Here is a 56,266-nt window from a genome sequence, read left to right on the forward strand (position 1 = left end):
GAAACGAGACTCGAACTCGCGACCCCGACCTTGGCAAGGTCGTGCTCTACCAACTGAGCTATTCCCGCTTGGGTGCGCTTGTACTTAACAAGTACTTTCAAATTTTGGAGCGGGAAACGAGACTCGAACTCGCGACCCCGACCTTGGCAAGGTCGTGCTCTACCAACTGAGCTATTCCCGCAAATTTGTTGCTGTCGTAATTCGCATTTCTGCGTCGTTACGGGAGGCGCATTATACGAGAAATCCATTTAGCTGCAAGCCCCTGAACGCATTTTTTCGCGATTTTTGTTTGAATGCTGATTAAATCACCAAACAAGACAAAAAACGAGCAAAGCGTGCGCTATGCAACAAAAAACTTTTCACGCCACGCCTAAAGGCACAGAATCAGAATAGCACCCTGCGCCAAAAAAAGAATAGCACGGTGACCACAACATCCAATTGATATCAGGGATCAAGATGAAAAAAAAACTTATTGTCATGCTGTTAGCCAGCCTCTCCGTTCACGCCGCTTCCGTTTCCGCCAGAACATTACATTTTGGCACCTCCGCCACCTATGCGCCCTATGAGTTTGTCGATGCCGATAATAAAATTGTTGGTTTCGATATTGATGTCGCCAACGCGGTCTGCAAAGAGATGCAAGCGGAGTGCTCATTCACTAACCAGAGCTTTGATAGTCTGATCCCCAGCCTACGCTTCAAAAAGTTTGATGCGGTGATCGCCGGTATGGATATGACGCCCAAACGTGAACAGCAGGTCTCCTTTAGCCAACCCTATTACGAAGGTCTATCGGCGGTAGTCGTCACGCGTAAAGGGGCTTATCACACTTTTGCCGATCTGAAAGGCAAAAAAGTCGGTCTGGAAAACGGTACAACGCATCAGCGCTATTTGCAGGATAAACAACAAGCCATCACGCCTGTCGCCTATGACAGCTATCTAAACGCTTTTACCGATCTGAAAAATAACCGTCTTGAGGGCGTGTTTGGCGATGTCGCCGCAATTGGTAAATGGCTAAAAAACAATCCGGATTACGCTATCATGGATGAACGCGCCAGCGATCCTGACTACTACGGAAAAGGGTTAGGCATTGCGGTACGCAAAGGCAACGACGCGCTATTGCAAGAAATTAATGCCGCGCTCGACAAGGTGAAAGCATCGCCGGAATATGCGCAAATGCAAGAGAAATGGTTTACGCAGTAATTCAGTGGTGGGAGATCTGCCGGATGAGACGCTCTGGCGTTGCCATCCGGCATGTTACGCCTCACAGCTTAATGAAATGCTCGCGGTAGTAAGCCAGCTCCGCCACCGACTCGCGAATATCATCCATCGCCTGGTGCGTGCCCTGCTTGGTAAAGCCGGCCAGAATCTCCGGCTTCCAGCGGCGCGCCAGTTCCTTGAGCGTACTGACATCCAGATAGCGATAGTGGAAGTAGGCCTCCAGTTCCGGCATATATTTAAACAGAAAACGACGATCCTGACCGATGCTGTTACCGCAAATCGGCGACTTACCCGCAGGCACCCACGTTTTCAGAAATTCAATCGTCGCCAGTTCAGCGTCTCGTTCGCCCATCGTACTTGCCTTAACGCGATCTACCAGGCCGCTACCGGTATGGGTGCGCACGTTCCAGTCATCCATTAACGCCAGTTGCGCATCGGATTGATGTACCGCAATCGTCGGCCCTTCCGCCAGAATGTTCAGGCTGGCATCCGTCACCAGCGTGGCTATCTCAATAATGCGATCGCGCTCGGGGTCCAGACCTGTCATCTCCAGATCGATCCAAATCAGGTTGTTTTCATCGGCACTCATGCTATTTTCCACCCTTCAGAGGTCACATTCACTGTGACTATATTCATCTACAATTGCGTGTATCATAGATGTTTTGCCCACTATGGGCGACCAGGAGCCAGTACGATTGAGCAAAAATAAACTCTCCAAAGGCCAGCAGCGCCGTGTGAACGCCAATCACCAGCGTCGTTTAAAAACGTCCGCGGAGAAAGCCGACTACGATGACAACCTGTTTGGCGAGCCTGCAGAAGGTATCGTCATTAGCCGTTTTGGTATGCATGCCGATGTGGAGTCTGCTGACGGCGAGGTTCACCGTTGCAATATCCGCCGCACTATCCGTTCGCTGGTGACGGGCGATCGCGTCGTCTGGCGTCCGGGCAAAGCCGCCGCAGAGGGCGTCAACGTAAAAGGCATCGTTGAAGCGGTGCATGAGCGCACCTCGGTATTGACGCGCCCGGACTTCTACGACGGCGTGAAGCCTATTGCCGCCAACATTGACCAAATCGTTATCGTCTCCGCGATTTTGCCGGAGCTGTCGCTGAATATCATCGATCGCTACCTGGTCGGCTGTGAAACCCTACAGGTTGAGCCGCTTATCGTACTCAATAAAATTGATCTGCTGGACGACGAAGGTATGGACTTCGTTAATGAGCAGATGGATATCTACCGCAATATCGGCTATCGCGTGCTGATGGTCTCCAGCCATACGCAGGATGGTCTGAAACCGCTGGAAGAGGCGTTAACCGGTCGTATCAGTATTTTTGCCGGGCAGTCCGGCGTCGGAAAATCCAGTCTGCTAAACGCTCTGCTCGGCTTACAGAACGAGATTCTGACGAACGATGTGTCGAATGTCTCCGGTCTGGGTCAACATACCACTACCGCTGCTCGTCTGTATCATTTCCCGCATGGCGGCGATGTCATTGATTCCCCCGGCGTGCGCGAGTTCGGCTTATGGCATCTGGAGCCGGAACAAATCACCCAGGGCTTTGTCGAATTTCATGACTATTTGGGACATTGCAAATACCGGGACTGCAAGCATGACGCCGATCCAGGCTGCGCCATTCGCGAAGCGGTAGAGAACGGCGCTATTGCGGAAACCCGTTTCGAAAATTATCACCGAATTCTTGAAAGTATGGCGCAGGTAAAAACGCGTAAAAACTTTTCTGATACGGACGACTGACAGATACGCTAGGCGTCGTTAGAATCGTCCCCTTTTTTCAGGATACCGGTATAACTGCCGGTTCAGGAACAACAATGGCCTGGAGGCTACCTTGTTAAACTCATTTAAACTTTCGCTACAATACATTCTGCCGAAACTATGGCTCACTCGCCTGGCGGGCTGGGGCGCAAGCAAACGAGCAGGATGGCTGACAAAACTGGTTATCGATCTCTTCGTAAAGTATTACAAAGTCGATATGACCGAGGCGCAAAAACCGGATACCGCCAGCTATCGTACGTTCAATGATTTCTTTGTTCGTCCGCTGCGTGATGACGTGCGTCCGCTCAATACCGATCCTAACATCCTGGTGATGCCTGCCGACGGCGTGATAAGCCAGTTGGGTCGTATCGAAGAAGATAAAATTTTGCAGGCCAAAGGCCATAATTACAGCCTTGAGGCGTTGCTGGCGGGTAACTACCTGATGGCGGATAAGTTCCGCAACGGCACGTTTGTGACCACTTACCTCTCCCCTCGCGACTACCATCGCGTGCACATGCCATGCAACGGCATCCTGCGTGAAATGATCTACGTACCGGGCGATCTGTTCTCCGTTAACCATCTGACCGCGCAAAACGTCCCCAACCTGTTTGCCCGCAACGAGCGCGTTATCTGTCTGTTTGATACCGAGTTCGGCCCTATGGCGCAGATTCTGGTCGGCGCAACAATTGTCGGCAGTATCGAAACCGTCTGGGCGGGGACCATTACCCCGCCGCGCGAAGGCATCATCAAGCGCTGGACCTGGCCAGAAGGCGAACATGAAGGGTCTGTCGCCTTGTTGAAAGGCCAGGAGATGGGGCGCTTTAAACTGGGTTCCACGGTCATCAACTTATTTGCGCCGGGGAAAGTGAATCTGATCGAGTCGCTGGCAAGCCTGTCCGTTACCAAAATTGGCCAACCGCTGGCGACGTCGACCGAAACATTCGTCGCGCCGGAGGTAGAACCTGCTCCGCTGCCGGCAGAAGAAATTAAAGCCGAACACGACGCCAGCCCGCTGGTTGACAATAAAAAAGACGACACCTAATCAAGAGAGAATGCTGACGTGCGCCTGATTATCGCTTTTCTGATGGCCTGGTGCCTCAGCACGGGGGCGTTCGCCGCAACGGCCCCCGACGCCAAACAAATCACGCAGGAACTGGAGCAGGCAAAAGCGGCGAAGCCCGCTCAGCCGGAAGCCGTTGAGGCGCTCCAGACTGCGTTAAACGCGCTTGAAGAGCGAAAAGGCTCGCTTGAGCGCGCGAAACAATATCAACACGTTATTGATAACTTCCCTAAGCTATCCGCCACCTTGCGCGCCCAGTTGAATAATCTGCGCGATGAACCTCGCAGCGTACCGCCAGAGATGTCCACCGAAGCGTTAAATCAGGAGATCTTGCAGGTTAGCAGCCAGCTACTGGATAAAACCCGCGAGGCGCAACAGGAGCAGGAGCGCGTCAGGGAGATCGCCGACTCGCTCAGCCAGCTTCCCCAACAGCAAAACGACGCCCGCCGCCAGCTTAATGAGATTGAGCGACGGCTCGGCGCCGCAGGCGGAAGTGCCGCGCTTAGCCAGGCGCAAAGTCTCAGTATGCAGGCGGAGTCCGCCAAACTAAAAGCGTTAGTCGACGAACTGGAGTTGGCGCAACTGTCCGCCAACAACCGGCAGGAACTGGCTCGTCTGCGTTCCGAGCTGGCGGAAAAACAGAGTCAGCAATTGGATGCGTATCTTCAGGCGCTGCGCAATCAGCTCAACAGCCTGCGCCAACGTGAAGCGGAACGCGCGCTGGAAAGCACTGAGCTGCTGGCGGAAAACAGCGCCGGTTTGCCGGAAGGCATCGTCGAACAATTTAAAGTCAACCGCGAGCTGTCACAGGCGCTTAATCAACAAGCGCAGCGGATGGATCTGGTCGCCTCGCAGCAGCGACAGGCCACCAGCCAAACGTTACAGGTGCGCCAGGCGCTCAATACGCTGCGGGAGCAGTCGCAATGGCTTGGCGTGTCCAACATGCTTGGCGAAGCGCTGCGTGCGCAGGTCGCCCGTCTGCCAGAGATGCCTAAGCCGCAGCAGCTTGATACGGAAATGGCGCAGCTACGCGTCCACCGTATGCGCTATGAAGAGTTACTCAATAAACAGCCGCAGCTACGGCAAATACGTCAGGCCAATGGACAGCCGCTGACCGCCGAGCAAAACCAGATTCTTGACGCCCAGCTTCGCACTCAGCGCGAGCTGCTCAACTCGTTGTTACAGGGCGGCGATACGCTGATCCTGGAGCTGACCAAACTGAAAGTCTCCAACAGCCAACTGGAGGACGCGCTTAAAGAGGTTAATGAAGCGACCCACCGTTATCTGTTCTGGACCGCTGACGTTAGCCCGCTATCGCTCTCCTGGCCTGTTGATTTGGTTCAGGATTTACGCCAGCTTATCTCATTAGATACGTTTAATCAGTTAGGTAAAGCCAGCATCATGATGCTGACCAGCAAAGAGACGCTACTGCCGTTATTCGGCGCGCTGGCGCTGGTCGGGTTTAGCCTCTATTCACGTCAACACTTCAACCGGTTCCTTGAGCGCTCGGCCTCGCGCGTCGGGAAAGTCACTCAGGATCACTTCTCGCTGACGCTGCGAACGGTGTTCTGGTCGATTCTGGTCGCCTCGCCGCTGCCCGTCTTGTGGGCGACGCTCGGCTATGGTCTGCAGGAAGCCTGGCCGTATCCGCTGGCCGTCGCCATCGGTGATGGCGTGACGGCGACAGTACCGCTGTTGTGGGTAGTCATGATTTGCGCCGCTTTTGCCCGTCCTAATGGTCTGTTTGTGGCGCATTTCGGCTGGCCGCGAAACCGGGTAGCGAAAGCGATGCGCTACTACCTGATGAGCATTGGGCTGATCGTGCCGCTCATTATGGCAGTGATCATGTTTGATAATCTTAACGATCGGGAGTTTTCCGGCTCGTTGGGCCGCCTTTGCTTCATCCTGATATGCGGCGCGCTGGCGCTGGTCACGCTGAGTCTGAAAAAAGCGGGCATTCCGCTCTATCTTGATAAAGAAGGCAACGGCGACAACATGGTCAACAGCCTGCTGTGGAATATGTTAATGGGCGCGCCGCTTATCGCGATTCTGGCGGCGGCGGTGGGTTATCTGGCCACGGCGCAGGCGCTACTGGCGAGACTGGAAACCTCGGTCGCCATCTGGTTCCTGTTGCTGGTCATTTATCACGTCATTCGCCGCTGGATGCTGATCCAACGACGCCGACTGGCTTTTGACCGCGCCAAACATCGTCGGGCGGAAATGCTGGCGCAGCGCGCGCGCGGCGAAGAAGAACCGGCGCACTCCTCCAGCCTGGAAGGCGCGGTCGACATTGATGAAAGTGAAATCGATCTTGACGCTATTAGCGCTCAGTCGCTGCGTCTGGTCCGCTCAATTCTGATGCTTATCGCCCTGCTATCGGTAATTGTACTGTGGTCGGAAATCCACTCGGCATTCGGCTTCCTGGAGAATATTTCACTGTGGGATGTCACCTCTACGGTGCAAGGCGTGGAAAGCCTGGAGCCAATTACTCTGGGGGCGGTGCTCATTGCGATTCTGGTCTTTATCATCACCACGCAGTTGGTGCGTAATCTGCCTGCGCTGCTGGAACTGGCGTTATTACAGCATCTCGATTTAACGCCTGGTACCGGTTACGCCATCACGACCATCACCAAATATCTGTTAATGCTGATTGGCGGGCTGGTCGGTTTCTCGATGATCGGCATTGAGTGGTCGAAGCTACAATGGCTGGTGGCCGCGCTCGGCGTTGGGCTTGGTTTTGGCCTGCAAGAAATTTTCGCTAACTTTATCTCCGGCCTGATTATTTTGTTTGAAAAGCCGATTCGTATCGGCGATACGGTGACCATTCGCGATCTCACCGGCAGCGTGACCAAAATCAATACCCGCGCCACCACTATCAGTGACTGGGATCGTAAAGAGATTATCGTGCCGAATAAAGCCTTTATCACCGAACAGTTTATCAACTGGTCGCTGTCTGACTCCGTTACGCGCGTGGTGTTAACCATCCCGGCGCCAGCGGATGCCAATAGCGAAGAGGTGACGCAAATTCTGCTGACGGCGGCGCAGCGCTGTTCTTTGGTGCTGGACAACCCGCCGCCTGAAATCTTTCTGGTGGATCTCCAGCAGGGTATTCAGATTTTCGAACTGCGTATCTATGCCGCGGAAATGGGACACCGTATGCCATTACGCCATGAGATCCACCAATTGATTCTGGCGGGCTTCCGCGAGCACGGTATTGATATGCCGTTCCCGCCGTTCCAGATGCGTCTGGAGAGTCTCGGAGGTAAACAAACGGGGAGAACGTTAACGTCAGCGGGTAAAACCAGCCGCCCGGCGGGCAGTTTGTAAACGCAATGGTGCCGGATGACGCTAAAAGACTCGATGACATAGGCTTATCAGGTCTTTTAGCATAGATCACACACAAAACTGATAGCGCAGGAAGAATTGCCAGAACCAGTAAGCAAATATCACCAACGCGACACAGTACAAAAACCAACTACGTATTTTCTTATACACAGTAACGTAAAAAAATGGGAAAAACAGGGGCAGCGTCATCATCGCGCCAAAACCTCTGGAATCATCATTTTCGACAGTTCTCATCACATCACAAATGTTGTTTATCCCACTCTCGCCAATCATCCACTCTTTATCCAGGACTGAAAATACAGCGATGAGTGGGATAGCCAGTAAAATCCAGATAGCGCACAATGCAAACATTTTCGGACTCATTATAAATATCCTTTTCATAAAGCCGATGAGCTAACGCTATCCGGACAAAGATTACTCCGCCGCCCACTCCGGATCAGCGCTCATGCGGCTACTGTAATTCTGATAAATCGCCATCGCCAGCAACGAGAAGAAGATCGGGCCGCCGATCATCCACAAGGCGCTGTCCCAGTCCCCAGCTTCAATCACTGGCTGGATGATGGTAAAGACGTTGGCAAACGTCACCACCAGCACCACAACACCCGTCGCGACCAGGGTAGAGGCTTTGGTTTTAAAGAGAACAAATGGCCGCTCCAGATCCTGACGCGCTTTAAAGAAGGGAAATGCCAGCGCAAGGAACAGGTATGGCAAGGTCATTGAGACGTTCGCCATCAGAGTGAGTTTGTTATAAAACGCCGATGCGGTGTCACCGCCAAAAGAGACCAGCAAAATAAACAGACTCACCAGCACGCACTGTAGCCACATAGCGGTCGCCGGCATACCGTTAGCGTTCAGTGTCGTCATCGGCGCGGGCCACAACGCTTTTGGCGTCCCCTGAATAATGGCTTTCAGCGGTGAATAGCTCAACGTAAAAAACGCGCCGGTATAAGCCAGAAACATAGAAAGGCCGGTGATACGCGCAAACCAGACGCCCACCGTCATCGCAGCTTCCGGAGAAAGGTTTAACGCGTTACCTAATGTCGTGCCTAAACTCGACATCAGAATGTAGGTGATATTCCCTAAGTTAACGGCGCTATTACTTAATATCTGTTGCCAGTTAGTACTGACGCCCCATAAAAAGATCGCCAAAGAATAACCAATTGAAATCACAATGGCCGCGAAAACAATACCTTTCGCAAAATTCTTTTCCGGTTTCTCGGTTTTATCCACCAGTCCGCCGACAGCCTCAATACCGCCGTACGCAAAAATAGCAAATACCACAAATGACAACATTGCCAGGCCGGAGTGATAACCCGGATTCGGTGACGAGGTAAAATTAATTTCTTGTGCAAAATGCCCACCATTTAATAACAAAATAGCGACACTCACTAACAATAAAACTAAATTAAGACACATTACGGCAATACCTCCGACCGCCGTAATTCGCGCAATTTTATTGATCCCTCTGGCGGCGACACACGTCACCAGAATCATCCAGCCAACGGCGAGCAGCCCGACAACCTGCGTAGGCTCAAGCCCCGCAATACGCCAGTGCTGCGTCATATCGGCGCCAAAAACAAAAGTAGAAAACGGTACCCAAATTTTTGCCGCCGTACTTACCATCCATATGACATACGATGAAAACCACATAAACGTGCCGATAAACGCGTAACGTGGCCCCACGCTATTATTCATCCACGAATAGATCCCGCCCTCTTCTTTGCGATAAGCGGAACCCATTTCAGCCATCATTAAAGCGAATGGAATAAAAAACAGCAAGGCAGAAAATATATACCACGGGATTGCGCTATACCCCATTAAATAAAACGCCGACGGGCTATTCGCAAAACCAAAAACAGAAGTAAAAATCATCAGGATAAGCCCAATAAGGCTCATCTTTTTTATCGTGTGGGTCATTCAACCATCCCTTACGCTCGAGCGCGTTTGCCAGACGCAGCTCACCGATTGACGCCGCCTTCTTTTTTACAAAGGTCAGCGATAAAAAAATCAACACAGGATTGATACCTAAATGGCATCAAAGTTCCAGCCTTATGTTGTGGCAAACAGAGGATAATTGAAAAAATATGCTACAAAATGGCGCTTATTGCGCCATTTTATCTCGCGAAAGAGTGAATTTCAGATTTACGCCCGATCGACCGTAAAAGCAATCACGTCCGCCAGGCTTTCTGCTCCCAGCGCCAGCATCACCAGACGATCAATACCCAGCGCCACGCCGGAACAATCCGGTAGACCGGCGGCCAGCGCATCCAGTAGATTTTGGTCAATCGGCTGCTGCGGCAGACCGCGAGCGGCGCGCTTACGATTGTCCTGTTCAAAGCGCTGTTGTTGCTCACGTGCGTCCGTCAGTTCGTGGAAACCATTCGCCAGCTCAATACCTTTGTAGTACACCTCAAAGCGCTCGGCGACGCGATGATCCTCGGTACTGATTTGTGCCAGCGATGCCTGACTTGCCGGAAAGTGATAAATAAAGGTCGGCTTTTCTTTACCTATATGCGGCTCAACCCCCATCGTGAACAACAGTTGCAGCAACGTATCACGGTCTTCTTCCGTATCGGCGATATTGCTTAAATCAAGCTTTGCCGCCGCCTCACGCAGCAGCGTTTTATCTGCTGATAACGGGTCAATCTCCAGATGGCGCTGAAACGCCTGTTGATAGGAGAGACTTTCCGCGGGTTGACAATCCAGCACTTGCTGAAGCAAATCATCCACTTCATTCATCAGGCGGTACATATCGTAATGCGGGCGATACCACTCCAGCATAGTGAATTCCGGATTATGATGTCGTCCCATCTCTTCATTACGGAAACTGCGGCATAGCTGGAAAACCGGACCGCACCCTGCCGCCAGCAGGCGTTTCATATGGTATTCCGGACTGGTCATTAAATAGAGGTTCATCCCCTGGGAATGGCCAGGTCCGACGAAACGCGTTTCGAACGGGAACAGATGAATGTCTGTGACCGTCGCCTGACTCATGCAGGGCGTCTCAACCTCAAGCACTCCACGATCGGCAAAGAAACGACGGATTTCCGCCATAATCGCCGCACGTTTTAATAAATTGGGGATGGACGCGCTCGGCTGCCAGGTTGCCGTTTCGCTCATGATTCTTTCTCCAGTTTAAGACAAGGTCACGAAGTCTACTCGCAACGCGCGGGCGAAACAAATTTTGCGCAGGCGTATCGGGAGCCTTCTGGAGGGTAAAAAAAGTGATTTCAGATGGTTTAGTAATTAAATTAATCAAAATCAATGATAATTCATCCCTCTGATACGCTAAAAAAATCGAACACGTCAAATTTCCCTCACATCCCTGAGACTATACTGTTGTACCCATAAAGGAGCAGTGGAAACGCATTCATACTTCGCAGAACCCAGAGGCTTTATCTGGCTGCGCGAGGGTGAAATTACAATAATCTGGAGGAATGTCGTGCAAACCTTTCAAGCCGATCTTGCCATTATAGGCGCCGGTGGCGCGGGATTACGTGCTGCAATTGCTGCCGCACAGGCGAATCCCAATGCTAAAATCGCACTGATCTCAAAAGTGTACCCGATGCGCAGCCATACTGTCGCTGCCGAAGGGGGTTCAGCCGCTGTCGCCCAGGATCATGACAGCTTTGACTACCATTTTCACGATACGGTAGCAGGCGGAGACTGGCTGTGTGAGCAGGATGTCGTGGATTACTTTGTCCACCATTGTCCCACTGAGATGACGCAGCTGGAGCAATGGGGCTGCCCGTGGAGCCGCCGTCCGGACGGTAGCGTTAACGTGCGTCGCTTCGGTGGTATGAAAATCGAGCGTACCTGGTTCGCCGCGGATAAAACCGGCTTCCATATGCTGCATACTCTGTTCCAGACTTCCCTGCAGTTCCCACAAATCCAGCGCTTTGACGAACATTTTGTGCTGGATATTCTGGTCGATGACAACCATGCGCGCGGCCTGGTGGCAATGAACATGATGGAAGGCACGCTGGTGCAAATCCGCGCCAACGCCGTGGTCATGGCGACAGGCGGCGCAGGCCGCGTATACCGCTATAACACCAACGGCGGCATCGTCACCGGCGACGGGATGGGCATGGCGCTGAGCCACGGCGTTCCGCTGCGTGATATGGAATTCGTTCAGTATCACCCGACCGGCCTGCCAGGTTCCGGTATCCTGATGACTGAAGGTTGCCGCGGCGAAGGCGGTATTCTGGTCAATAAAAATGGCTACCGTTACCTGCAAGACTACGGCATGGGCCCCGAAACGCCGCTGGGCGAGCCGAAAAACAAATATATGGAACTGGGGCCACGCGACAAAGTATCCCAGGCTTTCTGGCACGAATGGCGTAAAGGCAACACCATCTCCACGCCGCGCGGCGATGTGGTTCACCTCGACCTGCGTCATCTCGGCGAGAAGAAACTGCATGAACGTCTGCCGTTCATTTGCGAACTGGCGAAAGCCTATGTCGGCGTCGATCCGGTTAAAGAACCGATTCCAGTACGTCCGACCGCGCACTACACCATGGGCGGCATTGAAACCGACCAGAACTGTGAAAGCCGTGTCAAAGGGCTGTTTGCCGTTGGCGAATGCTCCTCTGTTGGCCTGCATGGCGCGAACCGCCTCGGTTCCAACTCGCTGGCGGAACTGGTGGTGTTTGGTCGTCTGGCTGGCGAACAAGCAATGGAACGCGCTGCTACGGCAGGCGCCGCAAATAGCGCCGCGCTCGACGCCCAGGTTGCCGATATTGAACAGCGTCTGAAAAATCTGGTGAACCAGGAAGGCAACGAAAACTGGTCGAAGATCCGCGATGAGATGGGTCTGTCTATGGAAGAAGGTTGCGGTATTTACCGTACCCCGGAACTGATGCAGAAAACCGTTGATAAACTGGCCGAGCTTCAGGAACGTTTCAAGCGCGTACGTATCTCCGATACTTCCAGCGTGTTCAACACTGACCTGCTGTATACCATCGAACTGGGTCATGGTCTGAACGTGGCGGAATGTATGGCGCACTCTGCGCTGGCGCGTAAAGAGTCCCGCGGCGCGCATCAGCGTCTGGATGAAGGCTGTACCGAGCGCGACGATGTGAACTTCCTCAAGCACACCCTCGCCTTCCGCGATGCTGATGGCACGACCCGTCTGGAATACAGCGACGTGAAAATCACCACCCTGCCGCCAGCCAAACGTGTTTACGGCGGTGAAGCGGAAGCAGCCGATAAGAAGGAGAAGGCGAATGGCTGAGATGAAAAACCTGAAAGTTGAGGTGGTGCGCTATAACCCGGAAACCGATACCGCGCCGCACAGTGCTTTCTATGAAGTTCCTTATGATGAAACAACATCGCTACTGGACGCGTTGGGCTACATCAAAGATAACCTGTCGCCAGACCTGAGCTACCGCTGGTCCTGCCGTATGGCGATCTGCGGCTCCTGCGGCATGATGGTCAACAACGTCCCTAAACTGGCGTGTAAAACTTTCCTGCGCGATTACACCAACGGTATGAAGGTGGAAGCGCTGGCGAACTTCCCGATTGAGCGCGATCTGGTTGTCGATATGACGCACTTTATCGAAAGCCTGGAAGCGATCAAACCGTACATTATTGGCAACTCTCGCACGCCAGATCAGGGGCCGAATGTCCAGACCCCGGCGCAAATGGCGAAGTATCACCAGTTCTCCGGTTGCATCAACTGTGGTCTGTGCTACGCCGCGTGCCCGCAGTTCGGTCTGAATCCTGAATTTATCGGACCGGCTGCGATTACGCTGGCGCATCGCTATAACGAAGATAGCCGCGATCACGGTAAGAAGGAGCGTATGGCGCAGTTGAACAGTCCGAACGGCGTATGGACCTGTACTTTCGTGGGCTACTGCTCCGAAGTCTGTCCAAAACATGTCGATCCGGCTGCGGCCATTCAGCAGGGTAAAGTGGAAAGCTCGAAAGACTTTCTTATCGCCACCCTGAAACCACGCTAAGGAGTGCAACATGACGACTAAACGCAAACCCTATGTGCGGCCGATGACGTCCACCTGGTGGAAAAAACTGCCGTTTTATCGCTTTTATATGCTGCGCGAAGGCACAGCGGTGCCGGCAGTCTGGTTCAGTATTGAACTGATTTTCGGTCTGTTTGCGCTCAAACACGGCGCGGAATCCTGGATGGGATTCGTCGGCTTTTTACAAAACCCGGTGGTAGTGATCTTAAACCTGATCACCCTGGCGGCCGCGCTGCTGCACACCAAAACCTGGTTTGAACTGGCGCCGAAGGCGGCCAATATCATTGTAAAAGACGAAAAAATGGGGCCAGAGCCAATCATCAAAGGGCTTTGGGTGGTCACTGCGGTAGTCACCGTAGTCATTCTGTATGTTGCCCTGTTCTGGTAAGGAGTCCCGGATGATTAATCCAAACCCAAAACGTTCTGATGAACCCGTATTCTGGGGACTGTTTGGCGCAGGCGGTATGTGGGGCGCGATCATCGCGCCGGTGATCGTGCTACTGGTTGGCATCATGCTGCCGCTGGGGCTATTTCCGGGCGATGCCCTGAGTTTTGAGCGCGTACTGACGTTCGCCCAAAGCTTTATTGGTCGCGTTTTTCTGTTCCTGATGATCGTGCTGCCGCTATGGTGTGGCCTACACCGTATGCACCACGCGATGCATGACCTGAAAATCCACGTGCCCGCGGGCAAATGGGTCTTCTACGGCCTGGCGGCAATCCTGACCGTTGTGACGGCAATTGGCGTTATCACTCTCTAAGTTGCCACGACGCCCTCTTATCTACCCGATAAGAGGGCGTTTTTTCTTTTCCTGCCTCTCATTTTCCCGCCAGGTTCTACACTTAGAAAAAACACTGGAAGGAAAATCTTATGCGCATTCTGCCCGTCGTTGCTGCGGTTACGGCTGCATTTCTGGTTGTCGCCTGTAGTTCGCCTACTCCGCCTAAAGGCGTTACCGTGGTAAATAATTTTGATGCCAAACGTTACCTCGGCACCTGGTATGAGATCGCACGCCTCGATCATCGATTTGAACGTGGACTGGAACAAGTCACGGCCACCTATAGTCTGCGTGACGATGGCGGGATTAATGTCATCAATAAAGGCTATAACCCGGAGCGGGGAATGTGGCAAAAAACAGAAGGCAAAGCGTATTTTACCGGTAGTCCAAACCGCGCCGCGCTCAAGGTCTCTTTTTTCGGCCCGTTCTACGGCGGCTATAACGTGATTGCGCTTGACCGGGAATACCGTCATGCGCTGGTGTGCGGCCCGGATCGCGACTATCTGTGGATACTCTCTCGCACGCCAACGCTTTCTGAGGAAATAAAACAGCAAATGCTGGCCGTCGCGACCCGGGAGGGGTTTGACGTCAATAAATTAATTTGGGTAAAACAATCAGGTTCGTAGCAATATCAGCGACGAATTAATGCGCACTGAGTTTTAGCCCAATGATACCCGCGACAATCAAGCCAAGACTGAGCAAACGCGCCGGTGAGGCAGACTCGCCCAGCAGAAGGATACCGGTGATTGCCGCCCCGACGGCGCCGATGCCGGTCCAGATGGCGTACGCCGTTCCAACGGGCAGCGTTTTCATTGCCCAGGAAAGTAACGCCATACTGATAACCATGGCCGTAATGGTGATGATACTGGGGGTCAGACGAGAAAAACCGTGGGTATACTTCAGGCCGACAGCCCATACCACTTCAAGTAAACCAGCGATTAATAGAATGATCCAGGACATAGCAGGCTCCAGATAATTAATGGGGCCGTCCCCGGTGAGAATAGCGTTTACAGGTCGTCCTGTAACGTATACGGATGAAAAGCCATTTTTGCCTGAGAGAAAATGAATTTCAACCTTTTTATTTTTTTCCGTCTAAAGGCGGGAATTGGCCCTTTTAAGCCGCGTAGTTTTCGCATTTAGCGCCCACAGGAGTTCTCTATGATGGAACGCCTTCTGGGAAAGAAAGTGCTTTATCTACTTCCGGGTGCAAAAAACTATGTTGAAAATTTTAGTGATAGACCGATGCCACTTTACCCGTACGGGCATGGAGGCCTGGCTTAATCACACTGATGTGCTCAGTTCTTCACTGCTGGTATCCGGGATGAATAACCTTATACTGGCGAAAGAACATATTCTGCAATGGAAGCCCCATCTGGTTATCGCTGATTTATATGGTTTTCTCAACGATGCCTTACCCGAACAGCCTATCAATGCATTTTTTGCCGCCTGCAGGATGACGCCGTTGGTATTATTACAGTCAGGGAATATGCCGTACAGACCGCAATATGCCAGTCATGCGGTGTTATCTAAACACACGCCTTTACATGAGCTTGCACAACGAATTAAAGGAGCGCTATATACTCATCCACTGCAGGAAGCGCCGGAAAGCGCCACGCCATTGCTCTCTCCGCAGGAGGAAAAAGTGCTCGCGATGTGGACGGAAGGCACCAGCAATAAAGAGATTGCGTATGCGCTTGGCATTCACGGGAAAACGGTTTACACCTATAAGCGTAATATCCGCATGAAACTTCATATGGATAACCGGTATTCTCCCTTTCTTATGCTTCCGGAGAAAATCGATTAACGGTACGACGCCATGCCGTACCGTTGATGATTACTGCTGAGCTCTGGTTGCAGCGCCAGAGATCGCACTACCACCGTCCGAGATGTCCTCGCCCACGCCGCGCGTGGTATTACAAGCAGTTAATACAGTGGAAAGTACCAAAACAGAAAAGATCGCTGCAATTGTCTTTTTAACCATAATGTCTTCCTTTTCTAGCCAATGTTGTTTGTGTATAGCAACTTAATAATAGACAACATCCCAGAAAATGACGGGCGATCGACTAATTTTAGGAAGACGAGAAGCGATTAGCTGGCTGCGCGGGAGATGGCGTGGCCAAGATGCTGAATATCTTCGCCGAAGCCGCGGGCGGTATTACATGCCGTTAATAATGTGCCGGTAAGAAGAACCAGCGCGACAAGACCGATAAAGCGTTTCATCATTGAGGCGCGAAAAATAGGATGGCGCAGCATACGCTGCACCATTTTTCCCGATAACGTAAATTATTTTACGCGGGATACGTATTCGCCGGAACGGGTATCGACTTTGATCACTTCGCCAATCTGCACGAACAGCGGAACTTTAACCACTGCGCCAGTAGACAGCGTGGCTGGTTTGCCGCCAGTACCTGCGGTATCGCCCTTCAGACCTGGGTCGGTATCAACAATTTCCAGCTCAACAAAGTTCGGCGGAGTGACAGAGATAGGCTGACCGTTCCACAGGGTTACGATGCATTCCGCCTGATCCAACAGCCATTTTGCGTTGTCGCCGATAGCCTTGGCATCTGCAGACAGCTGCTCGAAGGTTTCGTTGTTCATGAAATGCCAGAACTCACCGTCGTTGTACAGGTAAGTCAGGTTCATATCGACTACATCCGCGCCTTCTGCGGAATCGGTCGATTTGAAGGTTTTCTCAACGCGCGTGCCGGTCAGCAGACGGCGCAGCTTAACGCGGGCAAACGCCTGGCCTTTACCCGGTTTCACGAATTCACTGGATTCAACCGCATAAGGTTCGCCATCCAACATGATTTTAAGACCGGAACGAAAATCGTTGCTATAGTAAGTCGCCATAAGGCCCTCTGAAATTGTTAACTGGTAGCTAAGCCACAAAATGGCGCATATTGTAACCCTAAATACCCCATTGCGAGAAGATTGGTTAGCGCAACTTGCCGATGTTGTGACCAATCCCGACGAACTGCTGCATCTTTTACAGATTGAAGCTAATGAAAACCTCCGGGCAGGACAGGACGCCAGGCGCTTGTTTGCCCTCCGCGTGCCGCGCGCTTTTATTGCGCGCATGGAGAAGGGCAACCCTGACGATCCTCTTTTACGTCAAGTGCTGACGTCCCGGGATGAATTTATTGTCGCCCCCGGTTTCTCCACCGACCCGCTGGAAGAGCAACACAGCGTGGTGCCAGGATTATTGCATAAATACCAAAACCGGGCGCTATTGCTGGTAAAAGGCGGATGTGCGGTAAATTGCCGCTACTGTTTCCGTCGTCACTTCCCGTATGCGGAGAATCAAGGCAATAAGCGCAACTGGACAGTCGCGCTGGAGTATATCGCCGCACACCCGGAACTGGATGAGATCATCTTTTCCGGCGGCGATCCGCTGATGGCGAAAGATCATGAGCTGGACTGGCTGCTCACGCAACTGGAAGCCATTAAGCACGTCAAGCGGCTACGCATCCACAGTCGGTTGCCTATCGTCATCCCGGCACGCATTACTGACGAACTGGTCGCCCGCTTTGACCAGTCACGTCTGCAAATTTTGTTGGTGAACCATATCAACCACGCTAATGAAGTGGACGAGGCGTTCTGCCTGGCGATGAAGAAACTGCGCCACGTGGGCGTCACGCTTCTCAACCAGAGCGTCCTGCTGCGTGGCGTGAATGATAACGCGCGAACGCTGGCGAATCTGAGCAACGCGCTATTTGACGCTGGCGTGATGCCCTATTACCTGCATGTGCTGGATAAAGTGCAGGGCGCCGCGCATTTTATGGTCACCGATGACGAAGCCCGGCAAATCATGCGCGAACTGCTCACGCTGGTATCCGGCTATATGGTGCCAAGACTGGCGCGTGAAATCGGCGGCGAACCGAGCAAAACACCGCTGGATTTACAGCTGCGGCAGTGCTAATCCTCGCGGGCGCGTCAGGGACGACGAAAAATATTACCGCGCAATATCACGAGGAGATTCCCCCGCGATTCTCCTCACCCTTTGGCGACGATAAACTAACCTTCGTTAAATACACCTTTCCGGTCCTCTCTTTTCAATAAAGTCCGTTTTAGGACTCGCTTAGCGTGTACTGCATTTTCGAATTATACTGGTTCTCCTTTTTATAGGACGGCATAAACAATTTATATATCAAATACATTGCAGTAAAACATTTAATTATTTTATATTTGTGGAGAATTGACATGGCCTTAACGATTAAGGGACTAAATACCGGCGTTATTCGTCACAATGATAAGTTTATCGCGCTGGCGCTTAAGGTGAAGTCACTGAGAAATAAAGAAACACTGCTTTTCTTTCCTGTGCTCGCGCTGCGAGACTTGTTGATCGGCCTTGAACACCGGCTTTATTTACAACACTCGCTTCCGGAACAAGAGCAGGAAAAACGCCAGAAAGCTAAAAGCAGTCATGTGCTTAAAATGCATGAGAATATTCCGGCAATACTCCGTGAAGAGCTGGAAAACGCCGATGTTAATCAGCGTGTTGAATCTTTAGCGTTGAGCGATAATACAGAAAAAGTATTAACCTTTACGTTAAAGCTGCACAATGGTAGCCATCTTGATTTACAGGTCGGTGAGTGGCAGGTTGAAGTTCTGGTGATGGCTATTATTCACGCCATTAATAATGCCGAAATGCGTGAGCTCGCATTGCGTATTTCTTCAATGCTGGACTTTTTACCATTATACGATGCTGACTGCCTGGAAAACGGTAATATCGAATTCGATACCTATAACCAGCCTGACTGGAAACATAATCTGTATAACCATTATTTAGCGCTCGTTTATCGTTATACGGATGAGGCAGGACAATCGCATGATTGCGGCACCATCATTAAGACCCGTAGTCAGTCAGGCTCTAAAGAAGCTGAAGCGATATCACGCCGCTTGCTGAATTTCAGCCCGCGTCTTAAAAAGCTGGAAGGAAAACCGTGTAAGGTTTTTGTCAGAACGCTTGGAACCGGTAAAGCAGCGCGTCTGACGCAAGATCAATGCATGCGCGCGTTGCATAATCTACGCATGGCATCATCGCAGGAAAAACGCTAACCATATCGCCCTCTGAATCTTTCAGAGGGCGTTACGATTCAGACATATCAGTTCGGACATTTATAAACCTGGCCGTTCATCTCGCTGGCCGTCGGGACAAAACTGGACAACATGCCCTGCGACGGACTACTTACGCCATACAGCACGTTTCCACCCATCGCGGCCGCCTGATTACGCAGATCGTTCGCTGCGCCACGCATTGAGCCACCCTCTTCGCCGTGCTGGCCTGAAAACCAGTTACTCTGTTTACCAGTTGCCGTACCAATAAGCTGGCATTCCGCGCCTGGCTTATCTTCGACAAAGCGTACATTTTGGCCGGCAGCGGTGAGTTCGTTGCTGGAGCTACAACCCGCCATCAGCAGCGCGGCGCCAACGATCCCTGCTAAATATTTCACGTGCATGTTATTCCCCATAATCAATGAGCTGGACGTTTTGTCCGTATCTGAATCTTATACTAAAAAGATGACTAAAAGAAAAACCCCCGGTCATTTCTGCCCGGGGGTTTCTCAATTCTGGGAGATAAGCACCCAAATCATTCTGGTTGCAGGAAGGCGGCCAGTTTGTTAATCCCCAGTCACTTACTCAAGGAAGTGACTGGGGTTAGCCAACGCATCTGCAGCCTGAAGGATGCAGGGGGGGGCAATTACATCATGCCGCCCATACCACCCATACCACCCATGCCGCCAGCAGCGCCTAAATCAGGAGCATCGTTTTTCGGCAGGTCGGTCACCATGCACTCGGTAGTGATCATCAGACCAGCCACAGAAGCCGCGTACTGCAGCGCAGAACGGGTAACTTTGGTTGGGTCCAGGATACCCATATCGATCATGTTGCCGTATTCTTCAGTTGCTGCGTTGTAACCGTAGTTACCGTCGCCGCCTTTAACGGTGTTAGCGACAACAGACGGCTCTTCGCCGCAGTTCAGCACGATCTGACGCAGCGGAGCTTCCATTGCGCGCAGCGCAACTTTGATACCCACGTTCTGGTCTTCGTTCTGGCCTTTCAGATCAGCAATTTTAGAAGCAACGCGGATCAGCGCAACGCCACCACCAGCAACCACGCCTTCTTCTACCGCAGCACGGGTCGCGTGCAGGGCATCTTCAACGCGGGCTTTCTTCTCTTTCATTTCAACTTCGGTCGCAGCGCCAACTTTGATTACCGCAACGCCGCCTGCCAGTTTCGCTACGCGCTCCTGCAGTTTTTCACGATCGTAGTCGGAGGTCGCTTCTTCAATCTGCTGACGGATCTGAGCAACACGGCCCTGGATGGCAGCTTCTTCACCCACGCCATCGATGATGGTGGTGGTGTCTTTGTTGATCACAACACGTTTCGCCTGACCCAGGTCTTCCAGGGTTGCTTTTTCCAGCTCCATACCGATCTCTTCAGAGATTACGGTACCGCCGGTCAGGGTAGCGATATCCTGCAGCATCGCCTTACGACGATCGCCGAAGCCAGGTGCCTTAACAGCAGCCACTTTCACGATGCCACGCATGGTGTTAACAACCAGGGTAGCCAGCGCTTCGCCTTCAACATCTTCAGCGATGATCAGCAGCGGTTTGCCTGCTTTTGCAACGGCTTCCAGAACCGGCAGCATTTCGCGGATGTTGGAGATTTTCTTATCAGCCAGCAGGATGAACGGGCTTTCCAGCTCTACTGCGCCAGTTTCCGGCTTGTTGATGAAGTAAGGAGACAGGTAGCCGCGGTCAAACTGCATGCCTTCAACCACGTCCAGTTCGTCCTGCAGACCGGTACCGTCTTCAACGGTGATGACGCCTTCTTTACCGACTTTATCCATTGCTTCCGCGATCAGTTTACCTACGGTTTCGTCGGAGTTAGCGGAGATAGTACCTACCTGAGCAATCGCTTTAGAGTCGGAGCACGGTACGGACAGGGCTTTCAGCTCTTCAACCGCAGCAGCAACCGCTTTGTCGATACCACGTTTCAGGTCCATCGGGTTCATGCCCGCAGCAACGGCTTTCAGGCCTTCGGTAATGATGGACTGCGCCAGTACGGTCGCGGTGGTGGTACCGTCGCCTGCAGCGTCGTTCGCTTTAGAGGCAACTTCTTTCACCATCTGCGCGCCCATGTTTTCAAACTTGTCTTCCAGTTCGATTTCACGCGCTACGGAAACACCATCTTTAGTGATAGTCGGCGCACCGAAAGATTTATCCAGAACCACGTTACGGCCTTTCGGACCGAGGGTTACTTTCACTGCATCTGCCAGTACGTTTACGCCGCGCAGCATTTTCACACGAGCGTCGTTACCGAATTTTACGTCTTTAGCTGCCATTTTCTCTTTCCCTTAAATTCGTATGTTCAGTGTCGTTCGCGGATTACGCTTCAACAATTGCCAGAATGTCGCTTTCAGACATGATCAACACTTCTTCATTGTCGATCTTTTCAGATTTCACACCGTAGCCATCGTTAAAAATAACGATGTCGCCAACTTTCACGTCCAGCGGCTGTACAGTACCGTTGTCCAGGATGCGACCCTTACCGACAGCGATGATTTCGCCACGAGTTGATTTACCCGCTGCGGAACCGGTCAGTACGATGCCGCCAGCAGATTTGGACTCAACTTCTTTACGTTTGACGATCACACGATCATGTAACGGACGAATACTCATTGATAGCTCTCCTTTGAGAAAGTCATTATCAGTTATGGGTGACGCCGGCCCGTAAACGGTTTCCCGGCTGGTGACCAGAGAGATGGGGATGGGGTTTTGCCCCTTCAAGGGGGGAGATGAAAAAAAATTCTTCTGAGCGAAAAAAGCGGTAAAAACGCTACTTATCTCACGTTTACCCAAGGTTTAGAACATCCTGCTATAAGAAAAGGCGTGTGTGATACGCTTAAAAATGTCTGTCGTCACCTGACGTTACAATGCCGCCGGATAATGAGCTGATGAATGAACTAAAAAAAGAGCTTGGATTGGTTCAGGGCGTTATCTTGTTAACCACATCATTATTAGGGACTGGCGTTTTTGCGCTTCCGGAGCTGGCTGCGCTGGCGGCAGGCGACATCAGCCTTTGGGCATGGCCGCTGCTCATTATTTTGATTTTCCCTATTGCGATTGTCTTTGCTGTGCTGGGGCGTCATTTTCCACACGCTGGCGGCGTAGCGCATTTTGTCGGGATGGCATTTGGCCCGCGTCTGCAACGAGTGATCAGTTGGCTGTTTTTATCAGTCATTCCTGTTAGTTTTCCCGCAGCCTTGCATATTGCGGTGGGTTTCGGCCAGGCGCTGTTTGGCTGGCAAAGCGAACAGCTCTTATTTGGGGAGCTGGGTACTCTAGGTTTACTATGGTTTATGGGATCGCGCGGCGCCAGCTCCAGCGCCAACCTGCAAGCCATTATCGCTGGATTAATTATCGCGCTTATTGCCGCCATTCTGTGGAAAGGCGCGATTAAACCTGCAGATATCACCTTCCCAGCCGCAAACGAAATCACCTTTTCCCGGCTGTGTACCGCCCTGGCGATCATGTTCTGGGGATTTGTGGGAATTGAGGCGTTTACGCATTTGTCGTCTGAATTTAAAAATCCTGAACGTGATTTTCCGCGCGCATTGATCATTGGCCTGATGCTGGCCGGCGCCATTTATTGGGCCTGTACCGCCGTGGTGCTGCATTTTGGCGTCTATAGCGACAAGATAGCGGCAACAGCCTCGCTACCGCTTATTATTGTTCATCTCTTCGGTATCCAGGCGTTGTGGGTAGCCTGCATTATTGGTTATCTCACCTGCTTTGCCAGCCTGAATGTGTATGCTCAGAGTTTTGCGCGTCTGATATGGACGCAAATGCAATATCAGCCCGATCACTATCTGGCTCAACTCTCTCCCGGGCGCCTTCCCTTGCACGCGTTAAACGTTATTCTGGCCTGTTGTTGCGTGAGTTCCCTGGTCGTCTACGCCCTGAAGATTAACCTCAATGCGCTGATCGTCTATGCTAACGGTATTTTTATTATGCTCTATCTGCTTTGTATGCTGGCGGGCTGTCGACTATTGAAAGGGCGCTGCTATGCACTGGCGGTGACGGGTTGTCTACTGTGCCTGTTATTGCTGGTAATGCTGGGGTGGAAAAGCTTATATGCCATTATCATGCTGGCTGCATTATGGCTATTTTTACCGAAGCGAAAACGCATGGCGTAAGACGCATCCGCTGGCCGGATAGCGCCTCACGCGACTTATCCGACCAACATCTCTACCTTTAATCCCGACGATCGTCTTTATGTTCAATACGATCGCGATCGTCATCTTTACGTTGATACTCGCCGTCAAATGTTTCGCCACCGCCAGTACCCGCGCTAAACCCGCCGCCCGGCATCCGGGAAAAACGTAAATGCGGCAGCAACTTCAGCGTCAAATGTTTTTGCACTGGCGGTAACAAAAGGAGAAGGCCGAGAAAATCGGTGAAAAACCCCGGCAACAGGAGCAGTAAGCCAGCGATGATCAGCGATACACTCTTAATCATTTCTGCCGCCGGGCTCTCACCGGCCGCCATTTTTTGTTGCATCAGCAAAAAGTTTTTAAAACCCTGGTTACGTACCAGCGACATACCGATAACAGACGTAAAAATCACCAGGATTAGCGTCATCAGGACACCAAGCACATGGGCGACCTGGATAAAGATAGAAATCTCAATGTAAACATAGAGAAAGACAGCTAAAAAGGGTATCCAGCGCAAAGGACTCTCCTGTAAGTCATGGCCGTCTGCGACGACCATTTGAATGGGGTTGCGATTCGCATCGATCCGATATGGTGGTGCGTAGCAAAATTTCAAGTGGTTTGTACACCTATTTTAGGTAGTAATACTAAAGCGGTGACCTATTTCACAAAATAATAAATAAGGGGTAAATTCCCACACTTTAAGTGATCCAGATTACGGTAGGAATTCTGAAGCAGCATATGATCTCGTTTATCAGGCCGATGGAGGGGATAATCGTCGGTCAGAAAACATTCGAAATCACATATATCCTGTGTGTTTTAAAGTAAAAATCATTGGCAGCTTGAAAAAGAAGGTTCACATGTCAAACAACATTCGTATCGAAGAAGATCTGTTGGGTACCAGGGAAGTTCCAGCTGAAGCCTACTATGGTGTTCACACTCTGAGAGCGATTGAAAACTTCTACATTAGCAATAACAAAATCAGCGACATCCCTGAATTTGTGCGTGGCATGGTTATGGTAAAAAAAGCGGCGGCGCTGGCCAACAAAGAGCTGCAAACCATTCCTAAGAGTGTGGCGAACGCCATCATTGCCGCATGTGATGAAGTCCTTAACAACGGTAAGTGCATGGACCAGTTCCCGGTAGATGTCTATCAGGGCGGCGCGGGCACTTCCGTCAACATGAATACCAACGAAGTGCTGGCCAACATCGGGCTGGAACTGATGGGTCATCAGAAAGGTGAATATCAGTACCTGAACCCGAACGACCACGTGAATAAATGTCAATCCACTAACGACGCCTATCCGACAGGCTTCCGTGTAGCGGTTTACGCCTCTATCGTCAAACTGATCGATGCCATCAACCAGTTGCGTGAAGGTTTCGAACGTAAAGCGGTTGAATTCCAGGACATCCTGAAAATGGGTCGTACCCAGTTGCAGGACGCCGTACCGATGACGCTTGGTCAAGAATTCCGTGCGTTCAGCATCCTGCTGAAAGAAGAAGTGAAAAGCATCGAGCGTACTGCTGAGCTGCTGCTGGAAGTCAACCTTGGCGCAACGGCAATCGGCACCGGTCTGAACACGCCGAAAGAATACTCTCCGCTGGCGGTGAAAAAACTGGCTGAAGTCACTGGTTTCGCCTGTGTTCCGGCGGAAGATCTGATTGAGGCGACATCTGACTGTGGCGCGTATGTTATGGTTCACAGCGCGCTGAAACGTCTGGCAGTGAAGATGTCCAAAATCTGTAACGACCTGCGCTTGCTCTCTTCTGGTCCTCGTGCCGGCCTGAACGAGATCAACCTGCCGGAACTGCAGGCGGGCTCTTCCATCATGCCAGCCAAAGTGAACCCGGTAGTACCGGAAGTCGTAAACCAGGTATGCTTTAAAGTCATCGGTAACGACACCACCGTTACGATGGCGGCGGAAGCCGGTCAGTTGCAGTTGAACGTTATGGAGCCGGTTATCGGTCAGGCGATGTTCGAATCCATCCACATTCTGAGCAACGCGTGCTACAACCTGCTGGAAAAATGCGTTAACGGCATTACCGCGAATAAAGAAGTGTGCGAAGGGTACGTTTATAACTCCATCGGTATCGTCACTTACCTCAACCCGTTCATCGGCCACCACAACGGCGACATCGTCGGTAAAATCTGTGCTGAAACCGGTAAGAGCGTACGTGAAGTTGTGCTGGAGCGCGGCCTGTTAACGGAAGCCGAGCTGGACGATATTTTCTCCGTACAGAACTTGATGCACCCGGCTTATAAAGCTAAACGTTATACTGATGAAAGCGAACAGTAATCGTACAGGGTAGTACCAAAGAGGCACGTCACGATGACGTGCCTTTTTTCTTACAAGAAGTTACCAAATAACAACAATTTAATATCAACTTGTTAAACAACAAGGAAGGCTAATATGATAGTTGTCGAACTTATCATTGTTTTGCTGGCAATCTTTTTGGGCGCCAGACTTGGGGGCATCGGTATTGGATTCGCAGGTGGGCTGGGTGTTCTGGTACTTGCCGCCATCGGCGTGAAGCCAGGGACAATTCCATTCGATGTCATTTCCATCATCATGGCGGTTATCGCCGCGATCTCTGCTATGCAGGTCGCGGGCGGTCTGGATTATTTGGTAAACCAGACGGAAAAACTGCTGCGTAAGAACCCGAAATACATCACTATCCTCGCACCGATTGTGACCTATTTCCTGACTATTTTTGCTGGTACCGGGAACATTTCCCTGGCAACGCTGCCGGTTATTGCTGAAGTCGCGAAGGAGCAGGGAATCAAACCTTGCCGTCCGCTCTCGACCGCCGTGGTATCCGCGCAGATTGCGATTACCGCCTCGCCGATTTCTGCGGCCGTGGTGTATATGTCTTCTGTTATGGAAGGTCATGGCATTAGCTACATTCACCTGCTGTCCGTGGTTATCCCCTCTACGCTGCTGGCGGTGCTGGTGATGTCCTTCCTGGTCACGATGCTGTTCAACTCCAAACTGTCGGACGACCCAATTTACCGCAAACGTCTGGAAGAAGGGCTGATTGAACTGCGTGGTGAAAAGCAGATTGAAATCAAACCGATGGCAAAAAATTCCGTCTGGCTGTTCCTGCTGGGCGTTATCTGCGTGGTTGTTTATGCGATTGTTAACAGTCCGAGCCTCGGCCTGGTTGAGAAACCGCTGATGAACACCACCAACGCTATTTTGATCATCATGTTGAGCGTCGCAACGCTGACCACCATCCTGTGTAAAGTGGAAACTGACGCCATCCTCAACTCCAGTACCTTTAAAGCAGGGATGAGCGCCTGTATCTGTATTCTGGGCGTGGCGTGGCTGGGCGATACTTTCGTATCCGCTAACATCGACTGGATCAAAGACACTGCGGGTAGCGTCATCCAGGGTCATCCGTGGCTGCTGGCCGTCATCTTCTTCTTTGCTTCCGCGCTGCTCTACTCTCAGGCGGCAACGGCGAAAGCGCTGATGCCGATGGCGCTGGCGCTGAACGTCTCTCCGCTGACGGCAGTCGCTTCCTTCGCCGCCGTTTCCGGCCTGTTCATTTTGCCGACCTACCCGACTCTGGTTGCGGCGGTACAGATGGATGACACCGGTACAACCCGTATCGGTAAATTCGTCTTTAACCACCCGTTCTTCATCCCAGGCACCCTGGGCGTCGTTCTGGCTGTCTGCTTCGGCTTCCTGCTGGGCAGCTTTATGCTGTAAGTGTTTCACCCGCGGGGCGTATCACGCCCCGCATTCTCCCGCCCTTTGACTAACATCCTGCCCTCGTCCGTTGTATAGTGACCGTTCACTTGCGGGTCTTTTTGTTCTTTCGAGGTGTTTATGCTTGATGTTAAGAGTCAGGATATTTCCATCCCCGAGGCCGTTGTGGTGCTTTGTACCGCCCCGGATGAAGCTACCGCCCAGGATCTGGCCGCCAAAGTGCTGGCGGAAAAACTGGCCGCCTGCGCCACCCTCCTCCCCGGCGCGACATCGCTGTACTACTGGGAAGGCAAACTGGAGCAGGAGTATGAAGTTCAAATGATCTTAAAAACCACCGTTTCACATCAGCAAGCGCTTATCGACTGCCTGAAGTCTCATCACCCGTATCAAACGCCTGAACTTCTGGTTTTACCTGTTACTCACGGAGATACTGATTACCTCTCATGGCTCAACGCATCTTTACGCTGATCCTGCTGCTGTGCAGCACATCCGCCTTCGCCGGATTATTCGACGCGCCGGGTCGCTCGCAGTTCGTCCCGGCAGACCGGGCGTTTGTTTTTGATTTTCAGCAAAATCAACACGATCTTACCCTCTCCTGGCAGGTAAAAGAGGGTTACTACCTTTACCGTAAACAAATCAGTATCACGCCGACGAAAGCGGATATCGCCGCAGTCCAACTCCCGGCAGGCGTCTGGCATGAAGATGAGTTCTACGGAAAAAGCGAAATCTACCGTAAGCGGCTAAACGTTCCGGTAACGGTTAACCAGGCGGCGGCTGGCGCGACATTAACGGTAACGTACCAGGGGTGCGCCGATGCGGGATTCTGTTATCCGCCGGAAACGAAAACGGTGCCGCTAAGTGAAGTCGCCGCGGCAATAGACGCCACGCCGACGCCTGCTGTCACCCAGACGAGTGAGACGTCAAAACCCGCCGCCCAGCTACCTTTCTCCGCGCTCTGGGCGCTGCTGATCGGCATCGGCATTGCCTTTACGCCCTGCGTTTTACCCATGTATCCGCTGATTTCCGGTATTGTCCTGGGGGGAAGGCAACGTTTGTCGACGGGGCGCGCACTGCTGCTGGCCTTTATCTATGTACAAGGGATGGCGCTGACCTATACCGCACTGGGTCTGGTCGTCGCCGCGGCGGGATTACAGTTTCAGGCGGCGCTGCAGCACCCTTATGTGTTAATCGGCCTTGCCATCGTGTTCACCCTGCTTGCGTTGTCGATGTTTGGCCTGTTCACACTACAGCTCCCCTCCTCACTGCAAACCCGGCTGACATTAATGAGTAATCGTCAGCAAGGCGGCTCGCCCGGCGGTGTTTTTGTTATGGGGGCGATTGCCGGATTAATTTGCTCGCCCTGTACCACAGCGCCGTTAAGCGCGATCCTGCTTTATATCGCTCAGAGCGGCAACATGTGGCTGGGCGGCGGTACGCTGTATTTGTATGCATTAGGTATGGGTCTGCCGCTAATGCTGGTCACCGTGTTTGGCAACCGTCTGCTACCGAAAAGCGGCCCGTGGATGGCGCATGTCAAAACCGCTTTTGGTTTCGTGATCCTCGCGTTACCGGTCTTTTTACTGGAGCGGATTATTGGCGAGGCTTGGGGTTTACGTCTGTGGTCGCTGCTGGGCGTCGCTTTCTTTGGGTGGGCCTTTATCACCAGCCTTCAGGCCAGACGAGCGTGGATGCGTATCGTACAGATTATCCTGCTGGCGGCAGCGCTCATTAGCGTGCGGCCTCTACAGGATTGGGCGTTCGGATCGCCATCCGCGCAAGCTCCAGCGCACCTCAATTTCACGGCTATTTCTACCGTGGACGAACTCAATCAGGCGCTGGCGCAGGCCAAAGGCAAACCCGTTATGCTGGATTTCTACGCCGACTGGTGCGTGGCCTGTAAAGAGTTTGAAAAGTATACCTTCAGCGATCCGCGGGTCCAGCAGGCGCTCGGCGACACGGTGCTCTTGCAGGCTAACGTCACCGCTAACAATGCGCAGGACGTCGCGCTGTTAAAGCATCTGCAAGTTCTCGGGCTGCCCACCATTCTGTTCTTTAATGCCCAAGGCCAGGAACAGCCGCAATCGCGAGTCACCGGCTTTATGGACGCCGCCACCTTTAGCGCGCATTTGCACGATCGCCAACCGTGAGCGACACTTGCAAAAGCAAAGACGGAGGAGAATACCGTGCAACGTGAAGATATTCTGGGAGAAGCCCTGAAATTACTGGAGACGCAAGGGATAGCCGATACTACGCTGGAAATGGTGGCGGAGCGCGTAAATCGCCCACTCGACACATTACAGCGTTTCTGGCCAGATAAAGAAGCCATTTTATATGACGCGCTACGTTATCTGAGTCAGCAGGTAGATATCTGGCGACGCCAGCTTCTTCTTGATGAGACGCTTTCTGCTGAACAAAAGCTACTGGCACGCTACAGCGCGCTTTCGGAATGTGTCAGTAATAACCGTTATCCTGGTTGCTTGTTCATTGCCGCCTGTACGTTTTATCCCGACCCAACCCATCCTATTCACCAACTGGCTAATCAACAAAAACGCGCGGCACATGATTTTACCCATGAGCTACTGACCACGCTGGAAATTGACGATCCGGCGATGGTTGCAAGGCAGATGGAGCTGGTGCTGGAAGGTTGTCTCAGCCGAATGCTGGTCAACCGCAGTCAGGCTGATGTAGATACCGCTCAGCGGTTGGCGGAAGATATTCTGCGTTTTGCACAGTGCCGTCAGGGTGGAGCGCTCACCTGACGGGTACTGATTTTATGCATTTTGCCTGAAAAGCAGGCAGTCAGCGCGCTTTTATCACTTTTTTCGTGTAAAGCCGTTGACGACCGCGCCCCTTTACGGTTTAATGCGCCCCGTTGCCCGGATAGCTCAGTCGGTAGAGCAGGGGATTGAAAATCCCCGTGTCCTTGGTTCGATTCCGAGTCCGGGCACCACTTATTCAGAAAACCCAGCCTATGGCTGGGTTTTTGCTTTTCTGGGAATGGAAATCCGTAGCCCCCATCTCTGGCCTGACTAGCTATAACGGGAAGGCCAGATTTTCTCTGGCGCAACGCCCAGCGCTTCGGCGATCAGCTTTTCCCCTTTGGGCCAGGGTCAAAAGCTTACTTAGCTACAGGGAGATTATTACCAGTAATAACGCCTATCACTTCATCTGACGGTTCGCTAACCCCGACAAGTGAATCCAATATCTCCGCCATGAACTTTTTCATCACTGAAAACAATAATCCCTTCGCCAATTTTGGCATTTTTTCTTTGTCGGCTTCTTTATTCTTAAATACTGTTTCCGACTCTTGTTCATAATCATAAATTAATACTCAGCACATCATGACTGATGGTAGTTACCGGGGTAACAGAGCACATACTTTAAAATACTTATTCATAGTTTGTTATTACGGAAACATTTTAACCTAATGCGTGTCAGTCAGGCACGCAGATAAAAAACAACCGGGGAGAAAATTTAAACAAAATGCTGTTAGCCGGAAGTACCGGTATTGTTCTGTTGTCCGCAGCAGTCAGTCCGGTATGGACAGACAATAATACCAGTGCAGCGTCCTGCTTTTTTACCTGTATGTTGAATAACCATTGCAATAAATCATTATAGGATTACATCTGTTTATTATTGCCTGATCCGGAGTGAGTCTTTATGAAAAGTCGTTATTTACTATTTTTTCTACCACTGATCGTAGCTAAATATACATCAGCAGAAACAGTGCAACCCTTTCATTCTCCTGAAGAATCAGTGAACAGTCAGTTCTACTTACCACCACCGCCAGGTAATGATGATCCGGCTTTCCGCTATGATAAGGAGGCTTATTTTAAGGGCTATGCGATAAAGGGTTCCCCGCGATGGAAACAAGCTGCTGAGGATGCAGATGTAAGCGTGGAAAATATAGCCAGAATATTCTCGCCAGTAGTGGGTGCTAAAATTAATCCCAAAGATACGCCAGAAACCTGGAATATGTTACAGAATCTTCTGAAAATGGGCGGCTACTACGCTACTGCTTCGGCAAAAAAATATTATATGCGTACTCGTCCCTTTGTCTTATTTAATCATTCTACCTGCCGTCCTGAAGATGAGGATACTTTGCGAAAAGATGGCTCTTACCCTTCCGGGCATACTGCTTATGGTACACTTCTGGCATTAGTATTATCCCAGGCCAGACCGGAACGCGCGCAGGAGCTCGCCAGACGAGGATGGGAGTTCGGGCAAAGCAGAGTGATATGCGGTGCTCACTGGCAAAGCGATGTTGATGCCGGCCGTTATGTGGGAGCAGTAGAGTTTGCAAGGCTACAAACAATCCCGGCTTTTCAGAAGTCACTGGCAAAAGTTCGTGAGGAGCTGAACGACAAAAATAATTTATTGAGTAAAGAAGATCACCCCAAACTTAATTACTGAAGGTGAAAGTCTTCCCGCAAACTGGCCACAGCAAATGAAAGGAAGTGCAACTGCGTAGGGGCGACCGGGCGTGGAGAACGCCTTTGGTTTCCCCGATTCGCAAACCACCCGTTTGCAGTCCGTCCAGACCGTCATGACGTCGTTGTCCGGCTGAAGCGGTAAAACCGGTCTGGCTCACTGACTATCCACAGCGAATTCCGGCCATCAGAAGCTATCCCCTCCGCCTGTGGAATGTCCCGCTCCAGACCACTGTGTCCCCGGCGCAGCGGCATCACCCTCCAGCCGCCCTCGGGGTCTGACACCATTGCCATGACTCTCTGTCGGTCAGTGATTCACTGACACACCGGTTGTCCCTGCCGTGGTTCCTGAAGGATATCTCCGGCCTGCATTACGACAGGAAAAACAGGCGGCTGTATGTGCTTTCCCATGAATCAGCCCTGGTAATGGTCCGTTTCTAAAAAACGAAGCGGTTTCTTTTCCTGCGCCACTATCAGTGCATTCTCTCCCCGTCCACGGGCAAGGCCTTCAAAACCGGTATTGTCGCTTTTTCTGTCCACATCCAGGGTCAGGGTGTATGACGCCGGCGGCAGGACAGACGTGTTCCTGCCAATGTGGTGGGTGGTGAGCATCCGCCCCCGCTCCCGGGACAGGACATAGCGGTTCCGGCCGAGGTACTCAATGGCCTCAAAATCATGGTCGCCATCCGATGGTATCACCCGCAGCACGTTCCCGTCCGTGTCCAGCTCCACCACCGACGACGGATGGTCGGTCACGGCAAACAGCGTTCCGCTGTCCGGGTTCCACGTCAGGCCGGAGAGACCGCCCTGTATACCGGGAATGTCTTTTTCTGTCGCAAGCTGCCACTGCGTTTCCTCCGGGTACCAGGTTTCCGGAAAATACAGTGTGGCCGCACCGGCCACCATCAGAAGAGCGCCAGCCAGCAGTGCCGGTTTTTGTTTAAGTAAACGTCTCAGAGTCATGGTTCCGGATGTTCAGTTCATCGCATTACATGCAGTCAATGACAAACCAGAGCATGGCCAGGGCTCCGGTCAGGAAGCCGGAGATAAAAGCGCTGGTCAGCAGCAGTAAAATCAGCGCCCGGAGCGAAAAGCGTCCCCCGCCATACCCGGCGCGTCTTTCGTCATCCGGCATGTTGTCCTTCTGCAAAAAAATTCTCCGGGGAATTACCGGTATGGAGATGTCCGGATAAAAAGAGCTTTATTCCCGTAAGGCCTGTCATGCAGCCCCGGATTATATTCATTCAATATTCAGTAACAGAAATACCGATACAAAAAACACCAGTGACATCATGACGACAAAAGAAATACAGATGTAATAAATCATCTTCAGAAAGTTCATCAGTCAGTTACCGCAATATCTGTTCCGGCCACTTGTTCTCTCCCTGCCCCTGTTTTACCGGATATCCGTCAGACCAGCCGCCATCGGCCGGACACGCCTTTACCTGCATTCATTTTCTCCACCACGCCGGCGTCCTCAAGCGTAACCAGATAAGCCCTGGCCTGGTATATTGTCAGCCCGGCCGCATCCGCAATACTCCGGGTCCTGACCGGTATATTTATCCTGCCGTTTGCCTGTGACTGCATAAAAGACAGAATTTTGTCGCAAGCGTCATTACTCATTTTGTTCTCCTGTGGCTACGGGGAAGCAATGGTGTCCCGGAAGCTGAAATACCTGCCCCGGGTCTTCACATATCAGAACCGTTGTCCGGTCTCATCTGTAATCACCCCGGGTAACAGGCCGCTCGTGCACAGTACATGCAGGTTCTCCACCCCTGCATACCCCACCAGGCAGGCCCGGAGGTAATAATCCTTGCGTGATGCCGCCTTCAGTGAGGCATTCCTGTTTATGGCCGTACACAGGGATATCAAAGTCCGCTTTCGCAAGTCAGTCAGTTCACCTGTGCTTTCCGGCCCGGCTCTTCCCTTAAGCGCCTGACGCAGCATGTCACGCAGCCGGAGGAGGCTGTCCCGGCCACTGATAACCTGCGCAGTTCCTCTCAGGAGTCGCATTTCCTGCAGCCGCGAAGGTACCAGAACAACCATGGGAACCGGACTGGCCGCGTGCAGCATTCTGATACCCTGCAGATGCCGTCCCCAGCCGACCAGCGGCTCCGCACTCAGTGCCACCAGAGCCAGGTCATATGCCCCGGGAGGTGACATCTCCGGTCGCACCACGGCATACCCCATACCGGCAAGCAGATGTGACAGCCCCAGCAGTTCATATTCACAGTTCCCCGTCAGCAGTATGCGTTTCCGGCGGGACATGGCATTTTCCATTTATCCTGCCCCCGCTAACTTAACGCCGGGCTTATCAGCTCTGCCAGCATGGCTGCCAGTCCCACAAGAACCAGCAGATAAACCGTGACCAGTACACGTACAGATATTTTCATTACGATCCCTGCTCAGAAATAGTTCACTACCGGCGTCAGGTTGCCCTGCCAGCGCGTCACGGGCTCCTCCGCACCGGGAAAACGAACCCGGATACCCTCCAGGGATGTCACCCGGGCCCCGGCAATACGGTTTTTTATGCCGTTATCCGGAGGGAAACTGCCGGGCATTACCGTAAAGGCGTCCGGCCGGGCCTTCAGACCCGAGTAAGACGGGTTCCACCGGTAATCTCTTACCTGCCACAGCAGGCGTTTTATCTCCTGCGCCGCATCCGGCGTGACGTTGCCGCTGACCACGCTCCAGCCCTTCTCTGCGGTGGTACTGTCCTGCCAGGCCAGTACATGGCTGGCAGTAAAGGTAATTTCGCCATACCGCACCTGCCCCTTCGCCAGTTCGCCCCGGGCCTCAAGGCAGACGACGCCATGTCCGGCATGCAGCAGGCTTACCGACGGCTGCAGCCCGGGACGGGCTGATGTCAGGGTCGTGGTATACCCTTTAAGAATGTAATAACGTCTCCCCGGACGGCTTTCACTCACCATGCCCTCCTGCCGGCTCATCTCCAGCGGGACGGGCTGCCACTGCCAGGCCGTATCCCGGATATACAGTGTGCCGCTGAGTTCAGTCACGCCCACGGCCATGCCTTCCTGCCGGTGGGCCTGTGCGACTGTCAGCGGCTGGCTGCTCACGGATGCGGATGCCAGCATCAGCAACAGATAATAGTTTTTCATTACACATCTCCCCCGGTTACCTTTCCTGCGGAACTATCAAAAAAAGAGCGACCACCGGCCTCATATAAGGCAGCAGAAAACTCAGACAGCGTCATTCTGGTCATGAATGTCGTGCCTTCCCCGAATACCAGCCTGACCCGGCCGTTATGTTCCTGCGCCTGCCGGATATCCCGGACACTCACAAAGAAAAACACGCCGTCGGCCCGCTCCAGCCCCATAAAAACGGCGGGGTCCGGAACGGGTGACCGGGGGCCTGCAGCCTTACCGGTATTCAATGCTCACCGCCAGGGAGGTATGCCAGCGGGACGGTACCGCCCCCTTAAAACGCAGCTCACCGCTGTCCGCCACCGTCTGTGCGCCGTATACCCCGTCAACCTGGCGCAGGGCGGCGTCACTGAACCGGCTCAGTCCGGACACGCTGCTGACCGTCATCTCCCGGAGCCAGACCGGGCCTTCACTGTCAAACAGGGTCTGCAGCACACCCGGCGTCTGCCCTGCCGGCATCACCTGCGTCTGTGGCGGCAAGCCGTTGCCCTGCAGGTCGCCATACAGCCCGGCATACTCCGCCCGGTCCCCCAGGACATGGCGCAGCACACCCGCCGCCTGCATCCGGAAGGTGAATGTCCCGGTACGGACATTTCCCTCCCCCGTCACAGGCAGTGTCACCGATGCCATACCCGGTGCCGTCCACGTCAGTGCAAAACCCTCGGTTTCCTTACCGTACGTCACCTGCGGCGCAAGCCCCTCCCGGCCAGCCGGGGTGGTCAGGATAGTTTTTCCCAGCAGGACCGTCATGGCCGGCAGGGGAACCGGTATTACCTGCTCCCCACTGCGCAGGACAGAGACAGCTTTCGTGTTTATCTGTGTGTTCCCTTCCCCGACCTTCCAGACCCAGGGATTACGGGTGCTGGTCACCGGCCCGCCCAGCTTCAGCTCTCCGCTGAAGTCTTCCCCCGGCGTGTTCCACGCCAGCACACAGGACGGCAGCAGACTGGCGGCCAGCAGTAAAATCGTCATTCGTTTCATTGTGTTCTTCCTCTCCCTGCCCGTTCTTTACTGGACCGTCACCGTCACACTCAGCCCGGCCTGCCACTGCGCCGGCGTGTTTTCTGCCGGCAGGCGCAGCTCAAAATCCGAGACGGCGGACGCATAGGCCGCCGCCAGCCGGGTCACCCGGCCGTCAGCCAGCACGCCCTGACTGATAACCTGACCGTTATCTGCCGTGCTCATTCCGTTACCGAAGCCCCGGTTCAGCATCAGCAGGGAAGGCAGACGGCTTTTGAGCCACTGCGGCAGGGTGCCGGCCTGCACACCGCTCACGCTCTGCCCGTTTACGAGCGACATGCCTGCCGGCAGAACCGCCCCGTCTTCCTGGTGTCCGGCGCTGACGGCCATTCCCTGGTCAAGGGTGAAAGAAAGCTGTCCCGCCACGTGACCGTTCTCCGGGTTACGTACCGGGACAGAGGCGCGGAAGTGTTGCGCCGTCGTGCTGCCGCCATCCGTCACGGAAAACGGCTGCCCGTTACTGCTGAAGGAGATAAAAGGGGTGAAGCCGGGACCACCGCGCTCTGCCACCTCATACAGATGGCCTTCCAGAAACGGCAGGGAGCCCTTGCCGCGTAAATCAAAAACCAGTTGTCCGTTCGCTGTACGGGCATCAGCGGTATCCACCGCCCATGTCTGGTCAGGGGAGCCCACCTGCCAGGTCCATTTCGGAGCCTCGTCAGTGACCAGACCGTGAAACTGTATTTCCCCGCCGTCAAGAATTCCGGCCCGGGGTGCTGCGGAATAAAACAGGGCCAGCGCGGCCAGGGCGGAAATAATAGATTTATAATGATGCGTTATTTTCATCGTTATTCACTCTGTTTTATCCGTTGGTCATAATTAATAAACAACGAGCATTCAGACAAGCTGAAAATAATAAACCCGGCACCGGCGTACGCGGACATTTCCTGGCTGACAGAGAAGCAGGAAATAACTATGCCGGAATACCGGGTTTATTACCGGTGAGCGGCCGTAAAGCAGAACACCGTTTTTAATAATCAGGCAAATTACTTTCTGTTATGCCTGACAACCTGATGTATTATTGATAGGTAACCGTAGCAGGCAAACCAATTTTCCATTTAAATGAAGCATCGGCACTAACGGGAGCATTCATGGTCATTTTAACTATACTATTTTTAGCAATTACAGAACCATAATAGGAAGAGAATTTCCAGTCAGATTCACTAAATGTCTCTGACCAAGGATTTCCCATTGAGGCACCTTCGGGGATGACAAAGTTATTTGCAATATCAGGCCACCCCTCAAAAATGACACTGCGAACATCCGCAATACTACTAGGTGCTGTTGGAAGACCACCGAAGTACCCCTGCCCCTCATTTGCAGCCATCAACCTCTGATAAGGACGGCTACCATCAAGCTTGGCTGCGGCCACGATTCCCTGAGCAGTTAAAGGGAAAACAGCCTTACCTATTACCTGTCCCGCTTCGTTCCGTACTGCTGCTGAAGCTGTTACAGAACTATTATTCCAGTCATCACCGATCCAGCCATACTTAATAGTTGGAACAATGCCAGCCCGACCTGTAAACTGCGCAGTAGAGCGAATGGCCAGGATAGGGAGGGTTTTTGGAACAGTAATCTCAAGTTTTGTGTCATTTTTCTGAACTTGACCGTTAAGGTTTGTGACAGCAGCACCGACTGCAGTTTCCCACGGAGTCGCTTTCGTCACTGGTGTCAGTGACCCGCCAATCTCAACCTGACCACCGCCGCCGTTTGCTGTCCACGCAGCCATAGCCGAGCCGGATACCACTGCAGATGCAGCCACTGCCAGTGCAATCAGTGTTTTTTTCATGAATTTATTCCTTTCAGTTTTATAAAACAATTAAAGAACTATTTTGTTATTAAATAGTAATTCCGTCTGTTACCCGGTCTTACCGCAAAGCCATCCCCTGCCACCTTATTCAGGTGGCATCACTGAGATATTTATCCCTGTAATACAGAATGGCTTTACGTTATTGCCGTAAATAACTGTGCGTCATTCACTCAGGTAATGCGTGGTGTCCTGCCGTTCTTTTTAACCGGCGCTTACTCCCTCCACTTCCACCGGCACCTGCACATTCCCCCGGTAGTTCGCCGGTACCTCCAGCTCCGCCGACGCGTCACTTCTCAGCTCCACCTGCCGGATTGCCGCCGGCACCGTGATAACCACATCCTCTCCCCGCTGGCTGACCGAGAGGGCCGCCCGCTGCCCGTCCACCATCAGGGTGGTCTTCAGCGTGAGCCGTGCGTCCCGGCCGTCTCCCAGTGTCCGTTTCACCGTGATATACGCCATGTTTCCGGATGCCGGGCGACTTTCGGCATTACGGATGACCAGCGTCTCCGGCAGCGGACCGTTGCTCTCCGTCCGGTACAGCACCGGGTCCGCCGGGGTGCGCGTCACCTTCACCACGCTGTTGCCCACCACCTGACCGTTCACCACGCCCAGGTACTGCGTCTTCTCGCTGTAATCCGCCGCCAGGACCGGCAGGGCGCTGAAGAGGGCCACCGCCATCAGTGCTTTTTTCATCATGGTTTCTCTTTATTCCGCAGGACCGGAAAGGGTTATTTTTTACCTGCTTTATCAGACGAATTAACCGCCGTATCAGATGTCTTCTGCCTGGGAGAAGTCGCCGTTTTTTTCTGGTTGATGGTCCAGGTCTGCAGCTCGCCGTAATCGTTCAGGGAATCCACCTTCACCACATTCCCCTTCACCTGCACCTCATCCCCCGGCATAAACATCAGCAGTTTCTGAGCCGTGTCGTTGTCCACCGCAACTTTTTTACCGTTCGCATCCAGCAGGCTGCCGATGGCGTAGATATACGGCGTGGTGTTGACCAGCATCGTCCGCCCGTCCGGACGGACATGCAGGCTGATGCCTTCCTCGGCGCCTTTACGGTCCTTCAGCAGCGCCTCCGGGCGGTAGAACAGCTTCAGCTTCGTGCGCAGGGCAATGGCAATTCCGCTGCCCTTCAGCACCGGCGGAATATCCTGCAGGTTCAGCCAGTACACTGACTCTTTATCCTTCGGCAGGTGGTCAGAGGCCATGATGATACGCAGCGTCTGCTGCCCCTGCGGTTTCACCTTAAAGAAGGAGGGCGTCACCACAAACGTCGGGCGGGTGTCTTTCTCCACAATATTGTCCACCCACGCCTGGCCGCCGAAAGTACGCTCCTTGTCATTGTTGGTCACCGTGATGGTCAGCGCGTCCTTGTCGCCGCGAAAAATATAGCGGGTCTGGTCCGCCGCCAGGGAAGCCTGCGCGCTCTGGCACGCCACCATCAGGGCCAGGGTAAGCCCCAGCGCTTTTGTTACCCGGTCAGTGAAAAACGTCGTTACAGCGTTACGCTTAATCACACTTAATCTCCTGTAGTTTCTCTGTCTCCTGCAGCTTCGCCGCAGGTATCCGGCACTGTCCCAGCGTGATATCGCCGGGGCGGTCCACCGCATTAATCATCAGCACGCCGTTGTTCGCCACAAAGCCCAGCGGCGTGTTCTTACTGTCCCGGGCCCACGTGCCGCCCGGCACAAAGGCCCCGTCCGGCATCCTCACCTGCAGCAGGTAACGGTGCACCTTCAGAGCATCAAACGGCATCCACACCACCGCGCTGTCCGTCGGCACCACCTTCCGGCTGGTCGTGGACAGCTCCGTGTCCAGCGGCAGCGTGCCCGCATCTATGGTCACCGTATTCCAGTCATAGCTGTTCAGCGGTACTACCAGGTTTCCGTCACTGTCCGACGTTTCATTGCCGGACATCACCTTCACCCCCGGCGTGTCCTTCACGCTCACCACCGCCACCGTGTCGCCGGTGGTCCGGCTGAACATGATGTCCCGCGCCGCCGGCACCGCCAGTACCGAACCGCTGGCTGACACCGAACCACTGGTGCCCGAACCGGACGAGTGGTTCACCGTGCCGTTCAGGTTCGCCCGGTCGCCGCTGTAGGCGGCGTTCAGGTAACTGCTGATACCGCCGTCACTGTCACGGCCGCCGCCCAGACCGTAGCTGAACCGGTCGTTCAGGGCCCCGGAGATACCGGTACTGACGCCGGTGCCGCCATCTTTACCGGTGCTCACCGTGGTGCTGCTGCTGTACTTCCGCTCAAACAGGGTGAACGGCACCGACACCGACGCGGAGGCCGACCAGGTGTTCTCCCCGTTCATGTTCCGGGACCCGGACCAGCCCAGATTCAGGCTGACGCTTTTTATCTGTGTGCTCAGGGTACCGGTAATTCCTGTCTCCTTACCGTTGTCATCAGCGTACCGGTAACTGCCGGTCGTGGAGGCCGGGTAATAGCTCCGCTGCCATCCCGACGCCGACAGGCTGAACAGCCCTCCCACCGGCTGGCTGATGCCCGCATTCCACTCATCCCGGGTCCGGCGCCCCTGGTTCTGCTGCAGCCATGTTTCAGCCGGGTTAAAGGAGGACATGTCCTCATATTCCTCACTCTGATGTGACCAGCTCACCCGCAGTCCGGTGTTCGTCAGCGCCAGCTGTTTGCTCCAGGCCAGTTTCACCTTATTCCCGCTGCGGCTGCCGTCCCGGTACTTCGCCGTGGCATAAGCGCCGTCAGCGGAGAGCGCCCCCAGATACCCCAGCCCCAGAACCGCACCGGCACTGGCGCCCTGCCAGTCCTGGTTGAACACGCCCCCCGTGCGCAGCGTCAGCCCGTCCAGACCATACCCGTATGACGCGGCAAACACCCCGCCCTCCAGGTCGCTGTCATCGTCCGGTATCCCGGCCGCCACGCTGAACTCGTGCTGTCCCGGACTCAGCTGCCCGGCCATTACCGACAGCGGAAAGACCTGCGTCTGCTCCCGCCCGTCATCCCCGGTGATCGTCATCGTCACGTCCCCGCTGCTGTACAGCGGCACATCCGTGACGGAGAACGGCCCGGACGGCATCATCCCCGAGTACAGCATCCTGCCGTTCTGGGTCAGGGTCACCCTTGAGGGACCGTTCGCAATGCCGCTGAACACCGGGGTATACCCCAGGTTGCCCGGCTTCATGCTGTTGTTCCGCGACAGGGACACCCCGTACGTGCCGGTACTGCCCAGCAGGCTGTCACCGGTCGAGGTCTTCCCGACCGCCAGGTCCGCACTCAGGGAACGGATGGCCCGGGTGGCCGTGAACATGTTTATCGTGGCCTCGTTGCTCCCGCCATCCCCGGTGCTGGCCGTGGCTGACGAGCTCACCACCCAGCGACCGATGTTGGCCTTCAGGTCTGCTGAGCCGAACGCCGACGTGTTGTACCGCCCGCTGTTGGCGTTCGCGTTGTAGTTCATCCGGAACGCCTCCGTGCCGTAGTCCCACTCCACGTTCTCCGGCATTTTCACCAGTCCTTTCTGCGGAATGGCCAGCGACAGGCTCTGGGTGGCGACATCGAAGTCCACCTTCACCGCCGGCGCTTTCGCCAGCACCCAGCACTGCCGCGTGGCGTCATATCCCTTACGGAAGTACTCCGCGCTGACATAAATCCCGGCCTTTGCCAGCCACGCTTCTGACAGACACAGCGCTTCGCTGTCCTGTGGTGTTACGTCCAGGATCCGCTTCCCGATATCCTTCCCGTTCAGGGACAGGTCCACCAGGTAGCGCCCCGGCGCATAATCTCCGTTCAGCGCCGCCCAGACCTCAGGGTTAATCCCCGCCCCGCCCTGAATAAAGGACATGTCCAGTTTCTCTCCGGCACTTGCGGTACCGCTGCCCAGGGCAACCGCTATCGCAAATGCCAGCACGGCATGGTGAAAAGACATCTGGCAGGCTGGCTGTCTTACGTTATTCCCGTTCATCAGCATTCCTTACTGGTAGGTGACCACAAAGGTCAGGGCGCCGTTGTACTCACCCGCCTTCACGTCCGCCGGAAACACCGGCTGCGCACGAAACCGGAACTGCCCCTTCGCGGCAAAATCCACCGGGTACTTCACCTCATGATTTGCCTGCGTGATGCGCCCCCGGAAGTCCGCCTGCGTATCCGCGGCCCGCACATCGATACGGATACCGTCGCCGGCGCCACGGGTGACCACACCCTGTCCGTCCAGCTGGCCCGGGTTGCCGAAATTCAGGGTGGCGATCTGCCCGGCCAGAAAGGCCGAACAGCCCTGAACGGTGGCGCCGGTCTCATACAGACGCACGGTGAAATCACGCGGCGGCACGGGTGCAGCGGACGACTTACGGTATGTCCCGAACGTCAGACGGCTGCTGCCGGTACCGTCAGCATCCACCACCACATGACAGGCAGAGGCCACCACATCAGCACTGAACAGGGTTTTCTGAACGGAAGCGTGAGAAAGCCCGCCCCCTGCCAGCAGCAGAAGGAAAAGTATCTTTATTTTTTTCATCGCAAATCCGGAGCAGACGGTTCAGTCTGCTTTATCATTCATGATGGCTGTAATAACCCGCCAGTTTATGCACATTCCTGCTGATAAAATTCAGCCGGTTAACACTGGTGCTGAGATATCCGCCACTCATACCGTGGCGTTCGCACACAACCTTTCTGGAATACCCGGAAACGAAATAATCTTTCAGGGCCAGAATAATCTTTTCACTGTGTATCGGGGATATATCAACAAGTAGCCAGAACTGCTCTTCGGACACTGCCCCCGGTTCGAGTTCCCCGGCCCTCACTATCCTGACGCCGGAAAATGATTTTTTATTCAGTTTCAACGGAACTTCCTTCCTTAACTTTTCCTTAACCTTCCCGGCAAGGAAAACATGTAAAGGGAAGATAACTAATCTTTTCGCTTATTATATTTAAGAGATTAATGCTGAAAAGGCCATTTTTAACGATCTTTTAATCCATAGCAAAGCCAATATGTAACACTAAAAACCAAAAAACAAACAAATAATAGATTAATACACCATAAAATAGCATTAAGCCAATACAAAAGATCGCCAAATAACCAGTCCACCATGCATTCCACTCCATTAAAAAATAAAGAATTAATTAACCAGAATCAAAAACAGAAAATAATAACGAAAAAGACAGAACTTTATGTAATAAAACTGAACATCACGATATAAAATACATTTAAATCAAATGGATATACAACAACCCCGCAGCATTTAAAAAAGACGTTGATTTATAGTTAAGCCGGAATCGACCGCAAACAAAGAGGTTTCCCAGCCCCGAACAAGTACCGCAGGATATTATTCACCACGCAAGTATCTTCCTGTTTTTCAACAAAACGCAAAACAGTAACCGAGAATTAAAGGGCCCGATGAACAGGGTATATAAAATACAGAACCATTAATGCCGGATAAAAACAACGTTCAGAAAACAGGCTGGGAGAGTATTAAATTATGTTCAGATATTAAAAAAAGGGAAATAAATAAAAAAAACGGACATGGTTGCCGTAATAAAATAACATCCGTTCCATTCTTAAACATGGATCAGGTGGAAGAAGGGAAGGTGTTTACACACAGAGAAAACGTTCAGTCAGCAGATAAACAACCCGCAATGCCTGACTGCTGGAGCTAAAAGAGTCTCTCCGGGTTAATACATAATTAAACAACAGACAGTGTAATTTTCGACAGGAAAGGAATGATCAGGGGAGATATAACACGGCTCCGATAACGGTCAGGTGCAGGACACAAAGTTGCGCAAACCAGCGGCCACCGGGCAGCAGACCTGACAGCATCATCACGCCCCCGGACGGGATATTGAGCAGCAGGACAGACATCGTCAGTCTGGCGGCAGCCATCATCTTCTGACATCCGATCGTCAAAAAGAACAGAACACACAGTCTGGCCGAGAATGTCTGCTGGTAAATACGCCCAACGCCTTTCAGGTTGCCAACATAGAATATGTCCTGTGACCCCAGATAACCGGGATGCGCCGTTTCGATTTCTCCACACGCCTCGTCGTCACTGGCTCTACGCTCCAGCGCTTTCAGGCGCTTTTTGAAGTTCTCAAGGTTATGGCGAAACCAAACAGAACGGACACCGCTTCCGGAGATAAAGACTCTCTGTTTACGTAACTCATTACTGGTTCTGTGCTGACCTAGCTGCTGCATAATAACAAGCGATAACTCTTATAAGTAACGTAGGACCAGGGTGTGTTTCGTAACTATTTTTTGTACAACTTGACGCTGCATATCGACGAAAACCCACTTAATTTGATGGAAAATGTTCAAAACTGAATTCGTTTTTTATTTCAGGGGCAATTTTCATCCGTAACTTGAAGTGTCTGTGAGGTTAATGGATACGTTCTGGAGTTTAAACACTCTCCACCAAATCCCCCAACGTCACCATCAACATCATCGGATCCATCGGCGACGGTACAAACCCCACCCGCTGGTAAAATTCCCGCGCTTCATCCGACAGGGCGTGAACCAGCATCCCGCGAATGCCGATAGTCTCCGCCACCTGAATAACCCGCAGCCCTGCGTCGCGTACCAGCGCCCGACCAACGCCCTGCCCATGAAGCGATTTATCCACCGCCAGACGCCCCAATACCACAATCGGAATCGGGTCAGGCATATTGCGACGAAAGCGACCGGGGGCGGTATTCGTCGTGACCGCGCTGGACGCCAGCGAGTAATAGGCCAGTACGTTCGAATCGCTGCCACAACACACAAAGGTACGGGACGCACCAGTGGTCTGATTTTTCATCGCCCGCTGTTTCAGCCAGTTATCCATAGAATCCACACCGCAGCAAAACGGAGTAAGAATATGTCCGGCATGAAGCGGCTCAGGGGAGGAGATCATTTTTCCTGCTCCCACGGCGCAGGGGTCTGCATGGTTTTACGCAGTGCGGCATTAGGTGAAGGTGTTTGATCCAAACGAGCCAGAAATTCCTGATAAGCCTGTGGATCGGCCATAATGATGCGTTGTTCGATCAGCGCTTCCTCTGCGGCAGCGCGGGCAGCTTCCAGCACAAAGTCTGTGCGGTTTTTCCCTCTGGCTTTCGCCGCCCGATCGATAAGATCGCGCTCGGCGGGCTTGATGCGCAGGTTCAGGGTTTCGCGTTTCATCGCCATACTGTTTGCGGCTGGCATAGTGTTGTCCTCTTGTACTTCTGTGGATATTAAGTATACAACACGCGTAACGCAGATGTCATTACGATAAATTTAGAAGGAATAGAACCGGAGTATCAAACCGAAAGGTTTTCTACTCATTTAGAGATTCAGGACCAGGCTGTGCGCTGGCATTCGCTGTGAGGATTCCTCCTCGGGGCCGACGCAGCAAAAGATTCAATACTGCCGCGCCAAAACACGCAACATTATACAATCCAGAAAGCATAAACCTAACGGATACGCACAGTCAGAACCTCAATAACGTGTTACACCGTTTTTCATAAAGCCAACCATACGATTGAATGCTTCCCCTCCCCTCAAACTTCCGGATATCGCTACGCCATCTACCCGCCGCAGTATATATTTACCGCGTTGTATGCCTTTCCTGGCCGAGAGCGTTAATATTTACCTCCAGGATAAACCTTATCACAAATTAACATCAGATCTTATACCTCATGCTAACTACCTCCATGAAATTAAAGAGCTATTCTCTAAAAGAATAAAGGCAATTATTACTTAATTCAAATTTTAAAGAGATAATTTGATAATAACATGAGCCAATTCTTGTAAATTTCCATCTTTTTTTTATACGCGACATAGTTTTTTAACGATACTATAATATGTAGAAATGCAATATAAAATAGCATTTTCCATAGAAAATGAAAAGATCGCCACCTGATACCTTAAGTTCGCAAATAATTATATAGCTATATATTAGTTTTTTTGAAATATTTTTCAGAATAATTTTTGATTTACACGCACATTTAATAAAAGGAAATTATCATGCTAAAAGTGTTTAATCCCTCACCTGTCCAGGTGGGGAGCATTGAATGTTTACAATCAGCGCAAAACTGGCAGAGGAAATCCTTATCACTTCAGGGATTAAATTTACTGCAGTCCGTACTCATCAAGCTCACCACGGGTAAAATTTCAATTACGACATCGTCCGGGGAGTATATTACGGCATCAGGGCCAATGTTAATATTTTTAGCTAAAGATCAAACCATTCATATCACAATGGAAGAGACTCATGAACAGTTAAATTATAATTTAATTGAATTAGATTCAGCGTCAATAAAAAATGCTTATAATTTTTTTCTGTATGAACATGCAGACTTTTCGGCCCCATTAACAAAACCGATGACAAAACATCTGTTAGCGCCAATAGAAACAGGCGTAGCAAGAGTATTCAACCTCTTACACTCTTCAAATAAAAGCCAAAAACTATCCCAAGATAAAAAGGAATATTTAATAAGATTTCTCCTTTCAGAGTTCATCTATGAACCCGAAGCATTTGCTCTCTTCAGAGAACTATCGCAAAATACATTAGCCGAAAACATCTATAATATTATTATAAGCGACATAAGTCGAAAATGGGCGCTCAAGGATATTTCTGACTCACTCTATATGAGTTGCTCCACATTAAAAAGGAAATTGAAACAAGAGCACACCTCATTCAGCGAAGTTTACCTTAATGCGCGAATGAATAAAGCGACAAAACTTCTACGCAATAGTGAATATAATATTACTCGAGTGGCTTATATGTGTGGTTATGATAGTGCTTCTTATTTTACATGCGTTTTTAAAAAACATTTCAAAACTACACCATCGGAATTTTTAGCGTTTTTATCTTCCTCTCGTCATCAATATGTTAATTGAGATATCTGACAATGCAGTATAAGAACAAAGCAAAACATATTAATATAAGAGATGGGATTCTGTTGCTCGCTAAAAAATTCGACCTAACATTGAGCGAGAAAAAAGTCATTTATTACGTGGCAGCAGGATTATCTGTTAAAAGTTGCTCAAATTTATTAGATCGAAATATAAAAACGATTTCAACACAAAAGAGATCAGCCTATAAAAAAATGGATATTACTACTGATGTTGAATTAATCCATTTGATGCTGAATGAGTTTTACATATCAGTCGATATTACGTAATTTTTTCTAAAATGTTGCCAAAGTGGTAGGCAAGGCAATTCTGGATATCATCTTCAGAGATCGGTGTGATATCTACGTTGTTTAATTTAACTGTTCCCGTATAGCAATGACTGGAATTTGATAGTGCTTTGATTAAAGAAGATTTACCTGAACCTGATGTACCGATAATACCCATAAAATCTCCGGGAACAGCAGTGAATGAAAGCTGTTCAATCAGTGTTCGTTCCGCAAACGCTATGGGGTAATTCTTCGCTGTCTATCGGCTGGCTGACGATCGACTCTACTCCGCCAGTGTTGATAACGATACCGGTAACTGGCATGTTTCTGTTCCGCAATCCGCTATTCTGTCGGGGGCAAATCAGTACACCATAACGGCCACCGATCCCGCTGGTAATAGCGCCGCCGCCAGTGGAACATTTACAGGCACATCGCCGACGAAAAACCCGGTTAACAAGAGTTCCGGCGTAGATGAAATGATTTCGCTTAGCGAGGCGACATGGCATTCGGTAAGTGTTGATGAAGAATATTATGCCTGATAACTAAACATCACCCTGCGAGGCCTCTTCGGAGGCCTGCTGAAAAAAACAGAATAATATTTATTGTCTGTTAATTATTACAGAGAGAGTTAATTTATAAAAAAAGCGGCAGACTACGCTGCCGCAAATATGAGGAGGACAATTACCGTTACGCTACACCACAAAGTAATCCGTTACTGAGGTAAGTAAAACATAAATATCCCCAACAATGAATCAACGAATCAAACAATCGTCAAATCATGGTATTAATAACCTTGTTCTGTTTTAGCATACTGTGACAGTAAAAATAGATTTTAGCCATTCTGTATATCACACGAAAATTTATAAAACAGATTTGGTTCACTCACAATATACAAATTATTTTCATTATCCATGGCAATCCCTTCTGGTTGGGGGATATCGTCTCTGAGCCCTGACCACTCCGCCGTCAGGAACAATCGATCGCGCACCCGCCACTCGGAACTGACCTCAAGGATCATTTTTGACTCGTCCGACAACACCAGCAGCGAATCCGTTGGGGCATGGTATTCAAGTCCGGAGACATCGCTCACACTTGCAGTGATGGCAGAAGGCAACGCTCTGGTGATACCATTTTTGCTCATCTCTACTTCTTTGATCATAATGGGTTTTCTTTCTTTTGCGGCATATAATCTCTCATTTTTCGCATCCCATGCCGTACCTTCCAGCCCTTTATTTTTTGCTTTGTCATAGCCCTCAAGCTTCACCATGGAGATTATCTGCATGGCGCCGCGCTGAATATCCACCTGTGTTTTATAGACCGCGCCATCTTTCTCACTGCCTATCTGGAACTGATTGCCCCCACTCCATGCAATAGACTCCGGGTCGTGGATGCCCTGCAGCGGCATCCGCCCTACCAGCTGCCCTTCTGTCGTTAACCAGACCAGTTCAGGGGGATTATTAATAACGGCGAAAAGCATCCTGTCTTCGGCGGAGTAGGTCAAACCTGAAAGGTTACTCTTAACTCCTGCGACTGGTTTTTGCTGAATAACCGCTTTATAGCTACTCAGTGCCAGCGCCGAGGGTTTATCACCATATTTGAGGATCAGTTGATAAACATAGCGTATATCGTCCCTGACCATAAATAAAATCACGCCCAAGAGTACAACCACAATAACGCGTTTTAGTAATCTCATAAAAAATCCATAGCAGATCGCGCCACGACTGATGTCGTAACGCATTTCTTAAAAATAAAGCCGATGTCCGATAGAATCGTTATTCGGTTATGGCGAGCGCCATTAGCATAGGCAAAATGAAATAGTGAGGGTTATCACAAAAAGCCCGATTTTAATCACTAACGTACCCTTTTTGTAAATTGACATAATCAAGAGGAGGGTAGTTTCGGCTAATTATTTAAATAGTACGTCTGCAAATTCGCCCCTGTATGCAGGGCAAATGACAAAAAGTGATAATTAATGAGATGTAACACCGCAATCTGATCTGCTATTGCTGCTTCCACTTCTATTCAACCGGGCAGCAAAAAAATGAAACTCAACCTTATTACCGTCAGCCTGGCTACGCTCGTTGCCGCTGGCGCATTCCCGGCCCATGCCGGTCCTCAGGCACATGTCGTGTGCGGCTATCACCACACGCTGGGCGATGACGCGATTATGATGTTTGGTAAAGCGAATCAGGCGATGTGGCATGACTTTTTTGGCAACACCCACACCGACGCGGTCTCTACCTACCAGACGTTGCGCGCGCAACCCGATACCACCTGTGATAATAAAGCCGACAGCTCCGCTTACTGGGCGCCGTCCATGAAATTACCTGATGGTGAAATCGTAAATCCGGCCTACCAAAAGACCTATTATCAATCCACAAATATAGCGCAATATCCGCTCCATCCATTCCCGGCCGGGCTGGAGTTACTGGCAGGCGATCATCACGGTACTGGCCCCAGTTCCGCAATCACCTTTTTATGTGCCAACGGCAAAGGTTACACCAACAAGGTAGGCGAAATATGCGGCCTACGTAAAGCGGGCGATGCCGTCCAGTTTAATATCGGGATCGCTTTCCCCAACTGTTGGGATGGCGTCAACCTGAAACCGACCCATAGCCACAATAACGCTATCTATGCCGACCACGGGAAATGTTCCGCAGACTATCCGGTAAAAATCCCAACGGTGAATATGAACATCGCCTGGGTACTCCCGCAGATCTCCTCGCTGGATACGTCCAAAGTGGAATTGTCGATGGACCCGGTAATGCATGGCGAAACCCGGGAAGAGCGCTGGGGAAGTCTTTATACCGCCCATGCCGATTTTATGAATGGCTGGACGGAAGATGGCGCGCAGTTTATGACGGATCTGTGTATGAATCAGGGACTGGATTGCGGCACTACGGTTCCTTACGCCTACAGTAAAGCGGAAGAAAATACCTGGGTAAGTAGCGAAGACGACAAGCCTCATGCCAGCGTCGATACCTTGTACGTACAGGATGACTGGACAAATGGCGGACGCACGCAGCACCCGGAAACGCTCACGCTGGTGAAATTTAAGATCCCGCCCCTGCCTGCCAATATGGACGCTTCGCTATTCAAATACCGTATTCGCCTTTTTGGCGGCAAAACGGAAACGAACGGCGCCGATCAAATTTTCTTTTACCCGACCAGCAGTGACTGGCACGTCAGTACCGTGTCCTGGAACAATAAACCGGCGATCAACTACCGTTCCGATGCCGTGTTATATCTGGACCATTCACATGAGTATCGCATGGTTGATGTCGATAAAGCGGTGCGCAAAGCGCTGGCGGAAGGGAAAACGGAAATATCCTGGTATATCGGCGGCGACCGTCAGGGAAATCACTACGACTTCACGCCAGCGGACTCAAAACAGAGCCTGGTGCTGATGCTGACCGGTTTCAAAAAGACGCCGGAGCTGTAATAGTAAACTGTGCCCGCTGACGCAACAGCGGGCACAATGGCGGCACAAGTATTACGGCACGTCATCAAAACCTGACCAATACCTCAGAAAAACAACCGTTTACTCTCAGGCTGTAGTCCCTGTTGCTGCTGAACATCCTGCAGATAACAGGTCGCTACGATGGCAAGCCGGGCATAGAAGGCGCTAACGGTATTGCGTTGCAGCAATTCCAGATAGCGGAATCCCCAGGGCAGCAGATGCGCCTCCAGTAACCGGTTGGCCGCCACGTTGTCGCCTCGTGCCAGCAGATCGCTACAGGCTAATAGCATCAGGCCAAACTGATCTTCCGGCTCGCGTTCACGGTCAGTGAATACCATTCCCTGCGACTGTAAAAAAGCTCGATAATCGGCGGTGGTTTCCCCCATCAGCAAATTATCTTTTTCCAGATAGACCGATCCCCAGGGCGGGACGGGCATCTTTCCCTGGCCTTCAAACAACACGGAAAATTGCCATGTAAGCGCATCATCATCCGGTAGCGACCATGACGCACACAGTGATTCAATAGGTCCGCGATCGCGCCAGGGGTAAAGCTCAGGCAACGTTGGCAAACAATCGAACAACGCTTTCACCTCCGGCCTCTCAGGGGAGTAGTAAAACAGTGCGCCGAGGATACGCGGCAAAACAGCACGGGAAGGCATAGCAATAGCTCCTGAAATATTTCGCCTGATGACGCTACGCTGATCAGGCTTACATGGCACAAGCCGGGCAAAAACTACATTGGCAGCGTCCACAGATTGTAAAACGCAATCCTACCCGCCAACTCCGCCGCGATAACCACCACAGCCGTCATGGCCAGCACAGTAGCGCTCGATTTCAGGCGCGCGCAGACCACCACCCCGACCACGCCCGCCGCCAGCAATACCGCCTGGGCGGTAAACCAGCTATGCTGCGCGGCGGTCAGAGCGCTATCGGCGCTCATCAGCGTCGCCATATAGCCCGGGCGCAGACAAAAGCTCACCAAAATCGCCAACACGCTGACCAGTAGCCCCAGACGGCGCACGCCAAACAATGCCGCCAACGCGCCGCCGCCAATCAACGGCGTCAATATCATCATTGCCGTAGTGTAAGATGAACGCCAGGTCGCCACCGTCGGCAGTTGGTAAATCTGCGGAACGGCGTATAAGAAGACTACTCCGACTATCGCCGCCAACCAGACCAACGCGTTACACAGCGGCGTCGCCCGGTTCAGCAACAAACCGAGCGCCCCCAGCCCGCCGAGCGCCGCAAAAGCCGCCGACAGGACAATCTCGTTACTCATCGGCGAATGTCCGACGCGCAGCAGCATATTCAGCGCACGCAGCGGTTGCCCGACGTGGAAGGTGCCGACAATGACGCCCAGCCCAAACAGGCACATCACCGAGAACAGACCGATAGCCTTACGCCGCGGCGCGACCAGCCCCATTGCGCCGCCAATCAGCAGCAGAATAAACGCGCCGACCGCGCTCTGGGTAAAGACCGTAAAAAAGACCAGCGGTAACTCATGCATGGCGCACCTCCCGAATGTTCATGATTGCGCCTTCCGTATCGCCCGTGGGTCTCGCTTTCGGATGCGGTTTAATAATGAGGTTAGGATGGGTGAACGACGCCGAAGGCAGCGGCGCGATTTGATTCTCCGTGCCATATTTTGCCCGTAATTCATCGACAGGGCCGAAATCCAGCGCTCGCTGCGGGCAAGAATCCACACAGATAGGGCGCAGATTGTTCTCCAGTCGGTCAAGACAACCGTCGCATTTACGCATCACGTTCGCCTGCGTATCAAACTGCGGCGCGCCGTAGGGGCAACGCATTTCACAATAGCGACAGCCGACGCATACGCTGTCATCCACCACGACCAGACCATCTTCTTTGCGTTTATGCATCGCCCCGGTCGGACAGCCGGAGACACATACCGGCTCATCGCAATGGTTACAAGCAATAGAGAGGTAGTAGGTAAAGGTGTCGTGATGCCAGCTTTCCCCCTCTTTCACCCAGCTTCCGCCGCCATATTCATAGACGCGGCGCAGTTTCGGACCGACATCCAGATCTTTATTATCCTTGCAGCTTACCTGGCAGGTTTTACAGCCTGAACAGCGCGAGGAGTCAACATAAAAGCCATACTGTTTCATCGTACATCACTCCTTAAGCGCGTTTAATTTCAACCAGATTGGTATGCTGCGGATTGCCTTTCGCCAGCGGCGAAGGATGGTGGCTGGTCAGCGTATTGATACAGCCGCCGACATCAACGCCGTTGCCGTCAAGCTGCGTCCACGCGCCCTGCGGCATCGCCGCCACGCCGGGTAAAATGCGCTGGGTCACTTTACAGGGAAGCTCCACCACGCCGCGGTCATTGAATACATGCACCCGATCGCCGGACTTCAGTTGGCGGGCGTTGGCGTCAATCGGGTTAATCCAGACTTCATCCGGCACCGCCTCATGCAGCATCAGCACATTGCTGTAGGTCGAGTGGGTATGCCCTTTGGTATGGAAGCCGCTTAACTGCAACGGATACTTCGCCGTCAGCGCTTTGTTAAGGTGCGACTCTTTCGCCGGACAAAATTCCGGCAATGCGGGAATTCGCTCGCCTTCTGGCAACGTCCACGCTTGCGCCAGATCCGCCAGCGCCTGGGAGTAAATTTCAATTTTGCCCGACGGCGTGGAGAGTGGATTAGCCCCGGCGTCGGCGCGGAAATCGGCAAACGCAAGGCTCTGCTGCTCGGTAGCGATACGCTGGTCAATCACGCCCATCTCTTTCGCCACGCTCCACTCCGGCAGGTATGGTCGTTTTTCACGGATCTGCTGATAGTGCATCTCCGCCCACTGCGCCTGAGTTCGGCCCTCGGTATATTGCTCGCGCAGTCCAAGATGCCCGGCGATATCCGCGCAGATGTCATACGTGCTGCGCACTTCCCACATCGGTTTAACGGTTTTCTGAATCGCAATCATATAGTTATGCGATCCCGCCGCATAGGAGCTGTCCACCAGGTCTTCCGCCTCAAGATAGCTGGTCTCCGGCAACAGCAGATCCGCATACATCGCGCTGGGCGTCATATGGTTTTCAATCACGATAATGGTTTCACACAGCGATTCATCCGCGAGAATTTGTCGGGTGCGGTTCGTTTCGCCGTGCTGATTCAGCAAGGTATTACCGGCCTGGTTGAAAAACAGCTTAATCCCGGTTTTTAGCCTGTCCGCGCCTTTCACACCCATTGTCGTCGCGGTCATTTTCTCCGGATGCTGAATGGCGTCCGTCCACAGATAGCAAGGAATAGAGGTTGTGATCGGATTCTTACCGACAGGCAACAATGGCACGCCATACGGCGTACCGTAAGGCCAGTTGCCATTGTTGGTGCCGGGCCGCCCGAAGTGGCCGGTTAACGCTGGCAGCGTCTGAATAGCACGCACGGTTTGTTCGCCGTTGGCATGACGCTGCGGACCCCAGCCCTGGCAAATATAGCAGGCGCGCGCCGAGGCGATTTCGCGCGCCAGTTGGCGAATACGCGTTGCCGGAATTCCGGTGATATCCGCCGCCCATTCCGGGGTTTTCGCGATACCGTCATCGCCCGTGCCAAGAACATAATCTTTATAGCTGGCGTTAGGCGCAGCCGTGTCCGGCAAGGTGCTACGGTCATAACCGACGCAATAGCGGTTTACCAGCGCCTCGTCGAGAAGCTGTTCGGTAATCAGCGTATGCGCTATGCCGGCGACTAACGCAGCGTCCGTGGTTGGGCGAATCGGTAGCCATTCGGCGTGTTCGGTAATCACCGAATCGGTATAGCGCGGATCGATAATAATGACCCGGGCTTTCGAGGTTTCCAGCGCCCGGCGCAGCTCTTCAACCTGACCGCCGCCGGACATCCGCGTTTCTGAGAGATTCAGGCCAAATAGCACCACCAGATCGGAATGCGCGATCTGCGTAAAATGGCTACCAACATAGGTACCATGCATATAGGGCGTTGCCGTCGCGATTTGCGCGGTCGAGTAGGTATTATGGTAATTTAAATAGCCACCGGTGAGATTTAACAATCGCTTCCATGCGGGCGATCCCTGCGTATGATAATATGCCCCGGATTGATAATTATAATAAATAGCTTCCCGGCCATATTGTTCGCTAACACGCGTTAATTCCGCCGCAATAAAGGCCGTGGCCTCATCCCATGAAATACGTTTAAATTTTCCTTCACCGCGTTTTCCCACTCTTTTCATCGGATACTTAATGCGATCCGGGCTATAGACCCGCCAGCGACTGGAACGCCCACGCAGGCAGGGACGAATCTGATGCTCGCCGAATACCGCGTCATCTTTCGCGTCTTCCGGCTCAATACGCACAATGCGATCATTTTTCACGATAACCTTAAGCGGGCATCGGCTGCCACAGTTGACCAGACAGGCGCTGTGCCTGACAGTTTCGCCGTTGGCATCCTTCGGTATCGGGGTATCCTGCGCCTGGGCAGTGGTAGCAAAAGGCAGCGTAATCGCCTGGCTTAGCGTCACCGCCGCCCCTACTTTTGCAGTAGCGACAATAGCATCACGTCGGGTTATGGTTGTGTTCAGCCATTTTTTTATTTCCATTTTTTATTTCTCACATTGCTTCCATAATTATTAATAATATGTAATGAAAACTAATCATAATAGATTAAATATTAGCGCTGATTGATTGTGATCAAACGCATTCTGAACGTCAGTAAAAATAAAATGTGATACCGCATACGTTATTATAAAAATTAATGAAAAATTATTTTATGTAATTCTGATGAAAATAAATTACCCATCACGGTATCCGGCGATATTAATTAACGACATGAGCAGGTAGCGCGCCCTGCAAGACCAGACGGGCTTTTCAACACTGGAGCAACATCGCCTATGCCTTTGAATTAGACGCCTCATCAGGGATAATAACCTTACGATTCGTCCGCTCAGGTCCACTATGAAACACTCCCTGCCATGCCGGGCGTTACGCAAACGCCCCATGAAACTCGGCACTACCGTCATTCTGATGGTCAGCGCCGTTTTGTTTTCAGTGCTCGTTGTGGTCCATCTGATCTATTTTTCGCAAATCAGCAGCATGACGCGCGACGCGCTGGCAGATAAAGCGCTGGCGGTGGCTCGCTCGCTGGCGGACTCTCCGGCAGTTCGCGAGGGGCTGAAAAAACCGCCTGCGGAAAGCGGCATTCAGACGCTCGCCGAAGCGGTGAGCCAGCATAATGGCTTTTTGTTTATTGTGGTGACCAACATGCAGGGCATCCGTTATTCACACCCAGAAACGCAGCGAATCGGCCAACCGTTCAAAGGCGATGACATTCTGCTCGCGCTGCAGGGAAAGGAAAACGTTGCCATTAATCGCGGCTTTCTTGCCAAAGCGCTGCGCGTTTTCACACCGGTTTATGATGAACATCACCGGCAGATCGGCGTGGTAGCGATTGGCCTGGAACTCAGTCACGTTACGCAGCAGATCAACAATAGCCGCGGCAGTATTATCTGGTCCATTCTGTTCGGCGCTCTGGTGGGGTTATTAGGCACGTATGCGCTGGTCAAGGTGCTGAAACGTATCCTGTTTGGCCTCGAACCCTATGAGATCTCAACCCTGTTTGAACAACGCCAGGCGATGCTGCAGTCAATCAAAGAGGGCGTTATCGCCGTGGATGATAGCGGCGAAGTCACGTTGATTAACCATGCGGCGCAGGCGCTGCTCGATTATCGAAAAACGCAGGATGACGCCAGATTATCCACCCTGAGTCATGCCTGGTCGCAGGTGGTGGACATTAGCGAAGTGTTGCGTGACGGTACGCCGCGCCGCGATGAAGAGATCATCGTCAAAGGCCGCCTGCTGCTGGTGAATACCGTTCCGGTGCGCAGCAACGGCGAAATTATCGGCGCGATATCCACCTTCAGGGATAAAACAGAAGTTCGCCAACTGATGCAGCGGTTGGACGGGATGGTGAACTACGCGGATGCGCTCCGTGAACGATCCCACGAATTCATGAACAAATTACATGTGATTCTGGGATTATTGCACCTGAAGAGTTATAAGCAGCTTGAAGCGTATATTATCAAGACGGCCAATAACTATCAGGAAGAGATCGGTTTGTTGCTGGGTAAAATAAAGTCGCCGATTATCGCTGGCTTTTTGCTCAGTAAGATTACTCGCGCCTCTGATTTCGGGCACAGCCTGGTGATAAGCAGCGACAGCCAGTTACCG

Annotated in this window: 58 protein-coding genes, 2 tRNA genes and 6 pseudogenes (1 of these 66 cut by a window edge); 29 read left to right on the forward strand and 37 right to left on the reverse strand. The window is 52.2% G+C overall.

What is annotated here, in order from left to right:
• Positions 1-105 precede the first annotated feature (105 nt).
• Positions 106-181: transfer RNA gene (locus ACLJPQ_RS16790), tRNA-Gly, on the reverse strand.
• A 275-nt stretch (positions 182-456) separates the two neighbouring features.
• Here ACLJPQ_RS16790 and ACLJPQ_RS16795 point away from each other — a divergent pair.
• Positions 457-1,197, forward strand: coding sequence for an arginine ABC transporter substrate-binding protein (locus ACLJPQ_RS16795; RefSeq protein WP_000727897.1), 741 nt, complete (start codon positions 457-459; stop codon positions 1,195-1,197).
• 61 nt (positions 1,198-1,258) lie between these two features.
• Here ACLJPQ_RS16795 and orn read toward each other — a convergent pair whose 3' ends face one another.
• On the reverse strand, positions 1,259-1,804 hold the full coding sequence (orn, locus tag ACLJPQ_RS16800) for an oligoribonuclease (protein WP_001271546.1): 546 nt from the start codon (positions 1,802-1,804) through the stop codon (positions 1,259-1,261).
• A gap of 106 nt (positions 1,805-1,910) precedes the next feature.
• On the opposite strand from orn, the gene rsgA reads away from it, so the two are divergent.
• From rsgA to mscM, 3 genes are all read left to right on the forward strand, one after another.
• Positions 1,911-2,963 carry a small ribosomal subunit biogenesis GTPase RsgA gene (gene rsgA, locus ACLJPQ_RS16805; RefSeq protein WP_000041945.1) on the forward strand — a complete coding sequence of 351 codons (1,053 nt, stop codon included), beginning with the start codon at positions 1,911-1,913 and terminating at the stop codon, positions 2,961-2,963.
• Between the two features lie 91 nt (positions 2,964-3,054).
• Positions 3,055-4,023, forward strand: coding sequence for an archaetidylserine decarboxylase (gene asd / locus ACLJPQ_RS16810; RefSeq protein ID WP_000934951.1), 969 nt, complete (start codon positions 3,055-3,057; stop codon positions 4,021-4,023).
• 18 nt (positions 4,024-4,041) lie between these two features.
• Positions 4,042-7,368, forward strand: a complete 3,327-nt coding sequence (gene mscM / locus ACLJPQ_RS16815) for a miniconductance mechanosensitive channel MscM (RefSeq protein WP_076933493.1) — start codon at positions 4,042-4,044, stop codon at positions 7,366-7,368.
• Between the two features lie 66 nt (positions 7,369-7,434).
• Here the strand turns inward: mscM and ACLJPQ_RS16820 are convergent, their stop codons facing one another.
• The 3 genes from ACLJPQ_RS16820 to epmA all read right to left on the reverse strand — a co-directional run bounded on the left by ACLJPQ_RS16820 (position 7,435) and on the right by epmA (position 10,506).
• Positions 7,435-7,749 carry a YjeO family protein gene (locus tag ACLJPQ_RS16820; protein ID WP_080184873.1) on the reverse strand — a complete coding sequence of 105 codons (315 nt, stop codon included), beginning with the start codon at positions 7,747-7,749 and terminating at the stop codon, positions 7,435-7,437.
• Between the two features lie 51 nt (positions 7,750-7,800).
• Positions 7,801-9,303: a glutamate/gamma-aminobutyrate family transporter YjeM gene (yjeM, locus tag ACLJPQ_RS16825; RefSeq protein WP_000149876.1), complete on the reverse strand. Its 1,503-nt coding sequence runs from the start codon at positions 9,301-9,303 to the stop codon at positions 7,801-7,803.
• 225 nt (positions 9,304-9,528) lie between these two features.
• Positions 9,529-10,506: an elongation factor P--(R)-beta-lysine ligase gene (epmA, locus tag ACLJPQ_RS16830; protein WP_080184872.1), complete on the reverse strand. Its 978-nt coding sequence runs from the start codon at positions 10,504-10,506 to the stop codon at positions 9,529-9,531.
• A 322-nt stretch (positions 10,507-10,828) separates the two neighbouring features.
• On the opposite strand from epmA, the gene frdA reads away from it, so the two are divergent.
• From frdA to ACLJPQ_RS16855, 5 genes are all read left to right on the forward strand, one after another.
• Complete coding sequence (gene frdA / locus ACLJPQ_RS16835) at positions 10,829-12,619, forward strand: fumarate reductase (quinol) flavoprotein subunit (protein WP_001192954.1); 1,791 nt, start codon at positions 10,829-10,831, stop codon at positions 12,617-12,619.
• Positions 12,612-13,346 carry a fumarate reductase iron-sulfur protein gene (gene frdB / locus ACLJPQ_RS16840; RefSeq protein ID WP_000829509.1) on the forward strand — a complete coding sequence of 245 codons (735 nt, stop codon included), beginning with the start codon at positions 12,612-12,614 and terminating at the stop codon, positions 13,344-13,346. Before frdA ends, frdB begins: the two co-directional genes overlap by 8 nt.
• A 10-nt stretch (positions 13,347-13,356) precedes the next feature.
• Positions 13,357-13,752, forward strand: coding sequence for a fumarate reductase subunit FrdC (gene frdC / locus ACLJPQ_RS16845; protein WP_000208749.1), 396 nt, complete (start codon positions 13,357-13,359; stop codon positions 13,750-13,752).
• A 10-nt stretch (positions 13,753-13,762) separates the two neighbouring features.
• Positions 13,763-14,122, forward strand: coding sequence for a fumarate reductase subunit FrdD (gene frdD / locus ACLJPQ_RS16850; protein WP_000609650.1), 360 nt, complete (start codon positions 13,763-13,765; stop codon positions 14,120-14,122).
• A gap of 110 nt (positions 14,123-14,232) precedes the next feature.
• Positions 14,233-14,766: a lipocalin family protein gene (locus ACLJPQ_RS16855; RefSeq protein ID WP_001221673.1), complete on the forward strand. Its 534-nt coding sequence runs from the start codon at positions 14,233-14,235 to the stop codon at positions 14,764-14,766.
• A gap of 16 nt (positions 14,767-14,782) precedes the next feature.
• Here ACLJPQ_RS16855 and sugE read toward each other — a convergent pair whose 3' ends face one another.
• Positions 14,783-15,100: a quaternary ammonium compound efflux SMR transporter SugE gene (gene sugE / locus ACLJPQ_RS16860; RefSeq protein ID WP_000118469.1), complete on the reverse strand. Its 318-nt coding sequence runs from the start codon at positions 15,098-15,100 to the stop codon at positions 14,783-14,785.
• A 256-nt stretch (positions 15,101-15,356) separates the two neighbouring features.
• Here sugE and ACLJPQ_RS16865 point away from each other — a divergent pair, with 256 nt between their 5' ends.
• Positions 15,357-15,944, forward strand: coding sequence for a helix-turn-helix transcriptional regulator (locus ACLJPQ_RS16865; protein WP_000912959.1), 588 nt, complete (start codon positions 15,357-15,359; stop codon positions 15,942-15,944).
• Between the two features lie 30 nt (positions 15,945-15,974).
• On the opposite strand, the gene ecnB is transcribed toward ACLJPQ_RS16865, so the two are convergent.
• From ecnB to efp, 3 genes are all read right to left on the reverse strand, one after another.
• Entirely contained in the window at positions 15,975-16,121 is a 147-nt protein-coding gene (gene ecnB, locus ACLJPQ_RS16870) for a lipoprotein toxin entericidin B (RefSeq protein WP_000239598.1), read from the reverse strand.
• Positions 16,122-16,228: 107 nt separating this feature from the next.
• A complete protein-coding gene (locus ACLJPQ_RS16875) occupies positions 16,229-16,363 on the reverse strand; it encodes an entericidin A/B family lipoprotein (RefSeq protein WP_000977686.1) in 135 nt (44 codons plus the stop codon).
• A 60-nt stretch (positions 16,364-16,423) separates the two neighbouring features.
• Positions 16,424-16,990, reverse strand: coding sequence for an elongation factor P (gene efp / locus ACLJPQ_RS16880; protein WP_000257282.1), 567 nt, complete (start codon positions 16,988-16,990; stop codon positions 16,424-16,426).
• 40 nt (positions 16,991-17,030) lie between these two features.
• On the opposite strand from efp, the gene epmB reads away from it, so the two are divergent.
• Both epmB and ACLJPQ_RS16890 read left to right on the forward strand, forming a co-directional pair.
• Positions 17,031-18,059, forward strand: coding sequence for an EF-P beta-lysylation protein EpmB (gene epmB, locus ACLJPQ_RS16885; protein WP_079966265.1), 1,029 nt, complete (start codon positions 17,031-17,033; stop codon positions 18,057-18,059).
• A 281-nt stretch (positions 18,060-18,340) separates the two neighbouring features.
• A complete protein-coding gene (locus tag ACLJPQ_RS16890) occupies positions 18,341-19,198 on the forward strand; it encodes a YjeJ family protein (protein ID WP_001229227.1) in 858 nt (285 codons plus the stop codon).
• 47 nt (positions 19,199-19,245) lie between these two features.
• Here the strand turns inward: ACLJPQ_RS16890 and ACLJPQ_RS16895 are convergent, their stop codons facing one another.
• The 3 genes from ACLJPQ_RS16895 to ACLJPQ_RS16905 form a co-directional block, all read right to left on the reverse strand.
• Positions 19,246-19,599 carry a DUF4156 domain-containing protein gene (locus ACLJPQ_RS16895; RefSeq protein WP_000558210.1) on the reverse strand — a complete coding sequence of 118 codons (354 nt, stop codon included), beginning with the start codon at positions 19,597-19,599 and terminating at the stop codon, positions 19,246-19,248.
• A 242-nt stretch (positions 19,600-19,841) separates the two neighbouring features.
• A complete protein-coding gene (gene groL / locus ACLJPQ_RS16900; protein WP_064034342.1) occupies positions 19,842-21,488 on the reverse strand; it encodes a chaperonin GroEL in 1,647 nt (548 codons plus the stop codon).
• Between the two features lie 43 nt (positions 21,489-21,531).
• The gene (locus ACLJPQ_RS16905) at positions 21,532-21,825 is read right to left on the reverse strand and encodes a co-chaperone GroES (RefSeq protein WP_000027827.1); all 294 of its coding nucleotides are present in this window, start codon (positions 21,823-21,825) and stop codon (positions 21,532-21,534) included.
• A gap of 275 nt (positions 21,826-22,100) precedes the next feature.
• On the opposite strand from ACLJPQ_RS16905, the gene yjeH reads away from it, so the two are divergent.
• The gene (gene yjeH / locus ACLJPQ_RS16910; protein ID WP_023181281.1) at positions 22,101-23,342 is read left to right on the forward strand and encodes an L-methionine/branched-chain amino acid transporter; all 1,242 of its coding nucleotides are present in this window, start codon (positions 22,101-22,103) and stop codon (positions 23,340-23,342) included.
• 58 nt (positions 23,343-23,400) lie between these two features.
• Here the strand turns inward: yjeH and ACLJPQ_RS16915 are convergent, their stop codons facing one another.
• On the reverse strand, positions 23,401-23,877 hold the full coding sequence (locus tag ACLJPQ_RS16915) for an FxsA family protein (RefSeq protein ID WP_001267291.1): 477 nt from the start codon (positions 23,875-23,877) through the stop codon (positions 23,401-23,403).
• A gap of 340 nt (positions 23,878-24,217) precedes the next feature.
• On the opposite strand from ACLJPQ_RS16915, the gene aspA reads away from it, so the two are divergent.
• From aspA to ACLJPQ_RS16945, 6 genes are all read left to right on the forward strand, one after another.
• Positions 24,218-25,654, forward strand: coding sequence for an aspartate ammonia-lyase (aspA, locus tag ACLJPQ_RS16920; protein WP_000069440.1), 1,437 nt, complete (start codon positions 24,218-24,220; stop codon positions 25,652-25,654).
• Between the two features lie 114 nt (positions 25,655-25,768).
• Positions 25,769-27,070 carry an anaerobic C4-dicarboxylate transporter DcuA gene (gene dcuA / locus ACLJPQ_RS16925; RefSeq protein WP_000637595.1) on the forward strand — a complete coding sequence of 434 codons (1,302 nt, stop codon included), beginning with the start codon at positions 25,769-25,771 and terminating at the stop codon, positions 27,068-27,070.
• A 120-nt stretch (positions 27,071-27,190) separates the two neighbouring features.
• Entirely contained in the window at positions 27,191-27,538 is a 348-nt protein-coding gene (gene cutA, locus ACLJPQ_RS16930) for a divalent cation tolerance protein CutA (RefSeq protein WP_000887832.1), read from the forward strand.
• Positions 27,514-29,217 carry a protein-disulfide reductase DsbD gene (locus ACLJPQ_RS16935; protein ID WP_000068895.1) on the forward strand — a complete coding sequence of 568 codons (1,704 nt, stop codon included), beginning with the start codon at positions 27,514-27,516 and terminating at the stop codon, positions 29,215-29,217. The genes cutA and ACLJPQ_RS16935 overlap by 25 nt, the downstream gene beginning before the upstream one ends.
• Before the next feature lie 36 nt (positions 29,218-29,253).
• Complete coding sequence (locus tag ACLJPQ_RS16940; protein WP_001188509.1) at positions 29,254-29,829, forward strand: transcriptional regulator; 576 nt, start codon at positions 29,254-29,256, stop codon at positions 29,827-29,829.
• Between the two features lie 115 nt (positions 29,830-29,944).
• Positions 29,945-30,020: transfer RNA gene (locus ACLJPQ_RS16945), tRNA-Phe, on the forward strand.
• Between the two features lie 79 nt (positions 30,021-30,099).
• Here ACLJPQ_RS16945 and ACLJPQ_RS16950 read toward each other — a convergent pair.
• Positions 30,100-30,177, reverse strand: a pseudogene (locus ACLJPQ_RS16950) (helix-turn-helix domain-containing protein); the annotation flags it as partial.
• Between the two features lie 553 nt (positions 30,178-30,730).
• Here ACLJPQ_RS16950 and ACLJPQ_RS16955 point away from each other — a divergent pair.
• Complete coding sequence (locus ACLJPQ_RS16955) at positions 30,731-31,483, forward strand: non-specific acid phosphatase (protein WP_000842411.1); 753 nt, start codon at positions 30,731-30,733, stop codon at positions 31,481-31,483.
• 311 nt (positions 31,484-31,794) lie between these two features.
• Positions 31,795-31,932, forward strand: a pseudogene (locus ACLJPQ_RS16960) (SdiA-regulated domain-containing protein); the annotation flags it as partial.
• On the opposite strand, the pseudogene ACLJPQ_RS16965 reads toward ACLJPQ_RS16960, so the two are convergent.
• The 14 genes and pseudogenes from ACLJPQ_RS16965 to ACLJPQ_RS17030 all read right to left on the reverse strand — a co-directional run.
• Positions 31,929-32,463: pseudogene (locus tag ACLJPQ_RS16965) on the reverse strand (SdiA-regulated domain-containing protein); the annotation flags it as partial. The pseudogenes ACLJPQ_RS16960 and ACLJPQ_RS16965 sit on opposite strands and share 4 nt — an antisense overlap.
• 25 nt (positions 32,464-32,488) lie before the next feature.
• Positions 32,489-32,650 (reverse strand): hypothetical protein, encoded by a 162-nt coding sequence (locus ACLJPQ_RS16970; RefSeq protein ID WP_001816720.1) that lies wholly within the window; start codon positions 32,648-32,650, stop codon positions 32,489-32,491.
• 260 nt (positions 32,651-32,910) lie between these two features.
• A complete protein-coding gene (locus ACLJPQ_RS16975) occupies positions 32,911-33,123 on the reverse strand; it encodes a FaeA/PapI family transcriptional regulator (protein ID WP_000063793.1) in 213 nt (70 codons plus the stop codon).
• A gap of 72 nt (positions 33,124-33,195) precedes the next feature.
• A complete protein-coding gene (locus ACLJPQ_RS16980) occupies positions 33,196-33,780 on the reverse strand; it encodes a hypothetical protein (protein WP_023888237.1) in 585 nt (194 codons plus the stop codon).
• A gap of 125 nt (positions 33,781-33,905) precedes the next feature.
• Positions 33,906-34,619, reverse strand: coding sequence for a hypothetical protein (locus ACLJPQ_RS16985; protein WP_023253501.1), 714 nt, complete (start codon positions 34,617-34,619; stop codon positions 33,906-33,908).
• Positions 34,619-34,894, reverse strand: a complete 276-nt coding sequence (locus tag ACLJPQ_RS16990; RefSeq protein WP_023215264.1) for a hypothetical protein — start codon at positions 34,892-34,894, stop codon at positions 34,619-34,621. The genes ACLJPQ_RS16985 and ACLJPQ_RS16990 overlap by 1 nt, the downstream gene beginning before the upstream one ends.
• Positions 34,881-35,645, reverse strand: coding sequence for a K88 minor fimbrial subunit faeI (locus ACLJPQ_RS16995; protein ID WP_017441222.1), 765 nt, complete (start codon positions 35,643-35,645; stop codon positions 34,881-34,883). Before ACLJPQ_RS16995 ends, ACLJPQ_RS16990 begins: the two co-directional genes overlap by 14 nt.
• A gap of 27 nt (positions 35,646-35,672) precedes the next feature.
• A complete protein-coding gene (gene faeH, locus ACLJPQ_RS17000; protein ID WP_000704721.1) occupies positions 35,673-36,470 on the reverse strand; it encodes a F4 (K88) fimbria minor subunit FaeH in 798 nt (265 codons plus the stop codon).
• Between the two features lie 232 nt (positions 36,471-36,702).
• Positions 36,703-37,473 carry a hypothetical protein gene (locus ACLJPQ_RS17005; RefSeq protein WP_001636553.1) on the reverse strand — a complete coding sequence of 257 codons (771 nt, stop codon included), beginning with the start codon at positions 37,471-37,473 and terminating at the stop codon, positions 36,703-36,705.
• A gap of 222 nt (positions 37,474-37,695) precedes the next feature.
• Positions 37,696-38,187, reverse strand: a complete 492-nt coding sequence (locus ACLJPQ_RS17010) for a DUF5462 family protein (protein ID WP_080184869.1) — start codon at positions 38,185-38,187, stop codon at positions 37,696-37,698.
• Positions 38,188-38,222: 35 nt separating this feature from the next.
• Positions 38,223-39,014, reverse strand: coding sequence for a fimbria/pilus periplasmic chaperone (locus tag ACLJPQ_RS17015; protein ID WP_080184868.1), 792 nt, complete (start codon positions 39,012-39,014; stop codon positions 38,223-38,225).
• Positions 39,007-41,409 (reverse strand): F4 (K88) fimbrial usher FaeD, encoded by a 2,403-nt coding sequence (gene faeD / locus ACLJPQ_RS17020; protein ID WP_371064369.1) that lies wholly within the window; start codon positions 41,407-41,409, stop codon positions 39,007-39,009. Before faeD ends, ACLJPQ_RS17015 begins: the two co-directional genes overlap by 8 nt.
• Before the next feature lie 45 nt (positions 41,410-41,454).
• Complete coding sequence (locus ACLJPQ_RS17025) at positions 41,455-41,994, reverse strand: fimbrial protein (protein ID WP_000721295.1); 540 nt, start codon at positions 41,992-41,994, stop codon at positions 41,455-41,457.
• 34 nt (positions 41,995-42,028) lie between these two features.
• A complete protein-coding gene (locus tag ACLJPQ_RS17030) occupies positions 42,029-42,319 on the reverse strand; it encodes a PapB/FocB family fimbrial expression transcriptional regulator (protein WP_000773469.1) in 291 nt (96 codons plus the stop codon).
• A gap of 586 nt (positions 42,320-42,905) precedes the next feature.
• Between ACLJPQ_RS17030 and ACLJPQ_RS17035 the strand changes: the two genes are divergently transcribed.
• A complete protein-coding gene (locus ACLJPQ_RS17035; RefSeq protein WP_001112992.1) occupies positions 42,906-43,133 on the forward strand; it encodes a hypothetical protein in 228 nt (75 codons plus the stop codon).
• Positions 43,134-43,407: 274 nt separating this feature from the next.
• Here the strand turns inward: ACLJPQ_RS17035 and ACLJPQ_RS17040 are convergent.
• From ACLJPQ_RS17040 to ACLJPQ_RS17050, 3 genes and pseudogenes are all read right to left on the reverse strand, one after another.
• Positions 43,408-43,656 (reverse strand): annotated as a pseudogene (locus ACLJPQ_RS17040) (IS481 family transposase); the annotation flags it as partial.
• Positions 43,657-43,870: 214 nt separating this feature from the next.
• Positions 43,871-44,362 carry a GNAT family N-acetyltransferase gene (locus ACLJPQ_RS17045; protein WP_023255089.1) on the reverse strand — a complete coding sequence of 164 codons (492 nt, stop codon included), beginning with the start codon at positions 44,360-44,362 and terminating at the stop codon, positions 43,871-43,873.
• Positions 44,359-44,652: a DUF1778 domain-containing protein gene (locus ACLJPQ_RS17050; protein WP_001110453.1), complete on the reverse strand. Its 294-nt coding sequence runs from the start codon at positions 44,650-44,652 to the stop codon at positions 44,359-44,361. The genes ACLJPQ_RS17045 and ACLJPQ_RS17050 overlap by 4 nt, the downstream gene beginning before the upstream one ends.
• A 316-nt stretch (positions 44,653-44,968) precedes the next feature.
• Here ACLJPQ_RS17050 and ACLJPQ_RS17055 point away from each other — a divergent pair, with 316 nt between their 5' ends.
• The 3 genes from ACLJPQ_RS17055 (at position 44,969) to rtsB (ending at position 46,613) form a co-directional block, all read left to right on the forward strand.
• Positions 44,969-45,190, forward strand: a complete 222-nt coding sequence (locus ACLJPQ_RS17055) for a hypothetical protein (RefSeq protein ID WP_031612896.1) — start codon at positions 44,969-44,971, stop codon at positions 45,188-45,190.
• Positions 45,191-45,453: 263 nt separating this feature from the next.
• Complete coding sequence (locus ACLJPQ_RS17060; RefSeq protein ID WP_023205266.1) at positions 45,454-46,329, forward strand: AraC family transcriptional regulator; 876 nt, start codon at positions 45,454-45,456, stop codon at positions 46,327-46,329.
• A complete protein-coding gene (gene rtsB / locus ACLJPQ_RS17065) occupies positions 46,326-46,613 on the forward strand; it encodes a transcriptional regulator RtsB (RefSeq protein WP_001269916.1) in 288 nt (95 codons plus the stop codon). Before ACLJPQ_RS17060 ends, rtsB begins: the two co-directional genes overlap by 4 nt.
• On the opposite strand, the gene ACLJPQ_RS17070 is transcribed toward rtsB, so the two are convergent.
• Entirely contained in the window at positions 46,606-46,788 is a 183-nt protein-coding gene (locus ACLJPQ_RS17070; RefSeq protein ID WP_001527266.1) for an ATP-binding cassette domain-containing protein, read from the reverse strand. The two genes, rtsB and ACLJPQ_RS17070, sit on opposite strands and share 8 nt — an antisense overlap.
• A gap of 19 nt (positions 46,789-46,807) precedes the next feature.
• Between ACLJPQ_RS17070 and ACLJPQ_RS17075 the strand changes: the two are divergent.
• Together ACLJPQ_RS17075 and ACLJPQ_RS17080 are read left to right on the forward strand one after the other, a co-directional pair.
• Positions 46,808-46,907 (forward strand): annotated as a pseudogene (locus ACLJPQ_RS17075) (hypothetical protein); the annotation flags it as partial.
• A 107-nt stretch (positions 46,908-47,014) separates the two neighbouring features.
• Positions 47,015-47,149: pseudogene (locus ACLJPQ_RS17080) on the forward strand (hypothetical protein); the annotation flags it as partial.
• A 293-nt stretch (positions 47,150-47,442) separates the two neighbouring features.
• Here the strand turns inward: ACLJPQ_RS17080 and ACLJPQ_RS17085 are convergent.
• A complete protein-coding gene (locus tag ACLJPQ_RS17085) occupies positions 47,443-48,348 on the reverse strand; it encodes an SdiA-regulated domain-containing protein (RefSeq protein ID WP_039590018.1) in 906 nt (301 codons plus the stop codon).
• 303 nt (positions 48,349-48,651) lie between these two features.
• Between ACLJPQ_RS17085 and ACLJPQ_RS17090 the strand changes: the two genes are divergently transcribed.
• Positions 48,652-50,052: a DUF1996 domain-containing protein gene (locus ACLJPQ_RS17090; RefSeq protein WP_080184866.1), complete on the forward strand. Its 1,401-nt coding sequence runs from the start codon at positions 48,652-48,654 to the stop codon at positions 50,050-50,052.
• 83 nt (positions 50,053-50,135) lie between these two features.
• Here the strand turns inward: ACLJPQ_RS17090 and ACLJPQ_RS17095 are convergent, their stop codons facing one another.
• The 4 genes from ACLJPQ_RS17095 to ACLJPQ_RS17110 form a co-directional block, all read right to left on the reverse strand.
• Positions 50,136-50,729 carry a molecular chaperone gene (locus ACLJPQ_RS17095; protein WP_023993532.1) on the reverse strand — a complete coding sequence of 198 codons (594 nt, stop codon included), beginning with the start codon at positions 50,727-50,729 and terminating at the stop codon, positions 50,136-50,138.
• Positions 50,730-50,803: 74 nt separating this feature from the next.
• Positions 50,804-51,577, reverse strand: a complete 774-nt coding sequence (locus ACLJPQ_RS17100; protein WP_020838567.1) for a dimethyl sulfoxide reductase anchor subunit family protein — start codon at positions 51,575-51,577, stop codon at positions 50,804-50,806.
• Positions 51,570-52,196, reverse strand: coding sequence for a DMSO/selenate family reductase complex B subunit (locus tag ACLJPQ_RS17105; RefSeq protein WP_000816143.1), 627 nt, complete (start codon positions 52,194-52,196; stop codon positions 51,570-51,572). The genes ACLJPQ_RS17100 and ACLJPQ_RS17105 overlap by 8 nt, the downstream gene beginning before the upstream one ends.
• Before the next feature lie 13 nt (positions 52,197-52,209).
• Positions 52,210-54,639 carry a DMSO/selenate family reductase complex A subunit gene (locus ACLJPQ_RS17110; protein WP_138010017.1) on the reverse strand — a complete coding sequence of 810 codons (2,430 nt, stop codon included), beginning with the start codon at positions 54,637-54,639 and terminating at the stop codon, positions 52,210-52,212.
• Between the two features lie 355 nt (positions 54,640-54,994).
• Here ACLJPQ_RS17110 and ACLJPQ_RS17115 point away from each other — a divergent pair, with 355 nt between their 5' ends.
• Positions 54,995-56,266 carry the 5' portion of a sensor histidine kinase gene (locus ACLJPQ_RS17115; protein ID WP_000682911.1) on the forward strand. 360 nt of this gene lie beyond the right edge of the window, so the window shows 1,272 of its 1,632 coding nt (coding positions 1-1,272); it begins with the start codon at positions 54,995-54,997; the stop codon falls past the right edge of the window.

Origin of the sequence: Salmonella sp. SAL04213 (assembly GCF_046550535.1) — a bacterium.
Classification (GTDB): domain Bacteria; phylum Pseudomonadota; class Gammaproteobacteria; order Enterobacterales; family Enterobacteriaceae; genus Salmonella; species Salmonella enterica.

Bases quoted from the DNA above. Each gene is read 5' to 3' on its own strand.
- ACLJPQ_RS16795 (WP_000727897.1), top strand. From the start codon at position 457: ATGAAAAAAAAACTTATTGTCATGCTGTTAGCCAGCCTCTCCGTTCAC.
- orn (WP_001271546.1), bottom strand. From the start codon at position 1,804: ATGAGTGCCGATGAAAACAACCTGATTTGGATCGATCTGGAGATGACA.
- ACLJPQ_RS16820 (WP_080184873.1), bottom strand. From the start codon at position 7,749: ATGAGTCCGAAAATGTTTGCATTGTGCGCTATCTGGATTTTACTGGCT.
- yjeM (WP_000149876.1), bottom strand. From the start codon at position 9,303: ATGACCCACACGATAAAAAAGATGAGCCTTATTGGGCTTATCCTGATG.
- epmA (WP_080184872.1), bottom strand. From the start codon at position 10,506: ATGAGCGAAACGGCAACCTGGCAGCCGAGCGCGTCCATCCCCAATTTA.
- frdB (WP_000829509.1), top strand. From the start codon at position 12,612: ATGGCTGAGATGAAAAACCTGAAAGTTGAGGTGGTGCGCTATAACCCG.
- frdC (WP_000208749.1), top strand. From the start codon at position 13,357: ATGACGACTAAACGCAAACCCTATGTGCGGCCGATGACGTCCACCTGG.
- frdD (WP_000609650.1), top strand. From the start codon at position 13,763: ATGATTAATCCAAACCCAAAACGTTCTGATGAACCCGTATTCTGGGGA.
- ACLJPQ_RS16855 (WP_001221673.1), top strand. From the start codon at position 14,233: ATGCGCATTCTGCCCGTCGTTGCTGCGGTTACGGCTGCATTTCTGGTT.
- sugE (WP_000118469.1), bottom strand. From the start codon at position 15,100: ATGTCCTGGATCATTCTATTAATCGCTGGTTTACTTGAAGTGGTATGG.
- ACLJPQ_RS16865 (WP_000912959.1), top strand. From the start codon at position 15,357: ATGTTGAAAATTTTAGTGATAGACCGATGCCACTTTACCCGTACGGGC.
- ecnB (WP_000239598.1), bottom strand. From the start codon at position 16,121: ATGGTTAAAAAGACAATTGCAGCGATCTTTTCTGTTTTGGTACTTTCC.
- ACLJPQ_RS16875 (WP_000977686.1), bottom strand. From the start codon at position 16,363: ATGATGAAACGCTTTATCGGTCTTGTCGCGCTGGTTCTTCTTACCGGC.
- efp (WP_000257282.1), bottom strand. From the start codon at position 16,990: ATGGCGACTTACTATAGCAACGATTTTCGTTCCGGTCTTAAAATCATG.
- epmB (WP_079966265.1), top strand. From the start codon at position 17,031: ATGGCGCATATTGTAACCCTAAATACCCCATTGCGAGAAGATTGGTTA.
- ACLJPQ_RS16890 (WP_001229227.1), top strand. From the start codon at position 18,341: ATGGCCTTAACGATTAAGGGACTAAATACCGGCGTTATTCGTCACAAT.
- ACLJPQ_RS16895 (WP_000558210.1), bottom strand. From the start codon at position 19,599: ATGCACGTGAAATATTTAGCAGGGATCGTTGGCGCCGCGCTGCTGATG.
- groL (WP_064034342.1), bottom strand. From the start codon at position 21,488: ATGGCAGCTAAAGACGTAAAATTCGGTAACGACGCTCGTGTGAAAATG.
- ACLJPQ_RS16905 (WP_000027827.1), bottom strand. From the start codon at position 21,825: ATGAGTATTCGTCCGTTACATGATCGTGTGATCGTCAAACGTAAAGAA.
- yjeH (WP_023181281.1), top strand. From the start codon at position 22,101: ATGAATGAACTAAAAAAAGAGCTTGGATTGGTTCAGGGCGTTATCTTG.
- aspA (WP_000069440.1), top strand. From the start codon at position 24,218: ATGTCAAACAACATTCGTATCGAAGAAGATCTGTTGGGTACCAGGGAA.
- dcuA (WP_000637595.1), top strand. From the start codon at position 25,769: ATGATAGTTGTCGAACTTATCATTGTTTTGCTGGCAATCTTTTTGGGC.
- cutA (WP_000887832.1), top strand. From the start codon at position 27,191: ATGCTTGATGTTAAGAGTCAGGATATTTCCATCCCCGAGGCCGTTGTG.
- ACLJPQ_RS16935 (WP_000068895.1), top strand. From the start codon at position 27,514: ATGGCTCAACGCATCTTTACGCTGATCCTGCTGCTGTGCAGCACATCC.
- ACLJPQ_RS16955 (WP_000842411.1), top strand. From the start codon at position 30,731: ATGAAAAGTCGTTATTTACTATTTTTTCTACCACTGATCGTAGCTAAA.
- ACLJPQ_RS16975 (WP_000063793.1), bottom strand. From the start codon at position 33,123: ATGAGTAATGACGCTTGCGACAAAATTCTGTCTTTTATGCAGTCACAG.
- ACLJPQ_RS16980 (WP_023888237.1), bottom strand. From the start codon at position 33,780: ATGGAAAATGCCATGTCCCGCCGGAAACGCATACTGCTGACGGGGAAC.
- ACLJPQ_RS16985 (WP_023253501.1), bottom strand. From the start codon at position 34,619: ATGAAAAACTATTATCTGTTGCTGATGCTGGCATCCGCATCCGTGAGC.
- ACLJPQ_RS16995 (WP_017441222.1), bottom strand. From the start codon at position 35,645: ATGAAACGAATGACGATTTTACTGCTGGCCGCCAGTCTGCTGCCGTCC.
- faeH (WP_000704721.1), bottom strand. From the start codon at position 36,470: ATGAAAATAACGCATCATTATAAATCTATTATTTCCGCCCTGGCCGCG.
- ACLJPQ_RS17005 (WP_001636553.1), bottom strand. From the start codon at position 37,473: ATGAAAAAAACACTGATTGCACTGGCAGTGGCTGCATCTGCAGTGGTA.
- ACLJPQ_RS17010 (WP_080184869.1), bottom strand. From the start codon at position 38,187: ATGAAAAAAGCACTGATGGCGGTGGCCCTCTTCAGCGCCCTGCCGGTC.
- faeD (WP_371064369.1), bottom strand. From the start codon at position 41,409: ATGTCTTTTCACCATGCCGTGCTGGCATTTGCGATAGCGGTTGCCCTG.
- ACLJPQ_RS17025 (WP_000721295.1), bottom strand. From the start codon at position 41,994: ATGAAAAAAATAAAGATACTTTTCCTTCTGCTGCTGGCAGGGGGCGGG.
- ACLJPQ_RS17035 (WP_001112992.1), top strand. From the start codon at position 42,906: ATGCCGGATAAAAACAACGTTCAGAAAACAGGCTGGGAGAGTATTAAA.
- ACLJPQ_RS17045 (WP_023255089.1), bottom strand. From the start codon at position 44,362: ATGATCTCCTCCCCTGAGCCGCTTCATGCCGGACATATTCTTACTCCG.
- ACLJPQ_RS17050 (WP_001110453.1), bottom strand. From the start codon at position 44,652: ATGCCAGCCGCAAACAGTATGGCGATGAAACGCGAAACCCTGAACCTG.
- ACLJPQ_RS17060 (WP_023205266.1), top strand. From the start codon at position 45,454: ATGCTAAAAGTGTTTAATCCCTCACCTGTCCAGGTGGGGAGCATTGAA.
- ACLJPQ_RS17070 (WP_001527266.1), bottom strand. From the start codon at position 46,788: ATGGGTATTATCGGTACATCAGGTTCAGGTAAATCTTCTTTAATCAAA.
- ACLJPQ_RS17085 (WP_039590018.1), bottom strand. From the start codon at position 48,348: ATGCGTTACGACATCAGTCGTGGCGCGATCTGCTATGGATTTTTTATG.
- ACLJPQ_RS17090 (WP_080184866.1), top strand. From the start codon at position 48,652: ATGAAACTCAACCTTATTACCGTCAGCCTGGCTACGCTCGTTGCCGCT.
- ACLJPQ_RS17095 (WP_023993532.1), bottom strand. From the start codon at position 50,729: ATGCCTTCCCGTGCTGTTTTGCCGCGTATCCTCGGCGCACTGTTTTAC.
- ACLJPQ_RS17100 (WP_020838567.1), bottom strand. From the start codon at position 51,577: ATGCATGAGTTACCGCTGGTCTTTTTTACGGTCTTTACCCAGAGCGCG.
- ACLJPQ_RS17105 (WP_000816143.1), bottom strand. From the start codon at position 52,196: ATGAAACAGTATGGCTTTTATGTTGACTCCTCGCGCTGTTCAGGCTGT.
- ACLJPQ_RS17110 (WP_138010017.1), bottom strand. From the start codon at position 54,639: ATGGAAATAAAAAAATGGCTGAACACAACCATAACCCGACGTGATGCT.